Source organism: Cupriavidus sp. HMR-1 (genome assembly GCF_000319775.1).
GTDB classification, from domain to species: Bacteria; Pseudomonadota; Gammaproteobacteria; order Burkholderiales; family Burkholderiaceae; genus Cupriavidus; species Cupriavidus metallidurans.
Window position 1 is genome coordinate 1 of sequence record NZ_ANKP01000056.1, and the last position, 45,441, is coordinate 45,441.

Sequence of the window (45,441 nt, forward strand, 5' to 3'; positions counted from 1 at the left end):
CGGCTCGCAGGCCGCCATCCGCACCCTGCCGCGACTGCTGCGCCCGGGACGCGTCGGCATCGCCGCGCTCGGATACAGCGAATACGCGCCGGCCTTCGCACAGGCGGGGCACACTGTCACTCCGCTGGACGAGGCCGACTTCCAGCGTGCCGATCTGGCCAACGCGCTCGATCACCTCGTCGTCGTCAATCCGAACAACCCGACGGCCCGGCTGCTGCCCATCGACACCCTGCGGCACTGGCATGAGCGGCTGGCATCGCGCGGCGGCACGCTGATCGTCGATGAGGCCTTTATCGATTGCACCGGTGCGGCATCGCTGGCCGAAAGCAGCACGGCACCGGGACTGGTCGTGCTGCGTTCGCTTGGCAAGTTCTATGGTCTCGCGGGTGTGCGCTGCGGCTTCGTGCTGGCGCAGCCGGCCCTGCTCGACGCCCTGGCCGATCAGCTTGGCCACTGGACCGTATCGGGCCCGGCACGCGCCGTGGCACGCATCGCGCTGACCGACACCGCGTGGCAGGCCGCCACACGCACATCGCTGAGCGCGGCAGGACAACGACTGGCGATACTGCTACGCGACCATGGCCTGTCGCCCGTGTCGCAGCCATTGTTCAGCTGGGTGCCCGACGCGCGGGCCGGCAGCCTGCATGAAGCCCTTGCTCGGCAAGGCGTCTGGACACGCCTGTTCGACGCAGCCGGCGGATGCCCGACCAGCCTGCGCTTTGGCTTGCCACCTGACGACGACGCGGCATGGCAACGGCTGGATGCCGCGCTTGGCCACGCACGCCACGCACTCCCTTCCCCGACCTGAATTCCGATGAAAGCCTTCTACGTAGCGAGTGCAGCAAGTGCCCTGCTGATTGCCGCCCTGCCGGCGCATGCCGCGGTCTCCGTGGTCGACGATGCGGGCGAGACGGTCACGCTGGCGCAGCCGGCCCGCCGCATCGTCTCTCTGGCGCCGCACGTGACCGAACTGATCTTCGCGGCGGGCGGCGGCGACCGCATCGTCGGCACGGTCAGCTACAGCGACTACCCGCCGCAGGCGCGCGATATTCCGCGCGTGGGTGACAACAAGGCGCTCGATCTCGAACGGATCGCCGCGCTCAAGCCCGACCTCATCGTGGTCTGGCGCCACGGTAATGCGCAGAAACAGACCGACCGCCTGCGCGCGCTCGGCATGCCGCTGTTCTTCAGCGAGCCACGCAAGCTCGACGGCATCGCCGACAATCTGGAAAAGCTCGGCACGCTGATGGGCACCACGCCCGTGGCCCACCGCGCCGCCACCGATTTCCGCCAGCAGGTAAGCACGCTGCGCAAAACCTACGCGGGCCGCCCGCCCGTGACCGTGTTCTATCAGGTCTGGCAGCAGCCGCTGATGACGCTGAACGGCGAACACATGGTCAGCGACCTGCTCGCGCTATGCGGCGGTCGCAACCTGTTCGGGAAGGAAGCGGCACTGGTGCCAACGGTCTCGGTCGAAGCCGTGGTCGCGGGCAACCCCGAGGTCATGCTGACCGCCGGCATGGGTGCTACGCGATCCGACAAGCCGCTCGCGGACTTTGCGATGTGGGAGAAGTGGAAGCAGGTCACGGCCGTGGCACGCAACAACCTGTTCGTGATCGACGGCGATCTGATCAATCGCGCTGGCCCGCGCGTGGCCCAGGGCGCGGCGGAGATTTGCAAGGATCTGGACGTGGCGAGGTCTCGGCGGCCGGGCTGATGCCGGCACGCTACGCCTTGGCGCTCCGGTTCCACCACCCCAGTCTGGCCTGTCGCTTCCCCAGGTGGAAGTGACAGGTCGCCCCGAACTCCAGCTCCCACTGCAGCGTCTGGGACAGCGTCAGCCCAAGCCAGTGCGCGGCCAGCATCCGCATCGGCCCGGCATGGGAGACGACCCAGAGGCAATCACCCGACCTTGCGTCGAGCGTGTCGGCCCACGCCGTCACCCGCGCCATCACCTGCTGCGCGCTTTCGCCGCCGTGCGGGCGCGCGCCCATCAGGTCCGCCGCCCACAGGTCGAGCGCATCGCGCGGAATGTCGCTCCACGCCTTGCCTTCCCACGCGCCGAAATCCAGCTCTCGCAGCCGGGGCTCGATTTCACGGATGGGCGTCTCGACATGCGCGGACAGTAGCGCCGCGGTTTCCATCGCACGCACTGCCGGACTCGTCACCAGACGTGAGGGCGGTAAATCGTCGAGCAGGCGCACGATCCGCTCCGGCGCGGGGCTAACCGGCTGCGCCAGTTTCAGATCGAGCGCGCCATAGCAAACGCCCGGCGCCACATCGGGCCGGACATGCCGGATCAGGACCACTTCCATGCCGCCGCCACAAGGTAGATCGACAATTCGGCAAGCTGCTGCGCCATGCCGAGACAGTCACCGGTATAGCCGCCGATACGGCGCACGAAGTACGCACCCAGCGCGGCACGCAGCACGGCCAGCACCAGAATCGCCACGCCCGCGAACACCGGCGACAGCCATAGCAGCGGCACGACACCGCACGCCAGCGCGAAAACCAGTCCGACACCAAACAGGCGCTGCGCCACCGGCTTGGCCTTGCCCTCGGCACGCACATAGTCATGCGTGGCCAGGAACGTGATCGCCATCGCGCGGCTGGCTCCGTGCGCCGCCACCAGCGACGCCAGCAGCACCATCGCACCGCCCGATTCCGCCACCGATACCAGCAGCTGCCACTTCAGCAACAGCGCCACCACAATGGCGATCGCGCCAAATGCGCCCACGCGCGAGTCGTGCATGATCCTCAGCACATCCTCGCGGCGGTAGCCACCACCGAAGGCATCGACGCAATCGGCCAGGCCATCCTCATGGAACGCGCCGGTGAACAACAACGTGGCGGCCATGCCGAGCACGATCGCCACCGACGGGGACCAGAACGACAGCGCGCCCCATGTCACCAGCGCGCCGAACGCGCCAACGATCAACCCCACCAGCGGGAAGTAGCGCGACGCGGCATTCAGGAAGTGCGGCTCGAACCCCACCCAGCTCGCCAGCCGCGCCGGCAACGGCACGCGCGTGAAGTAGCCGACGGCAGTGAGAAAGAAGCGGAGTTCGTTGGCCATCATGACGCCTCAGGTCGCTTTAGGTCGCTTTAGGTCGCCGATGCGTTGCTGACGCCCGCGCCGCTGAACGTGGCCATTTCCCGCAGGAACGCCACTGCCGAAGCCACCAGCGGCCATGCCAGCGCCGCGCCGGTACCCTCGCCCAGCCGCAGGTCCAGTGCCAGCAGCGGCTCGGCCTTGAATTCGGCCAGCAGCGCGCGGTGCCCGTGCTCGTGCGAGCAGTGCGAGAACACGCAGTACTGCAGGACATTCGGGTCGATGCGCGCGGCCACAAGCAGCGCCGCCGATGCAATGAAGCCATCCACCAGAATCACCATGCGGCTGGCCGCGGCAGCCAGGTATGCGCCCGTCATCGCTGCGATCTCGAAGCCGCCGAACGTGGCCAGCACATCGAGCGGATCGGTGACGTCCGAGTGCCTGGCCAGCGCCCGCGAGAGGATCTCTTGCTTGCGGGCCACGCCCGCATCGTCGAGGCCCGTGCCACGGCCAATGCATGCCTCCAACGGCAAGCCGGTCAGGCGGCTCATCACGCAGGCCGCGGCCGACGTGTTGGCGATACCCATCTCGCCAAAGCCGATCACATTGGTACCTTGCTGGCCGTGCCGCAGCACCCGTGCGATGCCGGCATTGATCGCCGCGCCGGCCTGCTCCGGCGTCATGGCCGGCTCTTCGACAAAGTTGCGCGTGCCGTTGGCCACGCGGCAGTTCACGAGGCTCGGCGAGGCCGGCAGCGGCGCGCGCACGCCCACATCCACCACCTCGAGCGCCAACCCGTGAAGGCGGGTGAAGACGTTGATCGCCGCCCCGCCATTCAGGAAGTTCAGCACCATCTGCGCCGTGACCTCCGCCGGAAATGCGCTGACGCCCGTGTCCGCCACGCCGTGGTCGCCGGCAAACACGATGATTGCCGGGCGGGTCAGATCAGGAACGGTCTCGCCACGGATCAGCCCGATCTGCATGGCCAGCGTCTCGAGCCGGCCCAGCGAGCCGGGTGGCTTGGTCTTGTCGTCGATTGCGGCCTGCAACGCGGCGCGCAGCGATGCGTCGAGCGGCGCGATCGGTGGCAGGGTCAGTGCGTAGTCGGAAATTGCGGTTGCCATGGTGCTGATTCGAATGACGCGAATTACATTTCCACGCCCGGCTGGGCCTTGATGCCCTGCTCGAACGCGTGCTTGACCGGTGTCATGTCGGTCACGGTATCGGCGGCCTCGATCAGCGCGGACGGTGCGCCACGGCCTGTGATGACCACGTGCTGCTTCGGCGGACGCGCGCGCAGATCGGCGATGACGGTATCGAGATCAAGATAGTGCAGCTTCAGCGCAATGTTGAGTTCGTCGAACAGGATCAGGTCGAACGACGGATCGCGCAGCATCCGGCGCGCCACCTCCCATGCGGCCTCTGCCTTGGCCACGTCACGCGCGCGGTCCTGGGTTTCCCACGTGTAGCCTTCGCCCATCACGTGGAACTCGCACTCCTCCGGAAAGCGCCGCAGGAACATTTCCTCGCCGCTCGGGAATGCGCCCTTGATGAACTGGACCACGCCGGTACGCATGCCATGACCCATGGCGCGCACCACCATGCCAAAGCCCGAGCTCGACTTGCCCTTGCCATTGCCCGTGGTGATCACGATCACGCCGCGCTCGGTCTGCGCCGCGGCGATCTTGGAATCGACCACCTCCTTCTTGCGGACCATGCGTGCCTTGTGACGGGCATCGCGGCCGGCGTCATCGTTGGTATTCGGGGTATCGCTCATGTCTGATTTCCATCTGGGATCAGCGCGGTATGGGTGCCGTCACTGATGCTGATAATTGGGGTACGCAGCGCATGGGAGCACTGCGCGGGAGTCAGGACCTCGTGCGCCGGGCCGTGCAGCGCGTGACCATCCTCGGCCATCAGCAGCGCGTGGGTGGCATAGCGATGCGCGAGGGTCAGGTCATGCACGATCACGACAACTGCGTGGCGGCCCGATCGGGTCAGACGCTGCAGCAGGTCGAGCACCATGATCTGGTGCCGCAGGTCCAGGTGCGCCACGGGTTCGTCCAGCAGCAGCAGCGGCGCCTGCTGCACCAGCGCGGCAGCCAGCGACACGCGCTGGCGCTCGCCACCGGACAGTGTCAGCACGTCGCGGCCACGCAGCGGCTCGAGATCGAGCGCGTCGATGACATCATCCACGATCCGGTCATCGTCACGCTGGCCCCAGCCCCAGCCGCTCAGATGCGGATGCCGGCCGATGCGCACGGCATCCTCGACGAGCATCGAGAACGTATCGTGCACAGCCTGAGGCAAATAGGCCCGCTGCCGCGCCAGCGTGGCAGGGGCGATCTGCGTGACCGCAATGTCGTCGACCTCGGCCGCGCCGCTGTCGGGCGCGCGCAGACCGGCCAGCACGCCCATCAGCGTGGACTTGCCGACCCCGTTCGGGCCGACGATGCACCAGAGCTGCCCCGCGCCGATCGACATCGAGAGGCCATCGAGCAGCACGCGGCTCCCGGCGTGCAGGCCGAGTTGCCGCAGCGTCAACTGCGGACAGTCTGTGAGCGGCTCGGACCAATGGCTCATCGCGGTCTCCGCAGCAGCAGGTAGAGGAAGGTCGGCACGCCCAGCAGCGCCGTGATGACGCCCACCGGCAGTTGCGTGGGGGCAACCACGGTACGCGCGATCAGGTCGGCAGCCATCAGCAAGGTGCCGCCCAGCAGCACTGACGCCGGCAGCAGCAGGCGCTGGTCGTTCCCCCAGGCTAGGCGCACCATGTGTGGCACCACCAGGCCGACGAAGCCAATCGACCCGGCCGTCGTGATGGCGGCGGCAATCGAAATGGAGGAAATCAGGAAGGTAGCCAGGCGCACGCGGCCAACGCGAACACCCAGCGATTGCGCCACGGTCTCGCCCAGCAGCATCACGTTTAGCGCCCGCGCCATCGGCAGGGCCAGCAGCAGTGCGGCGATCAAGGTGGCCAACGCCGCGCCATAGGCGGCCGTGCCACCGAGGTCACCGGTCAGCCAGAACAACATGCCGCGCAGGCGCGATTCCGGTGCGATGGCGAGGATCAGCGTGATCACCGCGCCCCACCCCGCGGCCAGGATGACACCGGTCAGCAGCAACCGCGCGCCGGCCTCCTGGTGTCCGCCCTGCACTTTGGGGTTGAGCAGGTCACGGCGGGCAAGTGTGGCGACGAGCAGCATGGACACCAGCGCACCACCCGCCGCGCTGGTGTGCACGATCCACTGCGGAAGCATCAGCAGCATCGACAGCAGCGCGCCGGTGGACGCCCCGCCTGAGACGCCGAGCACGTAGGGTTCGGCCAGCGGATTGCGCAACAACACCTGCATCAATGCGCCGGAAAGCGCCAGCAGCCCGCCACAGGCAAACGCGGCAGCGGCGCGTGGCAGCCGCAGTTCGCGCACGATGGCGCCTGCGGTGCCATTGTCCGCGCCGCTCAGCGCCTGCCAGAGCTGCCCGGCATCGAGCGACACGCTGCCGATCGCCAGCGACAGGCCAAAGACGGCCAGCCCCGCCAGCGCGAGGACACCCCAGACGATCAGCGCGCGCCGCAGCTCAGCCATGGCCATCCACGCGCGGCATCACTTCTGACGCCATCCCAGCGTGATGAAGCCGGCCCTGCCCTGCGTGTTGTACGGGTAGGCCAACTGGTAGTTCTTGTCGAACAGGTTTTCCACTCGGGCGGCGACGAACCATTGCTTGTCGATGTTGTAGCGGGCGTTCAGGTTGACGATACCGTACCCGCCCAGCGTGCGCGAACCGCTGTCGAGTCGCGCCGAGGATACCAGCCATTCGCCGCCGAAACGCCAGTTTCCGAAATTCCGGCCGACGTCGAACGACGCATGGCGCCGGGCACGCCGCAGAAGCTGCGAATTGTTGGTTTCATCCAGCGGATTCTGGAACGTCACGCTGGCGCCCACGTCGGTGCCCCACAGGCTGGCGCGCCACGATGCCTCGATCCCCTGCACCTTGGCCTTGTTGACGTTCTGCGCCAGGTAGAGGCCGTTGGGCTGCAACGCGGAGACGATCAGGTCGTTGTAGCGCGTCTCGAACGCAGTCACGCGCAGCAGGCCGGCCGACGCCGTCTCCACCTGCACCCCCACCTCCGCCGACTTGGCGCGTTCGGGCTGCAGGTTCGGCTGGCCGTAGTTCGGGTAGTAGAGTTCGTTGAACGTTGGCGCGCGGAACGCATTGCTGACACTGGCAAGCAACTTGACCGCGCTGGTCAGGTAGTAGCCGTAGCCGGCGTAGAAGCTGCCCTGGTCGCCGAAATCGGAATAGTGGTCGTTGCGGCCGTTCAACTGGATCTGGTGCTTGCCGATACGGCCCTCGTAGCCACCATAGACCGAAAACACATTGCGCGACGGCGCGTTGTACGAGCTCGAAGCCAGCTCCTGCTGCAGCCAGTCCGTGCCAAACATCAGCGTATGGTCGGGTGTCAGCGCGTACTCGTTCTGCCAGTTGAACTGGCGGGTGCGCGTGCTGAACAGGCTGTCGAACAGGCCGTTGATCGTACCTTCGCTGCGGTCTTCGCTCTGCGCCACCTTGAAATGCGTGGTCCAGTCAGGTAGCACCTTGCCGTTGACGAACGCGGACAGCGTGTAGAGCTTGCTGTCCATGCGGTAGTCGTCGGTCGGCTTGCCGTAGGCGTTGTCGTAGGAAAGCTGGCTGTTCGAGTAGTAGGTCGCGACGCCAGCGTCCCAGTCCTGCGTGAACTGGTGCTTGATCTGGCCCGAGATGCTCTTGTTCTCGTACGGGTTGTTGCCGGGATTCGGGCCGATACCGCGCGCGGCGCTCTTCGGATTGTCGGCGTTCCACTGCGCCGCATTGATGGCCGAGAAGCCATCGGTCTTGTACATCGAGCCGGTGACGTTGAACGAGGTGGCACCGATCTGGCCACCGTAACCCACCGTACCCTGGCGGGTATTGTTGCTGCCGTACTCCACCTGCGCGTTGGCGGCAGGCGCCTGGCCCGCGCCACTCTTCGTGAAGATCTGCACCACGCCGCCAACAGCGTCGGAGCCATAGAGCGCCGAGACGTTGCCGCGCACCACTTCGATATGGTCGATCTGGTCGGGCAGGATATTGGCGATCTGCGCATTGCCGCTGCTGACGCCGGAAATCCGCACGCCGTCGATCATGATCAGCACCTGATTCGAATTGGCGCCGCGCATGAACAGCGAGGTGTTGGTACCCATGCCGCCGTTGGTCGAGAACTCCACGCCCGCCTGGTTGCGCAGCAGCGAGCGCAGGTCCGGAGCCTGGGAGTTGACGATGTCTTCCTGGGTGACCACCGTGGTGTGCGGCAGGGCCTCGGTCACCGATTGCGCGGTTCGGGAGGCGGTGACGACCACGGGCGCCAGCGTCTGCCCGCTGGCCGCCTGCGCGGCTGCCGGTGCAGAAGCGGGAGCACTGGTCGATGCGCTGGCCGGCGTGCTGGTCGACGACTCATCGGGCGTCGCGTCCTGTGCGAAGACCGATGCGGACGGGAAAAGGGCGATGGCCGCCAGGATGGCGGGCATGGACGGGCGAACCGACGGCTTCAGCGCGACGGTCGACCTGGATAGCGTGGAACGCATGAGCAGGGATGGAATAGAACGGCCAAGCCCGTTCCCCCGCGGGCCATATGGCGATGAGGCATGGCACCTTCGGCGCGGCATACCCTCGTTCTGCAGGCCGGTATCCGGGCTGACGACATCAGGCTGGCCGCCTTCCCGATCAAATCGTGACGATTCAGATTCAGTGGCGTTTGGCCGGCCCTGCGAGCCGCACGTGGCGGGCGTTCGCGGTCGCTTACCGTTGCGGGGGCAGCACAGGTTGGCCTGCCCCGATATGGATTTCGGCGCCCGGCTCCCTGTTTCCCGTTGAACTGCAGCCCTGTATGAGCAGGGTGCGAGCACCTGGAACGGGGGCGAGTGTATGGAGTTTCAACTTAGGCGTCAATGCAGCGGGTCAAGCTGCCGATAACCGAGATTTGATATCTGGAGACGGGCCGATCGTTACAGAACGATGCAACTTCGTGGCACCTCGGGCGTCTTAACCGGCTCGCTGGGTGTGGCCGAGCCGCCTGCATCGGCTAGAATCCCGAAACCTGACCTTCACTCCTACCGGACACGACAGGCACTATGCTCAACGAACTCGAACAACTGGCCGCCAAGATCGGGCGCGTGCTGCATCAAGCAGACACCCTGGCGGCGGAAAACCAGCGGCTGCGTGCGGAGATCGAGCGTCTGCAAGCCGAGGCGAGCCAGTTGCGCGCGGATCGCGAAGCCATGGCAGCCGACCGCGAACTGCTCAATATCAAGATCGAGGAAGCTCAGCTTCGCATCCAATCGATTCTCGACAAGCTGCCCACGGCCAGCGACGCGCGCCAGCTCGACCTGCTCGGCGACGGCAAGCGCGCTACATCTGAAGGTACGCAGCAGGCCCCCGGAGAACACGCATGAGCAACAAGCAAGTAGAAGTGAACATCGCCGGCCAACCGTATCGCTTCGCGATCGCACCGGATAACGAGGCCGCGCTGCTGGAAGCCGTGGCATTGGTCGATGACAAGATGAACAAGCTCAAGGGCACCGTCGCCGCGAAGGGCGTGGAGCGGGTGGCCGTGATGGCGGCGATCAGCATCGCGTCGGACCTGCTGGCGATGCGCCGCAAGCAAGAGGAAGAAGGCGCGATTCCGGTCGACGCAGTGCGCGCGCGCATTCGCGAACTGAACGAGCGCGCCGACGAAGCACTGCGCCAGTACGCGCACGTCGGCACGCGCTGAGCCGCCTGCCTGCGCTCTGTTTCGCGGGCCGGAAGCGCCAGCCCTTGCATTGCGCGGCCACGGCCCCATCTGCCCGGATGTGAAGTCGATGCCGCGCATCGCGCGCGCCGCGCGCTAGTGTTGTGGAAAATGTAACGACGCCGTACGTCCAGCTTGGTATGACTGTCGTCGCGGTGTATAGTGTAGCCACTGCACGGCGCATGCGACCGATGCAGTTGGATGGTCGGGTTATCGCGCCTGGCCGCCGTTTCCATCCCATCCTTAGTTGAAACGGCAAACGTCTGACATCCCGAGCGTATTGCACGCACAGGAACTAAAAGTCAGACGTTTGACAGTTTCCCTGCCTGGTTCGTGAGGGTCATAAACTCCTTGAACCGATATGCATTGCATGGTGCGGGATCATGTCGTATGGGCGAGCGCGTTACCGCATTCATAGTCTGGGCCTAGCTTGGACTCCCTGAGTGGGCGATGTACCCGAAATACGACTTCCGCAGCCACTCTGAACCTCACTTGGGTTCAGGATGCCGACCCAGCGGCCGAGGCGGGGACCCCCTAAAAGGCGGTGGTTTGATAGAACCACCGCCTTTTTCTTTGACTGCTCATAGACGGACCGATCGGTATCACAATGCCCTCCTCCGCCCAGCGTGCCCGCCAGTACTGGCTGATGAAGTCCGAACCGGACGAAGCCAGCATCGATGATCTCGCCCGTGAAGGCACGTTGCCGTGGACCGGGGTTCGCAATTACCAGGCACGCAACTTCATGCGTGACCAGATGCGCATCGGCGACGGCGTCCTGTTCTATCACTCGTCATGCCCGGAGCCGGGCATCGCCGGCCTGGCCGAGGTCTGCTCCCAGCCCTACCCCGATTCCACGCAGTTCGATCCGAAGAGCGACTATTACGACAGCGCGTCGAAGCAGGACAATCCGCGCTGGTCGCTCGTCGACGTGAGCTTCGTCCGCAAGAGCACGCTGATCCCCCTCCAGGCACTGCGCGAGCACGATGCGCTGGCCGACATGGTCGTGCTCCGCCGCGGCAATCGTCTGTCGATCACGCCGGTCACGCCGGCCGAGTGGCGCTATATCACCGAAAAGCTGATGAAGTAAGCACCGCCGCGGCAATGCGGCACTGCGCGCCCAACAACACTGGGGCGCACCGACGCCGCCGGCGACTTTGATTTGCAGAAACCAGTGCGCGAGACACGCGCGAATGCGTCACGTCCGGGCGAGCCAGGGAACGAACGCCCGCCACGTGCGTCTGATAGCCATCACTTTGATCGGGAGAACAATATGAAGAAACTGCTGGCTGCCTCGCTGCTGAGTACAACCGCCGCCATGGCCGCCGCCCAGACGGTTGCACCTCCCTCGGGCGTTCTGTCGCTGTCCGCGCAAGCCGCGACCGAGGTGCCGACCGACGTCGTGCACCTGACCCTGGCTGCCGAACAGGAAGGCCCCGAGCCGACGGCCATCTCCAATGCGCTGTCTTCGCGCACGCAGGCCGTGCTGGCACAGGCCAAGCGCACGTCAGGCGTGGAAGCCCAGTCCGGCGGCTTCACGATTCATCCGAATACCGACCGCAATGGCCGCATCAGCACGTGGCGTGGCCGCTCGGAGGTGATCCTGAAGTCGAAGGATTTCGCCGCCGTGTCGAAGCTGGCCGGCGAACTGGCCAGCCAGATGCAGGTGCAGAACATCGCGTTCTCGCTGTCACGCGAGACACGCCTGGCTGCCGAGCAAAAGCTCGCCGACCAGGCCGTGGCCGCGTTCCGCGACAAGGCACAGGCCACGACCAAGCTGTTCGGCTATAGCGGCTACACGATCCGCGAAGTCTCGCTGAACGAGTCCGGCGGTGTCATGCCAATGCCGCGCATGTATGCCGCGAAGGCCATGTCGGATAGCGCTGGCGCGCCGATTCCGGTAGAAGGTGGCAAGAGCCAGGTCACGGTTTCCGTGAACGGCTCGGTGCAGATGGTGAAGTAAGCGGGTCACTCCCCTCTCCCGTGGTGTATAGACCAGGAAACGGGAGAGGGGGCCGAGCCCCTCTCGGCTCAACTCACAGCGCCCCGAACTGCTGGCGCAGCACGTTCTTCTGCACCTTGCCCATCGTATTGCGCGGCAACTCATCAACCACGTGCACACGCTTGGGTACCTTGAAATTGGCGATGCGGCCCTTCAGCGTGCCGATCATGCCAGCCTCATCAATCTCCACGCCTGGCTTGCGTACGACCACGGCCACCACGGCCTCGCCGAAGTCGACATGCGGCACGCCGATCACGGCTGACTCCACCACGCCCGGCATCTCGTCGATAAAGCTCTCGATTTCCTTCGGATACACGTTGTAGCCGCCCGAGATGATCAGGTCCTTGCTGCGGCCTACGATGGTCAGGTAGTTGTCCGGCACGATGCGCTCGCCTGCCTGGCTGACGATCGCGCCACCAAAGCGGCCCACGTCCCCAGTCTTGAACCAGCCGTCGGCCGTAAATTCCTCCGCCGTCTTCTCGGGCATCCGCCAGTAACCCTTGAACACGTTCGGGCCCTTGACCTCGACGTTACCGATCACACCCGGTTCGCACGACTTGCCTTCGCTGTCCGTCACGCGCACCGACACGCCCGGCAGCGGCATGCCCACGGTGCCACCGATCCGCTCACCCAGCGCCGGGTCATACGGATTCGATACCAGCATCACGGTCTCGCTCATGCCGTAGCGCTCCAGGATTGCCTGGCCGGTGCGCTCGCGGAATGCATCGAACGTCTCCAGCAGCAGCGGCGCCGAGCCCGAGACGAACAGGCGCATGTTGCTGCACAGATCCTTGTCGAACCGGGGCTCCTGCAGCATTCGCACGTAGTACGTCGGCACGCCCATCATTACGGTGGTACGCGGCAGGTACTTCAGGATCTGGCCCATGTCGAGCTTCGGCGCCCAGATCATCTTGGCGCCCGCGAGCAGCGCGCCATGCGAGGCCACGAACAGGCCATGCACGTGGAAGATCGGCAGCATGTGCAGCAGCACATCATCGCTGCGCCAGCCCCAATACTCGTTCAGCGTTTGCGCGTTCGATGCCAGGTTTCGATGCGTCAGCATCGCGCCCTTGCTGCGGCCGGTGGTGCCCGACGTGTAGAGAATCGCGGCCAGATCGTCGTCCGCACATTCGACCGTCTCGAACGTGTCAGGCTGCACCGCCGCGCGTTGCAGCAGCGAACCCGTGCGGTTGTCGTCGAGCGTGAAAACATGAGCGGTGCCGTGCCGGAACGCCACTTTCGACACCCAGCCGAAGTTGTTGCTGCTGCAGACCACCACGGCAGGCTCGGCGTTGCCGACAAAGTAGTCGATCTCGGCCTCCTGGTACGCGGTGTTCAGCGGCAGATACACATAGCCGGCGCGCAACGTGGCCAAGTACAGGAACAGTGCTTCCGGCGACTTCTCGACCTGCACCGCCACGCGCGAGCCAGCGGGCAGCTTCAGCGCGGTCAGCAGGTTGGCCAGCTTGGCCGTGGCGCGATCGAGGTCGTCCCACGAGTAGTAGAGCCCGTCATGCGTTTCGATGCAGCACGCGGTGCGGTCGGCGGGAAAGCGGGATTCGAACAGGGTGAACAGATTGGCGTTCATGGTGCAGGACTAGTACGAAACAAGTACGGGACAGGTACGGAATGCTGGAAAAAGCGAACCCAGGGAGCCTTGGCGATACGGTGCGGCCGGTAATGATAGCCCGGCCGCCCCCCGGCTACTCCCCGGTGAAATCCGGAGGCCGATGCGCCAGGAACGCAGCCACGCCTTCGGCATGGTCGCGACTGGTGGCATAACGGAAATGGGCGTCGAATTCGGCGTCGGTCAGCAGCGTGGGATCTGGCGACAGGCGGCGAATCGTCGTCTTGTTGATGCGGGCCGCGAGCGGCGCGCCGGCGCTGAGCCGTTGCACGGTTGCCGTCACTTCGTCGTGCATGGCTGCCGCAGGCACCACTCGTGTGAGCAGCCCCTTGCGCTCAGCCTCCACGGCATCGAACACACGGCCTTCGAGCAGGATCTCGAGCGTCACCGCCCGCCCCACCAGCGCAAGCAGGCCGCGCAATTCGCCGGGCGCCATCGGAAAGCCGAGCCGGTTGATCGGCACGCCGAAGCGGCTGCCGGCAGCGGCCACGCGCAGGTCGCAATTGCAGGCGATCTCGAGGCCACCGCCAACGCAAACGCCCTCGATGGCGGCCAGCGTCGGATGCGGACATTCTGAAATCGCGCGCAGCGCCGGTGCGATGATCTCCGTGTGGTAGCGGCGGACAGCCGCCTCGTCGCCGCGCACGGTCGGAAACTCCGCAATGTCGGCGCCGGCGGCGAAGTTGCCGTCGGCACCGCGCACCAGCACGCAGCGCAACGACGTGTCCGCCGCCAGCGTGGCGAATCCGGCGGCCAGCGCCTGCCACATGTCGACCGAGATTGCATTGAGCTTGCCCGGATTCGACAGCGTGACGATGGCCGTCGACCCTTCGCGCGAGAACGTGACGGTGCCGCTCATCAGTCGATCTTCGCGCCCGAGCGCTGCACCACGTCTGCCCAGCGCTTGATCTCGGCGTGCTCGAATTGCGCGAACTGCTCCGGCGTGTACTGCGGGATGTCCGAACCGTTCTGCAGCCAGATCTGCTTCATCTCCGGGTTGTTCAGCGCCTTGGTGGTCTCGGCGTAGAGCCTGTCGACGACTTCCTTCGGCGTGCCCTTGGGTGCCCACAGCGCATACCAGGTGGACACGTCGTAGTTGGGCAAACCGGCCTCGGCAGCGGTCGGTACGTTCGGGAACGCGGCGGAACGCGTCTTCGATGCCACGGCCAGCGCCTTGATGCGCCCAGCGCGAATATGTTGCGACGATGAACCGAGACCATCGAACATCAGATCCACCTGGCCGGCGATCAAGTCCGACAGCGCAGGGCCCGCGCCCTTGTACGGCACGTGGATCAGATCCGTCTGCGTCTGCAGCTTGAACAACTCGCCCGCCAGATGGTGCGAGGAACCGTTGCCGGCCGAGGCGTAGTTGAGCTTGCCCGGATTGGCCTTGGCATAGGCGATCAGGTCCTTCACGCTGGTGGCCTGCACCTTGCCCGAATTGACCACGATCACCTGCGGCGGCTGGGCAATCACCGTGATGGGAATGAAGTCCTTCTCGATGTCGTAGTCGAGCTTCTTGTAGAACGACGGTGCGATCGCGTGATGCGCGCCGCCAATGAACAGCGTGTAGCCATCGGGCGCCGCCTTGGCGGCGATGCTCGCGCCAACGGTGCCGCCCGCGCCACCACGATTGTCGATGACGAACTGCTTGCCGAGCTGCTTGGACAACTGCGCGGTAAGCGGCCTCGCAAACGCATCGGTGCCGCCGCCGGCCGGGAACGGCACGATGACGGTGACCGGCTTGCTCGGCCATGTATCGGCCTGCGCGGCCGGTGCGTAAAGACTGGTGACCCCGGTCCCGGCCATCAGGCCAGCCACTGCAAACACGCGTGCAAATGTGGTCAGATTCCGCTGACGACGATTCATGTACTGTCTCCTCTCTCTTCTCTTTGGAAAGTCAATCAAAAGTACCGCTTGCTACGACTCATACACCCGACGAAAAATTGCCCTGACTGTCTCCGTGTCCGCTCGTTTTCGACCCTCGGTCACAGAAGCTTTGCTACCGCCCGACTGATGCGGGGATTGCCGTCGCCAAGGCGAGCCAGATTGTCATCCAGCGCATCGGGCACGTAAAGGTAGTTGACCATCATGCCGCACGATTGCGCACGCCCTTTGCGTGACATGTCTGCGCCCCAGTTCACGCGCTCCACACATGCGCCATTGCCGAGGTGGAAGCGCGCCACAGGATCAGCGGGCACGCCCTTGCCACCCTCTCGCACCAGATAGTGCGCGGCCAGTGTCATGGCCGTATCGCGTATCACGGTGTCTTCGGTGTCCGCTGACAACGCGCTGAACCATGCCGCGCCATCGGCGGGCACCTCACCATGCTGCTCGCGCCAGCGCGCAAGGCGCTTGGCACCAAGCACGCGGCCGATGGACTCACCATCCCGCTTGCGTAGCCAGTCCGCAAACCCGGGGATCGGCGACAGCGTGGCGAACTGCTTGAGCTTGGGATGCTCGCGCTGCAATTCCTCGATCACCCGCTTGAGCAGGAAGTTGCCGAAGCTCACGCCGCGCAACCCCGCCTGCGTGTTCGAGATCGAATAGAAGATGGCCCACTTCACGCGCCGCAGGTCTTCCAGCGGCGCGGCTTCATCGAGCAGTGCCTGCACGTTGGCGGCCATCTCCGGCACGAACGCAACCTCGACGAAGATCAGCGGTTCGCGCGGAATGCGGGGGTGGAAGAATGCGTAGCAGCGGCGATCCGAATCCAGCCGGTTGCGCAGGTCGGTCCACGACGAGATCTCGTGCACGGCCTCGTAGCGAATCAGCTTCTCGAGCAGCGACGCGGGCGAGTCCCACGTGATCGGCTGCAGTTCGAGCAAACCCACGTCGAACCAGTTCGAGAACAGCGCCTCCAGATCCTCATCGAGTTCGCGCAAGCCCGGAATGCGCTTGTGCCAGCGCAACATGTCCGCGCGCAACTGGATCAGGAAGTGCAGCCCGCAAGCACTGTTGCCACGCTGCCCATGCAGTGCGGCAAAGCGCTTGAAGAAGCGGATGCGTGCGTTGGACAGCGCCTGCGACAAGCCGGACGCGGTAGCCGGCTGGCCGCTAGCCGCATCGCGGACGGCGGCCACCTCGGCCAGCACGCCGAGCATCGCCTGGCGAACCGGCTCCACCGCGGCCTCGTATTCGTCCTGCCACGCCTGGGCGGCAGCATTGGCGGCGACATCGGTCAGCCGCGCGTCGAAGCACTGCCGCAACTGGTCGCGCTTACGTTTGGTTGCGCGCGTGGACAGGGCGGGTGTGTCCTGCGCCTTCGCGGGGCCTGCCGCGGTGGCATCCGCCTCGCCCTTCCGGTTCCACCAGCGGCCGAAGCGCGACAGCAAGGTGTCGGACACGGGTTCGGCGGCATCGAGCGGCGCGCTGACTTTCTGTTGATCTGAGGTGTCGAGGGCGGTCATGGAGATTCCTGCGGAGGGGGCGAGCGGATCGATCACAAACCTTCAGTCCTGTCCGGCCAGGCGAAGCTGGCCCGGCGCCACGGCGGGCGGCTCCGGATCGGCACGATCCAGCGCGCTCAACGCGCCGCGCTGGCGCAGCACGTGGGTCTTCATCAGTGCTTCCGCGCCTTCCGGATCGTGGGCCTTGAGCGCGGAGAACACCGACATGTGCTCGGCGCATGACTCCTGAATGCGGCCCGGCAGCTTCAGGCTCTTGTGCCGCGACAGGCGCAGCACCTTGCGCAGGTCGCTGACCACGCCCGACAGCCAGCGGTTGCCGGCCAGCCGCTGGATCGCCTCATGAATCTGGTAGTTGGTCTCGTAGTAGGCGTCGATATCGCCCGCAGCCGCATGATGGGCCAACTCGGCGTGCAAGCCTTCGAGCGCATCGAGATCGGCCTGGGTGACGTTACGCGCGGCCTCGTAGGCGCAGCGCCCTTCGAGCAGGGCCATCAGCGGAAAGATTTCGTCGAGATCCTGCTCGGTGAGCGCATTGACGAAACATCCGCGACGCGGCTCCAGCCGCACCAGCCCTTCCGCGGCCAGGACCTTCAGCGCCTCTCGCATAGGCGTGCGCGATGTGCCCAGTGCGGCCGCAAGCGCCACTTCGTCGATCCACGCGCCTGGCAACAGCGTGTGATCGTCGATCATGGCACGCAGCCGATCGGCAACTTCGAGGTAAAGCGCCTGCTGGACGATCCGCATGAAGCCCTTTCGATGACATCACCGAGCGGCGCATACACCGCAATAATTCATAATTATGAATAAGGACACGCGCGCCGCAAGGAGTTTCGATGCTGCAAAGCGGCATTGAAGTCGTGAATCGACCATGCGCCACACGGTGATATCGGATAGTCCCGTGAGATGAAGGCGGAAGAAGACGATGGGATGCGGATAGAGGGGATAGAGGTGCGGCGGGCAACGTTCCTGCCTCCCACAGGAAAATTGCCCGCGCCAGAAAGAACCGCCACTGGACAACATCATCGGCGCCGGACTGGATGCGCCTGGCGCGCGTGGGTCAGATTTGACATGCTGGCGCTGGCCCAGCGCCTGCCCCCGTTCAAGCACCCAAGTCTGGGTGCAGATTTTCCCGTTTGGCTTTTCCGTCGTTTTCGGTCGCATCCGCGCATCTGTCGTGCGCGCTCTCCCTTCGATGCGGCCGTGGACATTTCCTGTCCCGACCTGATTCTTGTAACAGACTGTATAGCGAGGACCATGCCACGCTGGCTAAGTTATTGATTTTATTGAGGCGGACGATCCGAGACTTGTTACAAGTGCCAGATCATGTAACAGGATGTTTCTCCTTCGTTACGACCGCGACTACCCTGCTGGTTGTCGCCAATATGCCGCAGCGAGCGATTAGTGATGGCGGCGGTACGCCGCGATGCGAAAATGCGCCGCACACTGCACGAAAGCCGGTGTTCAATCGGTTGCAAACATGAAACATGGGCGGGAAGCGACATCCGGCCCTGCCAAAACTCTCGGAGAGGTCAGGCATGGAAGACAATTTTCAGGGAAGCCACTACATCGGCGACGGAACGCAGGCCGCGCCGCGCAATCTGCCCCTGTCGTTCACTGGCTCGGGGTCCGAGTACTTCCGCATCTGGATCGTCAACGCATTGCTGTCGATCATCACGCTGGGCATCTACTCCGCGTGGGCAAAGGTCCGCACGCTGCAGTACTTCTATCGCAATACGCAGCTCGATGGCGCCACGTTCGACTACCACGGCAGTCCAACCGCGATTCTCAAGGGCCGCGCGATCGTGTTCGTCCTGGCCCTGGCGTACAACCTGGCCAGTCATGCGTCGCCGCTACTGGCTGTCGGGCTGGCCGTCGTGCTGGCTGCCGTGTTTCCGTTTCTGCTGGTTCGCTCGCTGCGATTCCGCATGGCGAACTCGAGCTATCGCGGTCTGCGTTTCGCCTTTATCGGCAAGGATGCCGAGGGTTATCAGGTCTTTCTGCTCTGGCCGATCCTGACCGTGTTGTCGCTCTATCTGCTGGCGCCGTTCGCGCACCAGCGTTTCAAGCGCTACCAGCACAACCACACGCTGTTCGGCACGGCGCCGTTCGCATTCGACGCCACGGCCAGCGCTTTCTACGGTGTCTACCTGCGCACCGCAGGCATGGTCGCGATCTTCCTGATCGGCGGCGGTCTGGTGGGCGGCTCGCTGGCCAGCGCGGTTGGGCAATCGAAAGGCGCGGTCGGCGTTGTCTTTGGCATGATGATGATCGGCCTGTACTTCGGCCTGATGATGATCGGCCCCTATTTCACGGCCCGGCTGCAGAACCTGGTGTGGAACAACACCACCCTGCTGCCGCACCGCTTTCGCAGTGACGTGCGGGCCGGCAAGCTGTTCTTCATCGTGCTGACCAACTTCATCTTCATCGCACTGACGCTGGGCCTGTTCTATCCATTCGCGCGCGTGCGCTCGACGCGCTATCGCGTGGAAGCGATGACGATGATCGCCGTCGGGCCGCTCGACGAGTTCGTGGCTGGCGAGCAGCAGAACGTTGGCGCGCTCGGTGATGCTGCGGTCGACTGGTACGACATCGACATCGCGCTCTGACAGCCACCACCAACGGACACGCCCCAAAACAGTCATGGTTGCCGCGCAATACTTCGACACCCGCTCATCACGCGCGCACGCGGTGATGCTGATCGTCACGAACGGCGAGGCCATCCTGCAGGATGCGAATGGCGCTGAGTTGCGACGGGCGCCACTCGCAACACTGCGCGTGTCGGAACGCATCAAGCGCGCGCCACGGCTTGTCACGTTCGACGACGGCGCCTATTGCGAGATCGCGGACCAGGCCACGTTCGATGCGATGCTCGCGGCAACCGGGCATCGCGAAGGCCTGGTTTCGCGTGCGCAGAACAGCTGGCGTCTGGCCGGACTGTCGCTACTCGGGCTGGTCGTGTTCGTGGTGTTTTCGTACTACTACCTGCTGCCTTGGACGGCCACGGTGGTGGCACGATCGGTGCCGCCGTCGATCGAGGCTCAGTTGGGAAAGGCCACCCTCGACAGCCTGGACCAGGGGCTGGTGGAACCTACGAAATTGCCACAGGCCGACCAGCAGCGCATTCGTGACAACTTCGCCGCGTTGCGCCGCCCGGAAGATCCGGGCCACCACTATCAGATCCTGTTCCGCAAGGGCGGGCGGCTTGGCGCCAATGCCGTGGCACTACCGGGCGGCACGATCGTCGTCACCGACGAGCTGGTCAAGCTGATTGGCACGGGCGCGGGCATGATGGGTGTGCTGGCCCACGAGGCCGGCCACGTGGCCGAGCGCCACGGCCTGCAGCAGGTGTTCCAGGCATCGGTGGTCGGCGCGCTGGCGGCGTACATGGTCGGCGATGTTTCATCGCTGCTGGCCACGGTACCCGCCGCGATGATGTCGATGCGCTATTCGCGCGAGCACGAACGCGAGGCGGATGCCTATGCGGTGAAAATCCTGCGGGACAACCGGCTACCGGTGACCGCGCTGGCCGATGCGCTACAGCAACTCGAGGATGCGCACCGCAAGGGCGCCGGCAAGCAGGCTGCCGACGATGAAGAGAGCGGCTTCTTCTCGACCCACCCGCTGACGCGGGAGCGGATCGAAGCCATCAGGAATGGCGGGGAGTGATTTTCATGCTCCCCTCTTCCACTCCACTTGCGGGAGAGGGAAGCAAACCGAGAGTCAGCCTGACGGCCTGACGATCAGCGCGCCGCTGCCGTCGCCCCATTGCCACGACGGTAAGCCCAGAGCACCATCACGACGCCGATCACGATCATCGGCAGGCTCAGCCACTGACCCATCGACAGCTTGAGCGCCAGCAGGCCCAGGAAGTTGTCCGGTTCGCGGGCAAACTCGGCCAGGAAGCGGAACGCGCCATAGCCGATCAGGAACACGCCCGATACCGCGCCCATCGGCCGCGGCTTGCGTGAGAACAGCCACAGGATGATGAACAGCGCCACGCCTTCGCCAGCGAACTGGTAAAGCTGCGACGGATGGCGCGGGATGTTGTCGCCGGCCTGCGGGAAGATCATGCCCCACGGCAGATCGGTCGGACGCCCCCACAATTCGCCGTTGATAAAGTTGCCGATCCGCCCGGCCGCGAGTCCGCAAGGAATCATCGGCGCGATGAAGTCGGTCACCTCCATCCAGTGGCGACGGCGCACCTTCGCGAACACCCACATCGCGATCAGCACGCCCAGGAATCCGCCGTGGAACGCCATGCCCCCCTCCCAGACCTTGAAGATCTCGAGCGGGTGCGTGAGGTAGTAGCCCGGCTTGTAAAACAGCACGTAGCCCAGACGGCCGCCCAGGATGACCCCGAGTACCCCGTAGAACAGCATGTCATCGAGGTCCCGCGCCACCCAGCCACGCGCCGCGATATGCGGCTGGCGGATACGCAGTCGGCCGAACCACAGGAACATGATGAAGCCGGCCAGGTACATCAGGCCGTACCAGCGGATGGCCAGCGGCCCGAGGTGAATGGCGACCGGGTCGAATTGGGGATGAACGAGCATGTCGGATCGAGTGAGTATCGGTAAGTATTCTGGACAGCGCGGAATAGCGAAGTCAGGCCTTTATGCCATTGTCTTGCGTCAGTCCGATGGCGCCGGCGAGGTCCATGGCGATATCGATGAAAGAGCGCAGCACGGGCGCCACGCCAGCCGCGCCTTCACGCCAGACCAGACCAGTTTCGATTTCCGGCCCGGCATCGCGCAATGCCAGATATGACACGCCAGTCCGGCGCAGGTTGCATAGCGACGCGGGCACCAGCGCCACCCCCATGCCGGCGGAGACCAGGCTGACGATCGTCTGCATCTGTATCGCCTCCTGGGCAATCATCGGCGTCAACCCGTCGCGCGCGTAATAGCCCGTAATGATGTCATAAAACGCTGGCGCGCTTCGGCGCGGGAAGATGATCAGCGGCTCGTGCGCGGCGTCGCGCAGGGCCACGGTCTGCGGTGGCGCGCCATCGGCCTGCCCCGCCGGGCGCCAGCCATCGGGCACGGCCAGCACAAGCGGTTCGCGTACCAGTGGCAAATAGGAGAGCCCGTGCGGCATCACGGTCAGTTGCGGGCGGATGACCAGACCCGCGTCGATCGTCCCCTCGACCAGCGCCTCGAGCTGGACGTCGCTGGTGGCCTCGCGCAGTTGTAGCTGGACTTCCGGATGCCGGGCGCGGAAATGCCGCAGAAGGTCAGGCAGGATGCCGTAATCGGCCGTACTGACGAACGCCAGCGCCAGCGAGCCAACCTCCCCCCGCGCGAGCCGCTGGGCCAGCCCGGGCAACGCGGCCGCATCGGCCAGCACGCGGCGCACCTCCGGCAGCCATTGCTGGCCGGCCGGCGTAAGCATCACCGAGCGGCGCGTGCGCACGAACAACTGGACGCCGATCTCCTCCTCCAGTGCCTGGATCTGCTGCGACAGCGGCGGCTGCGTCATGGCGAGCCGCCGCGCGGCGCGGCCGAAATGCAACTCTTCGGCCACTGTGACGAAATAACGTAGCTGGCGCAGGTCCACGGGGTAGCTTGATATTTTTATCGACTCAATAAAGGTCGAATCATATATTTGACACGATAAAACGCAAGCGCCATTCTTCTGACCACAACACGGCCACCCGCCACCAGCCCCCCGGAGACACCCGCCATGGCTTTCAACAAACGTTCCCAGCACATCACGCAAGGCGTGGCGCGCTCCCCCAACCGTTCGATGTACTACGCGCTCGGCTACAAGAAGGAAGACTTCGACAAGCCGATGGTGGGCATCGCCAACGGCCACTCGACGATCACTCCCTGCAACGCCGGCCTGCAGCGCCTGGCGGACGCGGCCGTGGATGCGATCAAGGCCTCGGACGCCAACCCACAGATCTTCGGCACACCGACGATCTCCGACGGCATGTCGATGGGCACCGAAGGCATGAAGTACTCGCTGATCTCGCGTGAAGTCATCGCCGACTGCATCGAGACGGCTGCCCAGGGCCAGTGGATGGACGGCGTGGTCGTGATCGGCGGCTGCGACAAGAACATGCCGGGCGGCATGATCGCGCTGGCGCGCACCAATGTGCCGGGCATCTACGTCTACGGCGGCACCATCCGCCCGGGTAACTGGAAGGGCAAGGACCTGACCATCGTGTCGTCGTTCGAGGCCGTGGGCGAATTCACCGCCGGCCGCATGAGCCAGGAAGACTTCGAGGGCGTGGAAAAGAACGCCTGCCCGAGCACCGGTTCGTGCGGCGGCATGTACACCGCCAACACAATGAGCTCGTCGTTCGAGGCGCTGGGCATGTCGCTGCTGTACTCGTCGACGATGGCCAACCCGGACCAGGAAAAGGTGGACAGCGCCGCCGAATCGGCCCGCGTGCTGGTGGAAGCCATCAAGAAGGACATCAAGCCGCGCGACATCATCACGCGCAAGTCGATCGAGAACGCCGTAACGCTGATCATGGCCACGGGCGGCTCCACCAACGCCGTGCTGCATTACCTGGCCATCGCCCACTCGGCCGAAGTGGAATGGACCATCGACGATTTCGAGCGCATCCGTCGCCGCGTGCCGGTGATCTGCAACCTGAAGCCGTCGGGCGCCTACGTGGCCACCGACCTGCACCGCGCCGGTGGCATTCCGCAAGTGATGAAGATCCTGCTGAACGCCGGTCTGCTGCACGGCGACTGCCTGACGATCACGGGCCGCACGCTGGCCGAAGAACTCGAGCACGTTCCCAGTGAGCCGCGCGCCGACCAGGACGTGATCCTGCCGATCTCGCAGGCCCTGTACAAGCAAGGCCACCTGGCCATCCTGAAGGGCAACCTCGCCGAGGAAGGCGCGGTGGCCAAGATCACCGGCCTGAAGAACCCGGTCATCACCGGCCCGGCCCGCGTGTTCGAGGACGAGCAGAGCGCCATGGAAGCGATCCTGGCGGACAAGATCAACGCTGGCGACATCCTGGTGCTGCGCTACCTCGGCCCGAAGGGCGGCCCAGGCATGCCTGAAATGCTGGCGCCGACGTCGGCGATCATCGGCAAGGGTCTCGGCGAATCGGTTGGTTTCATCACTGACGGCCGCTTCTCGGGCGGCACCTGGGGCATGGTGGTTGGCCACGTTGCGCCGGAAGCCCATGTGGGCGGCACGATTGCACTGGTTCAGGAAGGCGACTCGATCACGATCGACGCGCACCAGTTGCTGCTGCAACTGAATGTGGCCGACGAAGAGCTGGCCCGCCGCCGCGCTGCCTGGAAGCAGCCGGCTCCGCGTTACACGCGCGGCGTGCTGGCGAAGTTCGCGAGGCTGGCCTCCACGGCCAGCAAGGGTGCCGTGACGGACTGATCCGGCTGGCATAGCCCCCTGCAATGCAAAAGGCCTGCGATTCAATCGCAGGCCTTTTTACATGGGTGCCGATACCGGCGCGGGCCGGTGGCAAGGCCCAGGCTCACATCCCGCCCGGGTCCCGCTCGATTTCCTCCAGCGTCGCGTCGAGCCACTCCACCAGCCGGGCCTCGAGCGCCTGGGTCAGTTCATTGGCCAGTTGCGCCGTCAGCGGCGCCAGCCGCGACTGCAGCGTGGCTTCGGTATGGGCTTCCACCACCTGCGGCCACTCGGTGCGGAAGCGCATCATCACGCGCGTCAGCAACTCGGTGCGCACCGCGCGCAGGTCGTCGGCGCCCGGCATGAACGGGGTCGTGTCGACCACGTCGGACGTCGCAGCCGGCACGTCCTCTCCCGCCGATCCGAAATCGCCAACCGCGGTGACCACGCCAGATTCTGGCATGTCCGCCGTGTCGATCACCGTGGCCTGGGCTGGCACGGGTGCCGGTGCCGGCGCATCGAACACGGTGTCCGGCAACTCGACCACTTCGGTCAGCAGCGGCACGCTGTCATTGGGATCCAGCCGCGGAATGACCCGCGAAGTCGTGCGTTCGCTCATGCCGCATCTCCCTTGGCCTGGCCAATGTCATGGTGCGTGAGCGGATAGCCTCGCTCACGATAGAAACGATACCGCTCCCGCCCGGAATCCCGGGCTTCGGGCGTGGCGCCGACCACTTCGATCAACCGTTCGAAGCTGGCGAACTGCGCCGGGGCCTCCGGCGCCAGGTTCACCAGCAACTGATGGTGCGGTACGGCGTCGAGCGCGGCGGCCAGGATGATCGGCGTCACCGCCGCATTCGGGCTGTCGACCCCGCAGTGCGGCAGGAAGTCGAGCGGCGAAAACGACCACAGCCGCGCGTCGAGCTGCGCCAGCTGCTGCGGCGCGCCGTGCACCACCACCTTCTGCCCTGCCCCATAGGCCTTGCGAACCAGACGGCAGACATATGTCAGCGTGTCCGGCACATTGCTATGGAAGTCGATGCGCGTCATCCCGGCTACCTTTCCCTGAACCTAATATCCGCCCGATACGCCCGATTACGCCGCGCGGTCCATCAGGAACTGCGTCAGCAACGGCACCGGACGGCCCGTGGCGCCCTTGGCCGCGCCGCTCTTCCACGCCGTGCCGGCGATGTCGAGGTGGGCCCAGTCGTACTTCTCGGTATAACGCGCCAGGAAGCAGGCCGCGGTCACGCTGCCGGCCGGACGGCCACCGATATTGGCCATGTCGGCAAAGTTCGACTTGAGCTGGTCCTGGTAGTCATCGTCCAGCGGCAGACGCCAGGCCGTATCCATGGCCTTGCGGCCGGCACCCAGCAACTGGTCCGCCAGCGCGTCGCTGCGGGCGTACAGGCCGCTGTTGACGTGGCCGAGCGCGATGATGCAGGCACCGGTCAGCGTGGCCACGTCGATCACGGCGGCCGGCTTGAAGCGCTCCACGTAGGTCAACGCGTCGCACAGGATCAGGCGGCCTTCGGCGTCGGTATTGAGGATTTCGATGGTCTGGCCGGACATGCTGGTCACCACGTCGCCCGGCTTGGTGGCGATGCCACTCGGCATGTTCTCGCAGGTCGGCACCACGGCGATCACGTTCTGCTTCAGGCCCATTTCGGCCACGGCCTGGATCGTGCCCAGCACCGATGCCGCGCCGCACATGTCGTACTTCATTTCGTCCATGCCCTCGCCCGGCTTCAGCGAGATGCCACCCGTATCGAACGTGATGCCCTTGCCCACCAGCACCACCGGCGCCTGCTTGGCGCTCGCGCCGTCATAGCGCAGTACGATGAACTGCGGCGGCTCGACGCTGCCCTTGGTCACGGCCAGGAAGGCGCCCATGTTGAGCGCCTCGATCTGCTTGCGGCCCAGGATCTCCACCTTGAGCTTGTGGCGCTTGGCGATGCCACGGGCGGTATTGGCCAGATAGGTCGGCGTGCAGATGTTGGACGGCAGGTTGCCCAGGTCGCGGGTCAGTTCCATGCCGTTGGCGATGGCGGTGCCACGCACGGCGGCCTGCGAGGCGGCCTTGGCGTCGCCCACGTCCACGGCCAGCACGATCTTGCGCAGCGACGCCTTGTCGATGGCGCCAGCGCCCCGGGGAGCGCGCTTGAGCTCGGGATGGCGCTCCAGCAGGCGATAACCGGCCTCCCGGACCAGCGTGATCGTGGTGATGATGGCCCAGGCCACGTCGCGCGGCTGCGGCGGCTGCTGAACCAGGCACCAGAGCGCCGAGGCGGCGCGCGTGCCGCCCAGGGCACGCGTGGCGGTGCGCACGGCTTCGGCAAAGGCCTTGTCGTTGAAATCGGCTTCCTTGCCCAGGCCCACCAGCAGCACGCGGGCGGCGCCAATGCCGGCCACCTCGTGCAGCATCAGTTGCGTGCCGCGCTTGCCTTCGAAGTCGCCTTGCTTGACCAGACGCGCCACCAGCCCCTTGGTGGCAACGTCCAGCGCCTTGGCCACGCCGGCCAGACTTTGGCCCTCGAACAGGCCAACCACCAGACAGTCAGTCTTCGTGGCCAGAAAACCATTTTGGCCGGCTTTGCTCAGATCCAGGGCTTTTGTGCTAAATTCCATCGCGCTTCCTTCCAGGGGCTCGTCGAAAAGAAACCCCCATTATCCGCGATTTTCATCCGCGATCCGCCGCCGCCGATCCAGAAAGCTGACAGCCCGCGGTCCTGCCAGTCCATCGGCCCCCGGCGCATCGCCCGCTCCGGCCGGCAGCCGGAAGCGTGTCTTGCATGATCTTCCAACAAGCCCTGCGGCGCGAACTCGCCTACACCGCCGGTGCGGTGTTCCTGGTGATGCTGACGTTCATGCTGACGTCGCTCGTGATCCGCATCCTGGGAATGGCCGCCAACGGCAAGGCCAGCCCCAACGACGTGCTGATGCTCATCGGCCTGGCGACGATCGGCTATCTGTCGATCCTGCTGTCGGCTACGCTGTTCATCTCGACGCTGATCGTCCTGACCCGGTGGTACAAGGACTCCGAGATGGTGGTGTGGTTCTCGGCCGGCGTCTCCCTGCGCGATCTGGTCAAGCCGGTGCTGCAGTTCGCCGCGCCGTTCTTTGTCATGGCGCTGCTGCTGGGCCTGTTCGCGTGGCCGTGGGCCAACCAGCAGAGCGCGCTGTTCCGCGACCGCTTCGAGCAGCGCGGCGTGCTCTCGATGATCGCCTCGGGCCGCTTCATCGAGCCGGCCAATGGCAACTACGTGCTGTTCATCGAAGGCATCGACGCCGACATGAAGCACGCGCGCAACGTCTTCGTGGCCAATGCCGAATCGGGCAAGATCGGTGTGGCGCTGGCGCATCAGGGCCAGTTCGAGACGATGCCCAACGGCGACCGTCTGGTGGTCATGGAACATGGCCGCCGCTACGCCGGCATTCCCGGCCAGCTCAATTACCGGATCGTCGAGTTCGACAAGTACGCGGTCAAGGTCGACAACAAGCCGCAGGACGCCGCCGCCGACCTGCCGACCAAGAGCCGCGACACGATCGACCTGATCCGTGACCCGACCCGCGAGAACCTGGGCGAACTGCTCTGGCGGATCTCCCTGCCGATCCTGGCGTTCAACTTCGTGATGATCGCGATCCCGCTGGCCTACGTGAATCCGCGTCTGGGCCGCTACACCCCGCTTGTCTTCGCCGTGCTGATCTACCTGACCTACAGCAACCTGATCAACCTGGCGCAGGCCTGGGTCCGCTCCGGCGCGATGTCGTTCTGGATGGCCATCTGGCCGATCCACCTGACCGTGTTCCTGTGCGCGCTGGTGATGTTCCGCTACCGCGCCAACCGTAGCCTGGGAGGCTGGCGTGCCGTATTCGGCCTGCGCCGCAAGACCACCGGGGGCCGCGCATGAGGGTGCTGAGCGTCTACGAGCGCTACTTCGCTCGCCTGATCTATGGGGTTTTCGCCTTCATCCTGTTCGCGGTGCTGGCCCTGTTCGTGTTCTTCGACATGCTCAGCGAACTGGAAAGCGTCCAGGGCAAGTACACGTCGCTGATCGCGTTCTTCCACGTCATGCTGGAGGCGCCGACCCGTATCTACGAGGTGCTGCCGATCGCGGTGCTGATCAGCGCGATCTACGTCTTCTCGCAACTTGCCAGCCAGTCCGAGTACACGATCTTCCGCGTGGCCGGCCTGAACACGCGGCAGGCGCTGTTCTCGCTGTTCAAGCTGGCGGTGCCGCTGGCGCTGGCGACGTTCATCTTCGGCGAGTTCATCGGCCCGGCGGCCGAGCAGTACGCGCAGAAGATCAAGCTCGAGGCAATCGGCGCCACCGTGTCATCGGGCTTCCGCTCGGGCGTCTGGGTCAAGGACCGCGATCGCGATCCCGAGGAGAAAGGCGCGGGAGAAATCACCCGCTTCGTGAACGTGCAAGGCCTGCGGCCCGACCAGTCGATTACCGGCGTCACGATCTACGAATTCGACAAGGACTACCGCCTGCGCGTGATCCGCGTGGCCAAGGAAGGCAAATACCAGGGCGGGCAGTCCTGGCAGCTCAACGACGTCAACGAGACGCGCTTCATCGAGCTGCGTGACGGCCAGCCGGCTGCCAATCGTGACGCGCTGGCGCCCGACTTCCGCGGCGAGCAGGTGCAGTTCCCGAACATCCTGATGCACTCCGAGCTGACGCCACAGATCCTGTCGGTGCTGCTGGTGCAGCCGGAGAACATGTCGACGGTCAACCTGTTCCGCTACATCCGGCACCTGCGCGACAACAAGCAGGACACGCAGCGCTACGAAATCGCGTTCTGGAAGAAGGTGGTGTATCCGCTGACGCTGTTCGTGATGGTCGCGCTGGCGCTGCCGTTCGCATACCTCCATGCCCGTGCGGGCGCGGTAGGCGTGAAGGTGTTCGGCGGCATCATGCTGGGCCTGTCGTTCCACCTGTCCAACACGCTGTTCTCGCACGTGGGCCTGCTGCATACCTGGCCGCCGATCGTCTCCGCGCTGGTGCCCGGCACGCTCTACCTGATGATTGCGCTCGGCGCGCTGCGCTGGGTCGATCGCCACTGATCATGGGCGCTGGGCGACAAGGACTCATCCTGTTCGGGCACGGCGCGCGCGACGCGCGCTGGCGCGATCCGTTCGACCGGCTTCACGAAAAGCTCGTGGCGTTGCTGCCGGACTGTGCTGTTCGACTGGCTTTCCTGGAACTGATGACGCCGTCGCTGGAGGACGCCATCGACGAGCTGGCGGCGGCTGGCGTTGGCGCGATCACGGTCGTGCCGGTGTTCTTCGGCCAGGGTGGGCATCTGCGGCGCGATTTTCCGCTGCTGATCGACGCGTGCCGGGTGAAGTATCCGGGGGTGGAGATTCGCGCCTCGGATGCGGTCGGCGAAGTCGACAGCGTGCTCGATGCCATCGCGGCATATTGCGCGCTGACCCTTTCCCCCGCTCCCGCTCCTGAACAATAGCCCGGGACACAAAATGCAAAAAGGCCAGAGTCAACCTCTGGCCTTTTTTCCATCGGGCAAACCGATCACGCCGCGCGTTCGGCTTCCACGTACTCCGTCGCCCTGCTCCCCAGGGCCTCGCCGATCATCAGCAGGCTGGGCTGCACCGGGTCCATCCAGCGTGCCGCCTCGCCTGCCGCCATCTGGCCCAGCGTGAACTGGTGGCTGCGCTGGCGCGGCGTCGTAGCGGCTTCCACTACCCATGCGGGTGTCGACGCCGGCTTGCCGCGAGCGATCAACTGCGCCGCAATGTTCGCTGCCTGATCACGGCCCATGTAGTAGATGATCGTGTCGGCCTTCACATCGGCCTCCACGTCGACGGCATCGGCCGCCTTGGCCTGGGTAGCGAACGCCACGCTGCGCGACACACCACGCTTGGTCAAGGGCCGGCCGATCGCGCTGGCCGCCGCGAGCGCCGCAGTGATGCCGGGCACCACCTCGTACTCGATACCGGCCGCTTCCAGCGCCTGCAACTCCTCGTCGGCGCGGCCAAACAACATCGGGTCGCCGCCCTTGAGCCGCACCACGCGCTCGTACTTCGTGGCCAGGTCGACGATCTGGCGATTGATGAAGAGTTGCGCCGTGGAACGCTGGCCGCAGCGCTTGCCCACCTCGACCAGTTCGGCCTGCGGACACCACGCCAGCATCTCGGGCGATACGAGTGCATCGTGCAGCACGACCTGCGCCTCGCCCAACAGTCGTGCGCCGCGCACCGTAATGAGATCGGCCGCGCCGGGACCCGCACCAATCAGATACACCTTGCCCGTGGCCTTGCCGTGCTGCCTGTCCATCCTGACCCTCGCTGTATGAAATACCGGACTCAGACGATATCAGGCATACGCACGGATCATGCCCGCCGCCACCGTGTGGTTGGTGGCTTCGTCGATCAGCACGAACGCGCCCGTCGCCGGATTGTCGCCGTACGTATCGCAGACGATCGGCTTCTGCAGCGAGATCTGCACCGAACCGATGTCGTTCAGGTTGATCTCGTGGCGGCCGGTTTCGTGCGACAGCGTATGCACATCCAGCACGCGATCCACCGCCGACACGCGCGCGAACACGCTGGCCGTGGTGTGCTTGAGCACGTACTTGCGCGACGGGTTCAGCGACTCGTCGTCGAACCAGCACAGGTCGGCCGTCAGCTTCTTCGCCGATTCGGCGGCGGTATCGGCCGACACGAACATGTCACCACGCGATACATCGACGTCTTCGGCCAGACGCACCGTGACGGTGTCGCCGGCGCTGGCGGAATCGGCCGATCCATTCGGCGTCAGCACTTCGGCCACCACGGCTTCGCGATTGGCGGGCAGCACGCGCAGCTTCTGGCCCACGCGGACCGTGCCGGCTTCCACACGGCCAGCGTAGCCACGGAAGTCGTCGGCGGCGGAACCGTCCTGGCGAACCACCAGTTGCACCGGGAAGCGCAGCGCGGCATCGCCTACCGGCGCCACATCTTCCACCGGCAGCGATTCCAGCAGCGGCAGCAGCGGCTCGCCCTGGTACCACGGCATGGCGTCGCTGGCATGGACGATGTTGTCGCCACGCAGTGCCGACACCGGCACGTAGGTCACATCCTTCAGGCCCAGTTGCGCGGCCAGTTCGATGTAGGCGGCGCGGATCTCGTTGAAGCGCTGCTCGCTGTAGTCAACCAGGTCCATCTTGTTCACGGCGACGATCACGTGCTGCAGTTCCAGCAGCTTCAGGATGGCCGAGTGACGCTTGGTCTGGGCCAGCAGCTCGGCGCGGCCGTCCTTGACCGTGACACGCGTGGCATCCACCAGCACGATGGCGGCGTGCGCGGTCGAGGCGCCCGTCACCATGTTGCGCGTGTACTGCTCGTGGCCCGGCGTATCGGCAATGATGAACTTGCGGCGCGCGGTCGAGAAATAGCGGTAAGCCACGTCGATCGTGATGCCCTGCTCTCGCTCGGCCTCGAGGCCGTCGGTCAGCAGCGAGAAGTCGATCTGCTCGCCAGCGGTGCGCTTGTTCTTGGCGTTGGCCAGCGCGGTGAGCTGATCGGACAGGACTGCCTTGCTGTCAAACAACAGACGGCCGATCAGCGTGCTCTTGCCGTCGTCCACGGAGCCCGCGGTGATGAAACGCAGCAGGCCTTGATGTTGGGATTGGTGAGACATTGTCGTATTCCTCTGCTGCGTCGATTTAGAAGTAGCCTTCTTTTTTCCGGCGTTCCATCGACGCTTCGCTCGTCTGGTCGTCCATGCGGGTGGCGCCGCGCTCGGTGATCTCGGTCACCGCGGTCTCCGCGATGATCTCCACCGGCGTGGCCGCGGTGCTAGCCACCGGGCACGTGCAGCTGATGTCGCCCACGGTGCGGAAGCGGACCGACAGCACTTCGCTCACATCACCATCCTGCTTCGGCGTAATCGGCGTCACCGGCACCAGCAGGCCGTTCTTGCGCACCACTTCGCGCTCGTGCGCGTAGTAGATCGGCGGCAGGGCCAGGTTTTCGCGGGCGATGTACTGCCACACGTCGAGTTCGGTCCAGTTCGAGATCGGGAACACGCGCATCTGCTCGCCTTGGGCCATGCGGGCGTTGTACAGGCTCCACAGTTCCGGGCGCTGGGCCTTCGGGTCCCACTGGCCGAACTCGTCGCGGAACGAGAAGATGCGTTCCTTGGCGCGAGCCTTTTCTTCATCGCGACGGGCACCGCCCATCAGCGCGTCGAACTTGTGAGCCTCGATCGTTTCCAGCAGCGTCACAGCCTGTGCGGCGTTGCGCGAATCGGTTTCCTTGCGCAGGCGCACGGTGCCGCGCTTGATCGAATCCTCGACGTGGCCCACCACCAGGCGCGCGCCCAGTTCGCCCACGCGCTGGTCGCGGAACTGGATCACTTCCGGATAGTTGTGGCCGGTGTCGATGTGGACCAGCGGGAACGGCAGCTCCACCTTGCGGTCGCCCAGGCGGAAGGCCTTGAGCGCCAGATGCAGCATGACGATCGAATCCTTGCCGCCGGAGAACAGCAGCGCCGGGTTGTGGCACTCGGCCACCACCTCGCGGATGATGTAGATCGATTCGGCTTCGAGCCGGTCGAGGTGGTCGTTCTGGACCTGCAGCAGGTGTTCCACGTTGGCGGGGATGCCTGCGCTTGCGATGTCGTTCATGATGCCCATGTCGTTCTCGGCCTCAAATATTCTGTTCAGTGCTTGACGTTCTGTTCGTGGAGCCCGCACTCTTTCGAGTCCTTGCTCTCCCACCACCACCGTCCGGCGCGCACATCCTCGCCGGCCTTGACCGCCCGCGTACAGGGCTCGCAACCGATGCTCGGATAGCCCTTCTCGTGCAGCGCGTTGACCGGGACGTTGTGGCGCGACAGGTACGCCCACACTTCGGCCTCGGTCCAGTCGGCCAGCGGATTGAACTTGGGAATGCCTCGCGACTCGTCCGTTTCCTCGAACGGCAGTTCGGCGCGCGTCACGGCCTGCTCGCGGCGCTGGCCCGTCATCCACGCATCGGCGTGCGAAAGCGCGCGATTGAGCGGTTCCACCTTGCGGATGCCACAGCAGCTCTTGCGCAGGTCCACGCTGTCGTAGAAGGCGTTCAGGCCATTCTTCTTCAGGTAGTTCTCCACGGCTTCCTGGTCGGGCGTAAACTGCTCGATCGTGTAGCCGTAGTGCGTCTCGACCTTGTCCAGCACTGCCAGCGTCTCGGCATGCAGGCGGCCGGTGTTCAGCGTGAACACGCGGATGCCGGCACGCACGGCCGGGCTGCCGCGCAGGATCGCGTCGGTCAGCACCATGTCTTCGGCGGCCAGGCTCGTGGCGAAGCGCGCGCGGAAGAAACGTGCCGCGATGCCGGACAGGCGTTCGGCCAGTTCACGTTCCTTCACTTCGAGCGCCTCGATCGTGCCGGTGTACGCCGGCTTCGTCCACAGCGCTGGGGGGCGCAGCGACGACACCGAACCGTCGACGATGGGGATCTCGGAGATCACGGCGCTCATGCCGCGCCCCGGGCGGTCACGTCAGCGCGTGCGCGGCGGAACAGCGGTAGCGGCTCGTCCACCGAAGCCTGGTAGGCCACCGTGAACTCGGTGAAGCCCTTCAGCGCGTCGTCGATGTTCTTGTCGGCGCGCACCGCGAAAGTGTCGAAGCCACAGCGCTTCATAAAGTTGAGCTGATCGCGCAGCACGTCGCCGATCGCGCGCAACTGGCCTGCCCAGTGGTAGCGCGTGCGCAGCAGATAGGCCGACGAGAAACCGCGGCCATCGCGGAACACCGGGAAGTCCACGGCCACGACCGATACGCGATCGAACAGCGCTTCGACGTCGCCCGGCTCGTCTTCCGGCGCCAGCCACACGCCGGTGATGGCCTTGTCGCGGCCAGCCAGCAGGGCTTCGTTCGCCTTCCACACCAACAGCGGGAACAGCACGGCGTCGGTGCCTTGCGCGACGGCAGCGATCTTTGCCTCGTCGAGCGGTTCGGTTTCGGTGGCACGCAGCACGGTCCAGCTATCGTCGACGATGACAGGACGGAATTCGGCGGCGTCGCGTTGCAGTTGAATGATCTTTGCCATGTTCGGTAACTCCGTTCGTCAGGCTTCGGCGCGCTCTTCGCGCTGCTTGTCCGCGTACACCCGTTCCTTGAACGGCGCGATGCCAATCCGGCCAACGGTTTCGATAAAGCGCTCGTCGCCAACGCGGTTGGCCACGAATGTCTCGATGATGCGCGACACCACATCAGGCATCTCGTGGGCGCTGAACGACGGGCCGATCACCTTGCCCAGCGCCGTGTCATTGCCCTGGGCGCCGCCGATCGTGACCTGGTACCACTCGGCGCCATCCTTGTCGACGCCCAGCACGCCGATATTGCCGACGTGGTGGTGGCCGCAGGCGTTGATGCAACCCGAGATGTTCAGCGAGATGTCGCCAAGGTCGTAGACGTAGTCGAGGTTGTCGAAACGCTCCTGAATCGCCAGCGCGATCGGAATCGACTTGGCGTTGGCCAGCGAGCAGAAGTCGCCGCCCGGGCAGGCGATGATGTCGGTCAGCAGGCCGATGTTGGCCGTGGCCAGACCGGCCTTCTTCGCGTCTTCCCACAGCGCGAACAGGTCGCGCTTCTTCACGTCGGGCAGCACCAGATTCTGCTCATGCGCCACGCGCAGTTCGCCATAGCCATAGCGATCAGCGAAATCGGCAACCGTGTCCATTTGCGCGGACGTGGCATCGCCCGGGGGCGACACCGGGCCCGGCTTGGTCGACAGCGTCACGGATGCATAGCCCGGCACCTTGTGCGCGTGCACGTTGCGGTTGACCCAGCGTGCGAACGCCTTGTTCTCAAGCAGGTGCTTTTCGAACGATGCGTCGGTGTCGGGCAGCTTTTCGTAGGCGGGCGGCTGGAAGTACTGCGCCACGCGGTCGAACTCGGCCTGCGTCAGCGTGCCAGGGCCGTCCTTGCTGAACTTCCACTCCTCTTCCACTTCGGCGGCGAACTTCTCGGCGCCGATGGCCTTCACCAGGATCTTGATGCGGGCCTTGTACTTGTTGTCGCGGCGGCCGTAGCGGTTGTACACACGGATCGCGGACTCCACATAGGTCAGCATGTGCTGCCACGGCAGATCTTCCTTGATGATCGTGCCCAGAATCGGCGTGCGACCCAGACCTCCACCAGCCAGGATGCGCAGGCGCGTCTCGCCAGCGGCGTTCTTGTACGCATAGATGCCGATATCGTGCATCTGCACCACGGCGCGGTCATCGGCCGACGACGAGATGGCGATCTTGAACTTGCGCGGCAGGAACGCGAATTCGGGCTGGAACGTGCTCCACTGGCGCAGCAGTTCGGCCAGCACGCGCGGGTCCACCGTCTCGTCCGGCGCTACGCCGGCGAACTGGTCGGTGGTGATGTTGCGCACGCAGTTGCCGGAGGTCTGGATGCCGTGCATCTCGACGCTGGCGAGGTCGTCCAGCACGTCGGGCACGCGCTCCAGGTCCATCCAGTTGTACTGGATGTTCTGACGTGTAGAGAAATGGCCGTAGTCGCGGTCGTAGGTGCGGGCGATATGGGCCAGCATGCGCATCTGCTTCGAGGCCAGCAGGCCGTACGGAATCGCCACGCGCAGCATGTAGGCGTGACGCTGCATGTACAGGCCGTTCTGCAGGCGCAGCGGCAGGAATTCTTCCTCGGTCAGCTCATCGGACAGGCGGCGACGCACCTGGTCACGGAACTGGGCAACGCGCTCCTGGACGATACGCTGGTCATATTGATCGTACTGATACATGGTGTGGGTCCGTTCAGTATTCGGTAACTGTAGGGAGGTTGGTCAGGAATGAAGCGAAGCGGTTCTGGCAAGGCCGCGTAACGACGCCTGAATCATTCATAACCGGTCTCATGAAACGAGCTTGATGGCCACGAGCGTCAGCGTCGTGGCAAGTGCGGCGCGCACGATCCGCTCGGGCAGTGCCCGCGACAGTTGCGCACCGAGCCAGATGCCGGGGATCGAGCCCACCAGCAGCGCCAGCAACAAATTCCAGTCGACCGTGCCGAGCCACACGTGGCCCAGGCCTGCCACGGCCGTGAGCGGCACGGCGTAGGCGATATCGGTACCAGCCACTTCGGCCGGTTTCATATGGGGATACAGCAGCAGGATCAGCGTCGCGCCCACGGCGCCAGCACCGATTGACGACACCGTCACCAGCACGCCGATCACGGCGCCCACCAGCACGGTGGCCACCACCTGCTTGCGGCCTTCGAGCTGGAAGCGCGGGTTGCGCGCCAGCCACGCCAGCATCTGCTTGCGGAACAGCAGCGACAGCACGGTCAGCAGAACCGACACACCGATCGTCACGCGGATCGCGTGGAGCCACTGCGCATTGAGTTCACCCGCGCTCTTGAGCACGAGGATGGCGGCCACGGCGGCCGGCAGGCTGCCCACGCACAGGCGGCGCACCACCTGCCACTGCACATGGCCGTGCGCGCGGTGGGCCAGCGTGCCGAAGCCCTTGGTAATCGAGGCAAACGCCAGGTCGGTGCCCACTGCGGTGGCCGGCGAGAAGCCGAACAGCAGCGTCAGCAGCGGCGTCATGAGCGAACCCCCGCCGACTCCGGTCAGACCGACCAGGAGACCTACCAGCAGACCGGAAACGGTATAGGCAAGGGACATCGGGGGGGATTCTCGAGTTGCCCGGCTTTCCCCTCGTCCGCGTCACCTATACAGGCTGGGGGCTGGACGGAATACGGGCAGGCCGAACGTTTAACAAAGTTCGAGAATCGTAATAAACTCGCCTCATACCTCAAACTAATAAGAAGTTGTTTGTTTATACGGACGCAGTTATATGAACCTTCATCAATTCCGCTTTGTGCGTGAGGCTGTCCGTCAGAATTTCAACCTGACAGAGGCCGCAAAGGCGCTCTATACGTCACAACCCGGCGTTTCCAAGGCGATTATCGAACTGGAAGAGGAGCTAGGTGTCGATATCTTCACACGACACGGCAAACGGATCCGCAGCCTGACCGAACCGGGGCGGCGCATCCTGACCTCGGTAGAGAAGATCCTGCAGGAAGTGGAAAGCCTGAAGCGCGTAGGCAAGGACTATGCGGCACAGGATCAGGGCAACTTCACCATCGCCACCACCCATACCCAGGCCCGTTACGCGCTGCCGCGCGTGATCAGCGAGTTCACCAAGCGCTACCCGAAGGTGCGGCTGTCGATCCAGCAGGGCAATCCGGCGCAGATCGCCGACATGATCTTGCATGACCAGGCCGACCTGGGCATCGCCACCGAGGGCATCTCGGGCGACAAGAGCCTGGTGTCGCTGCCCGGGTACCAGTGGCAGCACATGGTGATTACGCCACCTGACCATCCACTGCTGGAGAAAAAGCACCTGACGCTGGAAGACCTGGCCACCTTTCCGCTGATCACCTATGACGTGAACTTTGCTGGCCGGCCCAAGATCGACAAGGCATTCGAGTTGCGCCATCTCCAGCCAGACATCGTGCTGGAGGCCATCGACGCCGACGTCATCAAGACGTACGTCGAGGTTGGCCTGGGTGTCGGCATCGTGGCCGGCCTCGCCTACGACCCCGAACGTGACCGCAACCTGCGCGGCCTTCCCGCCGGCCACCTGTTCGGCACCAATGTCACCCACCTGGCCGTCAAGCAGGGGGCCTATCTACGCAGCTTCGTCTATACATTCATCGAGTTGTTCTCGCCGACCCTGAACCGCAAGCTGGTGGAACAGGCGATGTCGGGCGACCACGAAGCCTACGAACTCTGAGCATCGCTCGAAGCACCCTGCCCTATATATATGTCAGTCACTGATTCCCTCCCGACGATCCACTGGACCGAAGACGGCGCCGAGCGCAGCGCGATGTGGCGTTCGGAAGCCGGCCTGCCCCCGCCGAAACGCGTGGTGATCGCCGACGACCAGACGCCGGCCGATACCGCGTTCCGTCTGGCCAGCGAAGGCACCGCCCTGCTCTGGCGCGGCGACTTCCAGAACGCACGCCAGTTGCTGCAGGCGATGGCACGGCGCGTCGATCGCAAGCCGAAAAAGGCGCCGAAGCCGGCCGCCAGCCTCACCGAGGCGTTCCACAAGCACCGGCTCGCCCAGTCGCAGCGGGCCCGCACGCTGGGCATGTTGCTGCTGCCGTTCGAGGCCGGCCACGTGGTGCCGCTGCGCCGCGCGCCCGATGTGCATGAAGCCTGCGAGCAGGTCTACGGCCCGTCCGACGCGCCGTACGTGGCGTCGATGCGTGAACTGCTCGGCCTGATCGGCGCATTCGAATGGCGCAAGAAAGGCGTCGAAATCCCCGCGCTCGGCGACCGCATCCACGCGTGGTATGGCGTGTTCTCGCCTGTGCGCGGCGAGTACATCGACCTCGTGGCGAAAGAACCGCTGCCATCGGGCACCCTGGCGTTCGACATTGGCACCGGCACCGGCGTGCTCGCGGCGCTGCTGGCCCAGCGCGGCGTGAAGCGCGTGGTGGGCACCGACCAGGACGCCCGCGCGCTCGGCAACGCCCGCGCCAACATCGAGCGGCTTGGACTGACGGGCGACGTCGAGATCATCGAAGCCGACCTGTTCCCCGAAGGCCGCGCGCCGCTCGTGGTCTGCAATCCGCCATGGGTACCCGCACGCCCGAGTTCGCCGATCGAGCACGCCGTGTTCGACCCGGACAGCCGGATGCTGCGCGGCTTCCTGAACGGCCTGGCCGCGCATCTGACGCCGGATGGCCAGGGCTGGCTGATCCTGTCGGACTTTGCCGAACATCTGGGCCTGCGCACGCGCGACGAACTGCTTGGCTGGATCGATGCGGCGGGGCTCAAGGTGCTTGGCCGCTCTGACATCCGCCCGCGCCACCCGAAGGCCGCCGATGCCGACGACCCGCTCTTCGCCGCGCGCAAGGCCGAGATTACGTCGCTGTGGAGACTGGCTGCGAAGTAATCCGGCCGGTCGTCCCCAAAGCGGTCCCCGAAGCCGTCCTCTTCACGATCCTGTCTCGTCCGGGAGTTCGCCGATGCGTCTGCGCAAGCTGCTGCTGCCAGTGATGTCCATGTTGTCTTTTGGTGTCGCCTCGGGGTCGGCCCATGCCGATATCCGCGTCGGCGTCGACCTGTCGACCACTGGGCCCGCCGCCGCGATCGGCATCCCGTCGCGCAACACGGTGCAGATGTGGCCGCAGACGCTTGGCGGCCTGCGCGCGCAGTACATCGTGCTCGACGACGCCACTGACCCGGCTGCTGCCGTGCGCAACGTGCGCAAGCTCATCGCCGAGGACAAGGTCGATGTGATCGTCGGCCCCAACATCACGCCAAACGCGATTGCCGCGCTCGACGCCATTGCCGAGAGCGGGACGCCGATGGTGGCGCTGGCCGCCTCGGCTTCGATCATCGAGCCGCCCGGCGACGCACGCCGCCGCTGGGCATTCAAGATGCCGCAGAACGACGCCCTGATGGCGACGATCCTGACCGAGCACATGACCAACCAGGGCGTGAAGACGGTGGGCTTCATCGGCTTCAACGATGCCTACGGCGAAAGTTGGTGGCGCGAGTTTTCGAAGATGGCCGAGATCCGTCGCCTGCGCGTGGTGGGCAACGAGCGCTTCGGGCGCACCGATACTTCGGTGACCGGGCAGATACTGAAGCTGATGTCGGCGAATCCCGATGCCATCCTGATCGCGGGCTCGGGCACGCCGGCAGTGCTGCCTCAGAAGGCACTCGGCGAGCGCGGCTACAAGGGCCGCATCTACCAGACCCACGGCATTGCGTCGTGGGACTTCCTGCGCGTGGGTGGCAAGGACGTCGAGGGCACGCTCTTTCCGACCGGGCCGGTGGTGGTGGCGCGGCAGTTGCCCGATAGCCATCCGGTGAAGAAGGTGGCACTCGATTTCGTCACGCGCTATGAAGCGAAGCACGGGCCGGATACGGTGACGCAGTTCGCTGGCGATGCGTGGGGCGCATGGCTGCTGCTCGACGATGCCAGCCGACGCGCGCTCAAGAGCGGCGCGCAGCCTGGCACGCCAGCGTTCCGCGCCGCGCTGCGTGACGCGATCGAATCGACGCACAACCTGACCGTGCCCAATGGCGTGCTCAACCTGAGCGCGCAGGATCATCAAGGTTTCGACCAGCGTGCCCGCGTGATGGGCGTGGTGCGCAATGGCAAGTTCGCCTACGCAGGCGACAAGTAAGACAAGTTCGAGGAAGCATTCATGACCACCGTAGCATTTATTGGCCTGGGCGCGATGGGCGCGCCGATGGTGGGCCACCTGATCCGCGCCGGCCATACCGTGCGCGCCTTTGTGCGCCGACCCGAAGCGGCCGATGCCGCGCGCCAGTTGGGCGCGGAACCGTTCTTCACGCCCGCGGAAGCCGCGCAAGGAGCGGCTGTCGTCTTCACCAACGTGACATCGTCCGAGGACGTGCGCGAAGTGCTGCTCGGCCAGAACGGCGTGGTGGAAGGCGCCGCGCCAGGCACGATCTGCGTCGACCACAGCACCATCTCGCCGATCGTCACGCGCGAGATCGCGCAAGCGCTGGCAGCGCGCGGCATCGAGGCGCTGGACTGTCCGGTATCGGGCGGCACGGTGGGAGCGCAAGCCGCCACGCTGACGATCATGGTCGGCGGCAAGGCTGAGGTGCTGGAAAAGGTGCGTCCGCTGCTGGAGCAGATCGGCAAGACCATCACGCACATCGGCGACAGCGGCGCAGGCCAGGTGGCCAAGCTGTGCAACCAGATCGCCCAGGTGGTCAATATCGAAGGCATCGCCGAAGCCATGCGCTTTGCCGGCGCGCAGGGCGTGGACACTGCCAAGGTGTTCCAGGCAATGGCCACCGGCATGGCCGGCAGCCGTATGCTCGACATGCTCGGCCCGAAGATGGTGACGCGCGATTTCTCCGCCGGCATAGAGTCGCGGCTCCATGCCAAGGATTTCGGACTCGCGGCCGACATCGCCACCGAGATCGGGCTTGAGTTGCCAGCGATGCGCGCCACGTCGGCGCAACTCGGCGAGTTGATGGACCAGGGTTGGGGCAAGGACGATACGTCGTCGCTGCTGAAGGTGCTGGAACTGAAGGGCTGACGAAAGTCACCCTGTGGGGTCACCCAGTAGGCGAGCGACTGGCGTCCGCTCGCCCTCGGCCCCACCAGGCCGTTCAAAATCCCGCGATCATCCCCAACAGCGCGCGCATCATCGGACTGTCGTCGCGCATCAGGTCATCCATCGCATTGAAATGATGGCGGCCCGGCAGCGCGATTGGCTCGCGCACATTATCGGGCCATGCCGCGCGAATCAGCGCGTTGTGGCGGTGATACTCGCTCGACTCCAGTTCACCCACGGCCGTGATCAGCGGCGCGCGCGTGGCCGGCGGCATGAAGGCCGGCGACATGCGCGCGATGTCCGAGTCCGTAAGCTTCAGATCGGCCTGCAGGAATTTGGCGCGACGCAGCGGCTCCAGATCGTACAAACCGCTGATCGACAGGCCACCCTTGACCAGATCCACCGGCAGATCGGCGCCGACCTGCGGCCACAGCGCCGTCATCAGCATGGTCACTAGATGGCCACCCACCGAATGTCCGGCCAGGAAGATGCGATCCGGGTCATGGCCCAGCGCATCAGCCTGGCGATACAGCCATGCCACCGCCTCCAGTGCCTGACGCACAATCGTTTCAACGGTCACGTCCGGACACAGCGCATAGTTGACAACCGCCACCGACACGCCGCGCCGAGTCGGCACGCTGGCCACGAAACTATGATCGCGCTTGTCCAGCGCCCGGTAGTAGCCACCGTGCAGGAATACCAGCAATGGCGGACGCGTGCCATCCGGCACGTGCATGGCCGGGAAATAGTCGTATGTCTCGGTGGCGACCAGTGGCGAATCCGCCTCTCCGTAGGACAGATCCTCGAAATACTCGATCGCACCGGCCCGCGCCAGCGCCGAATCCGCCGCCCAGCGCGCCATGTGTACGGGATTCTCGGGCACGTTCGCGCGATTGTTGTACTGCTGCGCGTAAAACGCGGGGTCCTGCGAAGGGAGTTCAGCCAATGCGGCAAACGTGGCGGCAGGGGCAACATCCAGGGGCGGCTGGACTGACATGGCACTCGGCTCCAGTGGCATCTCGGGGGGGGGGGCACCGCAAGGCGCGGTTGCGCGCTATCCTACCGCAACTGCCGCCCCTCCCTGACTCCACAGGAATACCAATGGTCGTCAAGCGCCGTCTGCGAGAAGGCCACGATGGCCAACTCGGCCCGCCCCCCGAAGCGCCAACCGCAGCCGGATCGCTCTGCCCGCTATGCGGCCGCAGGTTGCTGGACGACGCCACAACCGACCTCCACCACCCTGTGCCACGCAGCCACGGCGGCCGCGCAGTCGTGCCAATGCACCGCGTCTGCCACCAGAAAATCCACTCGGTCTTCACCGAGGCGGAACTGGCCACGACCTATCACGACTGGAACGCGCTGCGCGCCCATCCAGCCATCGCCGATTTCATCCGCTGGATCGCCCGCAAGCCGCCCGGCTTCTACGACCGCAGCCGCGCCACCAACGCCCGGCGCGGACGCTGACGCCAAACCCGCCCCGGGTTGTCCGACTGGGCGATTTCCGGCATAATCCGCGATTCATCGTAGTGCGACAGGCTTTCTCGCCCATCGCCAGATACCCAGCCCGGGTGGTGAAACAGGTAGACGCAGGGGACTCAAAATCCCCCGCCGCAAGGCGTGTCGGTTCGAGTCCGACCCCGGGCACCAACTCCCCCAACGATTCCCTTGCCACCCTATCCACCGCCCGCGTGGAGGGATTCAGGCATGGCGAAACCCACGCTCCAGTCTTCGACCTTGCCCTCGGCATTGAACGGGTTGCCCCTGGCGCCGGCATCGGTGCTTGAGTAACCATCGCTGCCCCTCGGACCCGGGTGCCCCCGGTCCGTGCCCTCGATTCCAGATACCTTCCGCTTGGCCCGCTCGGCGCCGCCATGCAGCAGGAAGGAATCCGTGGCGGTCTTGCTGCCCTCCCCCTCGCCATCCGCGCATAGCCAGACGGAGCCCGGCTTGTCACTGGCCCGGTCGAAGCCCTGCACTTCGGCGTACTGCGGCTCACCGAGCCGATCGTGCAGCCTGCGCACGAATACGTAAGACATCGCCCGCTGGCGCAAAGGCGCATCCGTTGCTTATTCTTCTACCGTGCGATCGAGCGGGCCCGTCGAAGACCCGCCGGCACGAACAATCCTCGATAACTGCAACACAGGGAATGAAGATGATCCGACTTACCGCCACAACCGCGGCCGTCGCCTGCGCCACACTACTGGCTGGCTGCGCCGGCGCCAATATGGATAGCCTCACCCAGGCTGGCACCAGCATGTTCTCGGCCGCCACACTCAGCGATGCCAACGTCAAGCAACTGTCCGACCAGTCCTGCACCCAGATGGACAAGCAGAACACGCTGGCCACGCCGGACAGCACCTATTCGAAACGGCTCGTGAAAATCATGAGCGGTCTGCAGAACACCGGGCTGCCGCTCGATGCGAAGGTCTACATGACCAAGGATGTCAACGCGTGGGCCATGGCCAATGGTTGCGTGCGGGTCTATAGCGGGCTGATGGACATGATGAGTGACGACGAAGTGCGCGGCGTGCTCGGCCACGAGATCGGCCACGTGGCGCTGGGCCATACCAAGTCGGCAATGCAAGTGGCCTATTCCACCGCCGCCGCGCGCGGACTGCTCGGTTCGACGGGCAACGCCACGTTGACCGCGCTGTCGTCGTCGCAGTTGGGTGCGCTCGGCGAGCAGCTCGTCAATGCGCAGTTCTCGCAGCGGCAGGAGAGCCAGGCCGATGATTACTCGTTCGACCTGCTCACCAAGAACGGCGCCAACCGCCAGGCGCTTGTCACGGCATTCCAGAAACTGGCCAAGCTCGATGGCGGCCAGTCGAGCATGCTGAGTTCGCACCCCGGTTCGGCTGCGCGCGCGCAGCATATTCAGGACCGGATCGCCAGCGGGAAGTAGTCTCGCGCTCCCAGGCGCGGGAGCGGATATGGCGGTTCAGGATGCGACGGATGGCATGTTGAACCGCTGGCCCCCGCTCCTCTCCCGCAAGCGGGAGAGGAGCGAACACCGCAGGCGCATCAGCGCGCTTCGACAAACGCCAGCATCGTCTCCAGCATCTTGCGGATAGCGGGCTGGATCGCGGCGGCCTTGGCCTCGCTGTACGCGAACGGGTACACCTCTTCCATGTAGGACGACTGCGTCTGCTCGAGCTGGACCGCGTGCACGCCCTGTGCCGGGTTGCCATACTGGCGCGTGATATACCCGCCCTTGAAGCGGCCATTGAGCACTGCGGTATGGTTCGGCACCGCATCGGCGATCGCGATCAGTTCGGCGGCCAGGCCAGCGTCGCAACTCTTGCCATCGGCCGTGCCCAGATTGAAATCCGGCAGCTTGCCTTCGAAGAAGCGCGGCAGCATCGAGCGGATCGAATGCGCTTCCCAGAGGCCAATCGTCCCATGCTCGGCACGCAGACGCGCCAGCTCTTCCTGCAACGCGTTGTGGTACGGGTGCCAGACTGCGCCACGGCGCAGCGCGACTTCCGCATCGTCCGGCCCGTTCGTGCCATCGGCGTAGATCGGCGTCTTGTCGAACGTATCGACCGGGCACAGGCCCGTGGTGTCCTGGCCCGGGTACAGGTTCTGGTTATCGGGCGGACGGTTCAGGTCGATGACATAGCGCGAATGCGTGGCCATCAGGATCGACGCACCCAGTTCGCGCGCGCATTCGTAGACGCGATCCATGTGCCAGTCGGTGTCGGGCACGGTGCGGGCCTCGGGCGTCAGGCGCTCGGCCAGTTTCGCGGGAAGATGGGTGCCAACGTGCGGCATCGACACCAGCAGCGGGCGTGTGCCGCGATGCAGGGTGAAAGCGGGGATATCGGTGGTGAAGGACATCGTTGTCTCTGGGGCTTCGGGATTGCAGTCCAGGCTCGGTCGGTCTGGCTCAGTCGGCCAGCAGGTGAGCACGCGCCTCGGCGAACAACCGGCCTGCCTCCGCCTGTTGCGGATGCACGCCATGCTGCACGCGGCACATGCCGCCAGTGCGGACTTCCGCTAGTGTCTCATGTCCGTGGCTGGCGAACACGTGCGTGGCCAACGCGCGTGCGCCGTCCAGGCCGGCCAGCGTCGGATGATTGCCATCCAGCACGACGAAATCGGCACGCTGCCCCACTGCCAGCCCGGCCACCGGACGCGCCGACGCGCGCG

45 protein-coding genes, 1 tRNA gene, 1 other RNA gene, 1 pseudogene and 1 riboswitch are annotated in these 45,441 nt (G+C 65.2%); of the genes and pseudogenes, 20 read left to right on the plus strand and 28 right to left on the minus strand.

From position 1 onward, the window contains the following. Positions 1-808, plus strand: an 808-nt coding sequence (locus D769_RS08595; protein ID WP_008644060.1) for a threonine-phosphate decarboxylase, incomplete at its 5' end; no start/stop codon positions are given. A gap of 6 nt (positions 809-814) precedes the next feature. Next, on the plus strand, positions 815-1,717 hold the full coding sequence (locus D769_RS08600) for a cobalamin-binding protein (RefSeq protein WP_008644061.1): 903 nt from the start codon (positions 815-817) through the stop codon (positions 1,715-1,717). A gap of 10 nt (positions 1,718-1,727) precedes the next feature. Here the strand turns inward: D769_RS08600 and cobC are convergent, their stop codons facing one another. Genes cobC through D769_RS08635 form a run of 7 tightly spaced genes read right to left on the minus strand, consistent with a single transcriptional unit; the run spans position 1,728 to position 8,598 of the window. Further along, on the minus strand, positions 1,728-2,315 hold the full coding sequence (gene cobC, locus D769_RS08605) for an alpha-ribazole phosphatase (protein ID WP_008644063.1): 588 nt from the start codon (positions 2,313-2,315) through the stop codon (positions 1,728-1,730). Further along, positions 2,300-3,079: an adenosylcobinamide-GDP ribazoletransferase gene (locus D769_RS08610; RefSeq protein ID WP_008644065.1), complete on the minus strand. Its 780-nt coding sequence runs from the start codon at positions 3,077-3,079 to the stop codon at positions 2,300-2,302. Before D769_RS08610 ends, cobC begins: the two co-directional genes overlap by 16 nt. 26 nt (positions 3,080-3,105) lie before the next feature. Further along, complete coding sequence (gene cobT / locus D769_RS08615; protein WP_008644067.1) at positions 3,106-4,176, minus strand: nicotinate-nucleotide--dimethylbenzimidazole phosphoribosyltransferase; 1,071 nt, start codon at positions 4,174-4,176, stop codon at positions 3,106-3,108. 23 nt (positions 4,177-4,199) lie between these two features. Next, positions 4,200-4,829, minus strand: coding sequence for a cob(I)yrinic acid a,c-diamide adenosyltransferase (cobO, locus tag D769_RS08620; protein ID WP_008644069.1), 630 nt, complete (start codon positions 4,827-4,829; stop codon positions 4,200-4,202). Continuing rightward, a complete protein-coding gene (locus D769_RS08625; protein ID WP_008644073.1) occupies positions 4,826-5,635 on the minus strand; it encodes an ABC transporter ATP-binding protein in 810 nt (269 codons plus the stop codon). The genes cobO and D769_RS08625 overlap by 4 nt, the downstream gene beginning before the upstream one ends. Continuing rightward, entirely contained in the window at positions 5,632-6,639 is a 1,008-nt protein-coding gene (locus D769_RS08630) for an iron ABC transporter permease (RefSeq protein WP_040010954.1), read from the minus strand. Before D769_RS08630 ends, D769_RS08625 begins: the two co-directional genes overlap by 4 nt. Positions 6,640-6,657: 18 nt before the next feature. Next, entirely contained in the window at positions 6,658-8,598 is a 1,941-nt protein-coding gene (locus tag D769_RS08635) for a TonB-dependent receptor (RefSeq protein WP_008644077.1), read from the minus strand. 134 nt (positions 8,599-8,732) lie between these two features. Next, positions 8,733-8,995: riboswitch (cobalamin riboswitch) on the minus strand. 206 nt (positions 8,996-9,201) lie between these two features. Between D769_RS08635 and D769_RS08640 the strand changes: the two genes are divergently transcribed. From D769_RS08640 to D769_RS08655, 5 genes are all read left to right on the plus strand, one after another. After that, the gene (locus D769_RS08640) at positions 9,202-9,522 is read left to right on the plus strand and encodes a hypothetical protein (protein WP_008644078.1); all 321 of its coding nucleotides are present in this window, start codon (positions 9,202-9,204) and stop codon (positions 9,520-9,522) included. Beyond that, complete coding sequence (locus tag D769_RS08645; protein ID WP_008644084.1) at positions 9,519-9,842, plus strand: cell division protein ZapA; 324 nt, start codon at positions 9,519-9,521, stop codon at positions 9,840-9,842. Before D769_RS08640 ends, D769_RS08645 begins: the two co-directional genes overlap by 4 nt. Before the next feature lie 334 nt (positions 9,843-10,176). Then, a non-coding RNA gene (gene ssrS, locus D769_RS30935) (6S RNA) lies at positions 10,177-10,394 on the plus strand. A 73-nt stretch (positions 10,395-10,467) separates the two neighbouring features. Then, on the plus strand, positions 10,468-10,947 hold the full coding sequence (locus D769_RS08650) for an EVE domain-containing protein (protein ID WP_008644085.1): 480 nt from the start codon (positions 10,468-10,470) through the stop codon (positions 10,945-10,947). Positions 10,948-11,130: 183 nt separating this feature from the next. Next, a complete protein-coding gene (locus tag D769_RS08655; RefSeq protein WP_008644086.1) occupies positions 11,131-11,820 on the plus strand; it encodes an SIMPL domain-containing protein in 690 nt (229 codons plus the stop codon). Positions 11,821-11,893: 73 nt separating this feature from the next. On the opposite strand, the gene D769_RS08660 is transcribed toward D769_RS08655, so the two are convergent. The 5 genes from D769_RS08660 to D769_RS08680 all read right to left on the minus strand — a co-directional run bounded on the left by D769_RS08660 (position 11,894) and on the right by D769_RS08680 (position 17,640). Further along, positions 11,894-13,447, minus strand: a complete 1,554-nt coding sequence (locus tag D769_RS08660) for a malonyl-CoA synthase (RefSeq protein ID WP_008644087.1) — start codon at positions 13,445-13,447, stop codon at positions 11,894-11,896. A 115-nt stretch (positions 13,448-13,562) separates the two neighbouring features. Continuing rightward, on the minus strand, positions 13,563-14,345 hold the full coding sequence (locus tag D769_RS08665) for an enoyl-CoA hydratase-related protein (RefSeq protein ID WP_008644088.1): 783 nt from the start codon (positions 14,343-14,345) through the stop codon (positions 13,563-13,565). Then, positions 14,345-15,355 (minus strand): tripartite tricarboxylate transporter substrate binding protein, encoded by a 1,011-nt coding sequence (locus D769_RS08670; RefSeq protein WP_008644089.1) that lies wholly within the window; start codon positions 15,353-15,355, stop codon positions 14,345-14,347. Before D769_RS08670 ends, D769_RS08665 begins: the two co-directional genes overlap by 1 nt. Positions 15,356-15,474: 119 nt before the next feature. Beyond that, complete coding sequence (locus D769_RS08675) at positions 15,475-16,896, minus strand: malonyl-CoA decarboxylase family protein (protein ID WP_008644090.1); 1,422 nt, start codon at positions 16,894-16,896, stop codon at positions 15,475-15,477. A 42-nt stretch (positions 16,897-16,938) separates the two neighbouring features. Beyond that, positions 16,939-17,640 carry a GntR family transcriptional regulator gene (locus tag D769_RS08680; RefSeq protein ID WP_008644091.1) on the minus strand — a complete coding sequence of 234 codons (702 nt, stop codon included), beginning with the start codon at positions 17,638-17,640 and terminating at the stop codon, positions 16,939-16,941. Between the two features lie 791 nt (positions 17,641-18,431). On the opposite strand from D769_RS08680, the gene D769_RS08685 reads away from it, so the two are divergent. Beyond that, positions 18,432-19,502, plus strand: a complete 1,071-nt coding sequence (locus D769_RS08685) for a YjgN family protein (protein ID WP_008644092.1) — start codon at positions 18,432-18,434, stop codon at positions 19,500-19,502. A 34-nt stretch (positions 19,503-19,536) separates the two neighbouring features. Beyond that, complete coding sequence (locus D769_RS08690) at positions 19,537-20,562, plus strand: M48 family metallopeptidase (RefSeq protein ID WP_008644093.1); 1,026 nt, start codon at positions 19,537-19,539, stop codon at positions 20,560-20,562. 74 nt (positions 20,563-20,636) lie between these two features. On the opposite strand, the gene lgt is transcribed toward D769_RS08690, so the two are convergent. Then, positions 20,637-21,449 carry a prolipoprotein diacylglyceryl transferase gene (gene lgt / locus D769_RS08695; RefSeq protein ID WP_008644094.1) on the minus strand — a complete coding sequence of 271 codons (813 nt, stop codon included), beginning with the start codon at positions 21,447-21,449 and terminating at the stop codon, positions 20,637-20,639. Between the two features lie 52 nt (positions 21,450-21,501). Next, positions 21,502-22,452, minus strand: a complete 951-nt coding sequence (locus D769_RS08700; protein ID WP_008644095.1) for a LysR family transcriptional regulator — start codon at positions 22,450-22,452, stop codon at positions 21,502-21,504. Between the two features lie 126 nt (positions 22,453-22,578). On the opposite strand from D769_RS08700, the gene ilvD reads away from it, so the two are divergent. Continuing rightward, the gene (gene ilvD, locus D769_RS08705; protein ID WP_008644096.1) at positions 22,579-24,252 is read left to right on the plus strand and encodes a dihydroxy-acid dehydratase; all 1,674 of its coding nucleotides are present in this window, start codon (positions 22,579-22,581) and stop codon (positions 24,250-24,252) included. A gap of 103 nt (positions 24,253-24,355) precedes the next feature. Here the strand turns inward: ilvD and D769_RS08710 are convergent, their stop codons facing one another. From D769_RS08710 to D769_RS08720, 3 genes are read right to left on the minus strand one after another with little or no spacing between them, the layout of a single operon-like run. After that, on the minus strand, positions 24,356-24,850 hold the full coding sequence (locus D769_RS08710) for a hypothetical protein (RefSeq protein ID WP_008644098.1): 495 nt from the start codon (positions 24,848-24,850) through the stop codon (positions 24,356-24,358). Continuing rightward, positions 24,847-25,281 (minus strand): DNA polymerase III subunit chi, encoded by a 435-nt coding sequence (locus D769_RS08715; protein ID WP_008644100.1) that lies wholly within the window; start codon positions 25,279-25,281, stop codon positions 24,847-24,849. Before D769_RS08715 ends, D769_RS08710 begins: the two co-directional genes overlap by 4 nt. Before the next feature lie 45 nt (positions 25,282-25,326). Next, the gene (locus D769_RS08720; protein WP_008644101.1) at positions 25,327-26,859 is read right to left on the minus strand and encodes a leucyl aminopeptidase; all 1,533 of its coding nucleotides are present in this window, start codon (positions 26,857-26,859) and stop codon (positions 25,327-25,329) included. Between the two features lie 164 nt (positions 26,860-27,023). Between D769_RS08720 and lptF the strand changes: the two genes are divergently transcribed. From lptF to D769_RS08735, 3 genes are read left to right on the plus strand one after another with little or no spacing between them, the layout of a single operon-like run. Then, complete coding sequence (gene lptF / locus D769_RS08725) at positions 27,024-28,142, plus strand: LPS export ABC transporter permease LptF (protein ID WP_008644102.1); 1,119 nt, start codon at positions 27,024-27,026, stop codon at positions 28,140-28,142. Beyond that, positions 28,139-29,302 carry an LPS export ABC transporter permease LptG gene (gene lptG, locus D769_RS08730; RefSeq protein WP_008644103.1) on the plus strand — a complete coding sequence of 388 codons (1,164 nt, stop codon included), beginning with the start codon at positions 28,139-28,141 and terminating at the stop codon, positions 29,300-29,302. Before lptF ends, lptG begins: the two co-directional genes overlap by 4 nt. 2 nt (positions 29,303-29,304) lie before the next feature. Further along, entirely contained in the window at positions 29,305-29,703 is a 399-nt protein-coding gene (locus D769_RS08735; RefSeq protein ID WP_008644104.1) for a CbiX/SirB N-terminal domain-containing protein, read from the plus strand. A 65-nt stretch (positions 29,704-29,768) separates the two neighbouring features. Here the strand turns inward: D769_RS08735 and cobA are convergent, their stop codons facing one another. From cobA to D769_RS08770, 7 genes are all read right to left on the minus strand, one after another. After that, positions 29,769-30,533: a uroporphyrinogen-III C-methyltransferase gene (gene cobA / locus D769_RS08740; RefSeq protein ID WP_008644105.1), complete on the minus strand. Its 765-nt coding sequence runs from the start codon at positions 30,531-30,533 to the stop codon at positions 29,769-29,771. 39 nt (positions 30,534-30,572) lie between these two features. After that, positions 30,573-31,877 (minus strand): sulfate adenylyltransferase subunit 1, encoded by a 1,305-nt coding sequence (locus D769_RS08745; RefSeq protein WP_008644107.1) that lies wholly within the window; start codon positions 31,875-31,877, stop codon positions 30,573-30,575. 25 nt (positions 31,878-31,902) lie between these two features. Further along, a complete protein-coding gene (cysD, locus tag D769_RS08750; protein ID WP_085959063.1) occupies positions 31,903-32,865 on the minus strand; it encodes a sulfate adenylyltransferase subunit CysD in 963 nt (320 codons plus the stop codon). A 35-nt stretch (positions 32,866-32,900) separates the two neighbouring features. Beyond that, a complete protein-coding gene (locus D769_RS08755; protein ID WP_008644110.1) occupies positions 32,901-33,701 on the minus strand; it encodes a phosphoadenylyl-sulfate reductase in 801 nt (266 codons plus the stop codon). After that, entirely contained in the window at positions 33,698-34,273 is a 576-nt protein-coding gene (locus D769_RS08760; RefSeq protein ID WP_008644112.1) for a DUF934 domain-containing protein, read from the minus strand. Before D769_RS08760 ends, D769_RS08755 begins: the two co-directional genes overlap by 4 nt. An 18-nt stretch (positions 34,274-34,291) precedes the next feature. Next, positions 34,292-35,974, minus strand: a complete 1,683-nt coding sequence (locus D769_RS08765; RefSeq protein WP_008644114.1) for a nitrite/sulfite reductase — start codon at positions 35,972-35,974, stop codon at positions 34,292-34,294. A gap of 108 nt (positions 35,975-36,082) precedes the next feature. Further along, entirely contained in the window at positions 36,083-36,856 is a 774-nt protein-coding gene (locus D769_RS08770; RefSeq protein WP_008644115.1) for a sulfite exporter TauE/SafE family protein, read from the minus strand. 172 nt (positions 36,857-37,028) lie between these two features. On the opposite strand from D769_RS08770, the gene D769_RS08775 reads away from it, so the two are divergent. The 4 genes from D769_RS08775 (at position 37,029) to D769_RS08790 (ending at position 41,274) form a co-directional block, all read left to right on the plus strand. Then, positions 37,029-37,970 (plus strand): CysB family HTH-type transcriptional regulator, encoded by a 942-nt coding sequence (locus tag D769_RS08775; protein ID WP_008644116.1) that lies wholly within the window; start codon positions 37,029-37,031, stop codon positions 37,968-37,970. Between the two features lie 30 nt (positions 37,971-38,000). Beyond that, on the plus strand, positions 38,001-39,140 hold the full coding sequence (locus D769_RS08780; protein ID WP_040010953.1) for a class I SAM-dependent methyltransferase: 1,140 nt from the start codon (positions 38,001-38,003) through the stop codon (positions 39,138-39,140). 73 nt (positions 39,141-39,213) lie between these two features. Then, entirely contained in the window at positions 39,214-40,383 is a 1,170-nt protein-coding gene (locus D769_RS08785) for an ABC transporter substrate-binding protein (protein WP_008644118.1), read from the plus strand. 21 nt (positions 40,384-40,404) lie between these two features. After that, a complete protein-coding gene (locus tag D769_RS08790) occupies positions 40,405-41,274 on the plus strand; it encodes an NAD(P)-dependent oxidoreductase (protein ID WP_008644119.1) in 870 nt (289 codons plus the stop codon). Between the two features lie 73 nt (positions 41,275-41,347). Here D769_RS08790 and D769_RS08795 read toward each other — a convergent pair whose 3' ends face one another. Beyond that, on the minus strand, positions 41,348-42,289 hold the full coding sequence (locus D769_RS08795; protein ID WP_008644120.1) for an alpha/beta hydrolase: 942 nt from the start codon (positions 42,287-42,289) through the stop codon (positions 41,348-41,350). A 104-nt stretch (positions 42,290-42,393) separates the two neighbouring features. Between D769_RS08795 and D769_RS08800 the strand changes: the two genes are divergently transcribed. Then, a complete protein-coding gene (locus tag D769_RS08800; protein ID WP_008644121.1) occupies positions 42,394-42,756 on the plus strand; it encodes an HNH endonuclease in 363 nt (120 codons plus the stop codon). A gap of 98 nt (positions 42,757-42,854) precedes the next feature. Next, positions 42,855-42,939: transfer RNA gene (locus tag D769_RS08805), tRNA-Leu, on the plus strand. A gap of 26 nt (positions 42,940-42,965) precedes the next feature. Here D769_RS08805 and D769_RS08810 read toward each other — a convergent pair. Beyond that, complete coding sequence (locus D769_RS08810; protein ID WP_008644122.1) at positions 42,966-43,328, minus strand: hypothetical protein; 363 nt, start codon at positions 43,326-43,328, stop codon at positions 42,966-42,968. Between the two features lie 110 nt (positions 43,329-43,438). On the opposite strand from D769_RS08810, the gene D769_RS08815 reads away from it, so the two are divergent. Beyond that, complete coding sequence (locus D769_RS08815) at positions 43,439-44,194, plus strand: M48 family metallopeptidase (protein ID WP_008644123.1); 756 nt, start codon at positions 43,439-43,441, stop codon at positions 44,192-44,194. Positions 44,195-44,313: 119 nt separating this feature from the next. Here the strand turns inward: D769_RS08815 and hutG are convergent, their stop codons facing one another. After that, positions 44,314-45,129: an N-formylglutamate deformylase gene (gene hutG / locus D769_RS08820; protein WP_008644124.1), complete on the minus strand. Its 816-nt coding sequence runs from the start codon at positions 45,127-45,129 to the stop codon at positions 44,314-44,316. Between the two features lie 49 nt (positions 45,130-45,178). Next, positions 45,179-45,441 (minus strand): annotated as a pseudogene (locus D769_RS08825) (formimidoylglutamate deiminase); the annotation flags it as partial.

What these genes read in the sequence shown, in the direction of transcription:
- D769_RS08625 (WP_008644073.1), bottom strand. Translation starts at nt 5,635, where the DNA reads ATGAGCCATTGGTCCGAGCCGCTCACAGACTGTCCGCAGTTGACGCTG.
- D769_RS08745 (WP_008644107.1), bottom strand. Translation starts at nt 31,877, where the DNA reads ATGTCTCACCAATCCCAACATCAAGGCCTGCTGCGTTTCATCACCGCG.
- D769_RS08685 (WP_008644092.1), top strand. Translation starts at nt 18,432, where the DNA reads ATGGAAGACAATTTTCAGGGAAGCCACTACATCGGCGACGGAACGCAG.
- D769_RS08635 (WP_008644077.1), bottom strand. Translation starts at nt 8,598, where the DNA reads ATGCCCGCCATCCTGGCGGCCATCGCCCTTTTCCCGTCCGCATCGGTC.
- D769_RS08720 (WP_008644101.1), bottom strand. Translation starts at nt 26,859, where the DNA reads ATGGAATTTAGCACAAAAGCCCTGGATCTGAGCAAAGCCGGCCAAAAT.
- D769_RS08795 (WP_008644120.1), bottom strand. Translation starts at nt 42,289, where the DNA reads ATGTCAGTCCAGCCGCCCCTGGATGTTGCCCCTGCCGCCACGTTTGCC.
- D769_RS08785 (WP_008644118.1), top strand. Translation starts at nt 39,214, where the DNA reads ATGCGTCTGCGCAAGCTGCTGCTGCCAGTGATGTCCATGTTGTCTTTT.
- D769_RS08690 (WP_008644093.1), top strand. Translation starts at nt 19,537, where the DNA reads ATGGTTGCCGCGCAATACTTCGACACCCGCTCATCACGCGCGCACGCG.
- D769_RS08680 (WP_008644091.1), bottom strand. Translation starts at nt 17,640, where the DNA reads ATGCGGATCGTCCAGCAGGCGCTTTACCTCGAAGTTGCCGATCGGCTG.
- D769_RS08765 (WP_008644114.1), bottom strand. Translation starts at nt 35,974, where the DNA reads ATGTATCAGTACGATCAATATGACCAGCGTATCGTCCAGGAGCGCGTT.
- D769_RS08630 (WP_040010954.1), bottom strand. Translation starts at nt 6,639, where the DNA reads ATGGCTGAGCTGCGGCGCGCGCTGATCGTCTGGGGTGTCCTCGCGCTG.
- cobC (WP_008644063.1), bottom strand. Translation starts at nt 2,315, where the DNA reads ATGGAAGTGGTCCTGATCCGGCATGTCCGGCCCGATGTGGCGCCGGGC.
- D769_RS08610 (WP_008644065.1), bottom strand. Translation starts at nt 3,079, where the DNA reads ATGATGGCCAACGAACTCCGCTTCTTTCTCACTGCCGTCGGCTACTTC.
- D769_RS08780 (WP_040010953.1), top strand. Translation starts at nt 38,001, where the DNA reads ATGTCAGTCACTGATTCCCTCCCGACGATCCACTGGACCGAAGACGGC.
- ilvD (WP_008644096.1), top strand. Translation starts at nt 22,579, where the DNA reads ATGGCTTTCAACAAACGTTCCCAGCACATCACGCAAGGCGTGGCGCGC.
- D769_RS08650 (WP_008644085.1), top strand. Translation starts at nt 10,468, where the DNA reads ATGCCCTCCTCCGCCCAGCGTGCCCGCCAGTACTGGCTGATGAAGTCC.
- D769_RS08760 (WP_008644112.1), bottom strand. Translation starts at nt 34,273, where the DNA reads ATGGCAAAGATCATTCAACTGCAACGCGACGCCGCCGAATTCCGTCCT.
- lptG (WP_008644103.1), top strand. Translation starts at nt 28,139, where the DNA reads ATGAGGGTGCTGAGCGTCTACGAGCGCTACTTCGCTCGCCTGATCTAT.
- D769_RS08660 (WP_008644087.1), bottom strand. Translation starts at nt 13,447, where the DNA reads ATGAACGCCAATCTGTTCACCCTGTTCGAATCCCGCTTTCCCGCCGAC.
- D769_RS08665 (WP_008644088.1), bottom strand. Translation starts at nt 14,345, where the DNA reads ATGAGCGGCACCGTCACGTTCTCGCGCGAAGGGTCGACGGCCATCGTC.
- D769_RS08810 (WP_008644122.1), bottom strand. Translation starts at nt 43,328, where the DNA reads ATGTCTTACGTATTCGTGCGCAGGCTGCACGATCGGCTCGGTGAGCCG.
- D769_RS08640 (WP_008644078.1), top strand. Translation starts at nt 9,202, where the DNA reads ATGCTCAACGAACTCGAACAACTGGCCGCCAAGATCGGGCGCGTGCTG.
- D769_RS08755 (WP_008644110.1), bottom strand. Translation starts at nt 33,701, where the DNA reads ATGAGCGCCGTGATCTCCGAGATCCCCATCGTCGACGGTTCGGTGTCG.
- D769_RS08600 (WP_008644061.1), top strand. Translation starts at nt 815, where the DNA reads ATGAAAGCCTTCTACGTAGCGAGTGCAGCAAGTGCCCTGCTGATTGCC.
- lgt (WP_008644094.1), bottom strand. Translation starts at nt 21,449, where the DNA reads ATGCTCGTTCATCCCCAATTCGACCCGGTCGCCATTCACCTCGGGCCG.
- lptF (WP_008644102.1), top strand. Translation starts at nt 27,024, where the DNA reads ATGATCTTCCAACAAGCCCTGCGGCGCGAACTCGCCTACACCGCCGGT.
- D769_RS08770 (WP_008644115.1), bottom strand. Translation starts at nt 36,856, where the DNA reads ATGTCCCTTGCCTATACCGTTTCCGGTCTGCTGGTAGGTCTCCTGGTC.
- D769_RS08715 (WP_008644100.1), bottom strand. Translation starts at nt 25,281, where the DNA reads ATGACGCGCATCGACTTCCATAGCAATGTGCCGGACACGCTGACATAT.
- D769_RS08815 (WP_008644123.1), top strand. Translation starts at nt 43,439, where the DNA reads ATGAAGATGATCCGACTTACCGCCACAACCGCGGCCGTCGCCTGCGCC.
- hutG (WP_008644124.1), bottom strand. Translation starts at nt 45,129, where the DNA reads ATGTCCTTCACCACCGATATCCCCGCTTTCACCCTGCATCGCGGCACA.
- cobT (WP_008644067.1), bottom strand. Translation starts at nt 4,176, where the DNA reads ATGGCAACCGCAATTTCCGACTACGCACTGACCCTGCCACCGATCGCG.
- D769_RS08735 (WP_008644104.1), top strand. Translation starts at nt 29,305, where the DNA reads ATGGGCGCTGGGCGACAAGGACTCATCCTGTTCGGGCACGGCGCGCGC.
- cysD (WP_085959063.1), bottom strand. Translation starts at nt 32,865, where the DNA reads ATGAACGACATCGCAAGCGCAGGCATCCCCGCCAACGTGGAACACCTG.
- D769_RS08645 (WP_008644084.1), top strand. Translation starts at nt 9,519, where the DNA reads ATGAGCAACAAGCAAGTAGAAGTGAACATCGCCGGCCAACCGTATCGC.
- D769_RS08775 (WP_008644116.1), top strand. Translation starts at nt 37,029, where the DNA reads ATGAACCTTCATCAATTCCGCTTTGTGCGTGAGGCTGTCCGTCAGAAT.
- D769_RS08790 (WP_008644119.1), top strand. Translation starts at nt 40,405, where the DNA reads ATGACCACCGTAGCATTTATTGGCCTGGGCGCGATGGGCGCGCCGATG.
- D769_RS08710 (WP_008644098.1), bottom strand. Translation starts at nt 24,850, where the DNA reads ATGAGCGAACGCACGACTTCGCGGGTCATTCCGCGGCTGGATCCCAAT.
- D769_RS08800 (WP_008644121.1), top strand. Translation starts at nt 42,394, where the DNA reads ATGGTCGTCAAGCGCCGTCTGCGAGAAGGCCACGATGGCCAACTCGGC.
- D769_RS08655 (WP_008644086.1), top strand. Translation starts at nt 11,131, where the DNA reads ATGAAGAAACTGCTGGCTGCCTCGCTGCTGAGTACAACCGCCGCCATG.
- D769_RS08675 (WP_008644090.1), bottom strand. Translation starts at nt 16,896, where the DNA reads ATGACCGCCCTCGACACCTCAGATCAACAGAAAGTCAGCGCGCCGCTC.
- cobO (WP_008644069.1), bottom strand. Translation starts at nt 4,829, where the DNA reads ATGAGCGATACCCCGAATACCAACGATGACGCCGGCCGCGATGCCCGT.
- D769_RS08670 (WP_008644089.1), bottom strand. Translation starts at nt 15,355, where the DNA reads ATGAATCGTCGTCAGCGGAATCTGACCACATTTGCACGCGTGTTTGCA.
- cobA (WP_008644105.1), bottom strand. Translation starts at nt 30,533, where the DNA reads ATGGACAGGCAGCACGGCAAGGCCACGGGCAAGGTGTATCTGATTGGT.